The organism is Spirochaeta dissipatitropha (genome assembly GCF_054657935.1).
Genome location: NZ_BAAHXT010000003.1, coordinates 57,672 through 114,892, shown reverse-complemented (window position 1 = coordinate 114,892; position 57,221 = coordinate 57,672). Strand labels below are relative to the sequence as shown.

The 57,221-nt window shown below is 50.5% G+C and carries 52 protein-coding genes and 1 tRNA gene (2 of these 53 cut by a window edge); 32 read left to right on the top strand and 21 right to left on the bottom strand.

Features of this window, described 5'->3' with window-relative positions; translation table 11 throughout:
• Positions 1-461: the 3' portion of a helix-turn-helix domain-containing protein gene (locus tag ACYQ2L_RS04150; protein WP_460051378.1), read on the top strand. It extends 124 nt beyond the left edge of the window; the window shows 461 of its 585 coding nt (coding positions 125-585); its start codon lies beyond the left edge, outside the window; it ends in the stop codon at positions 459-461.
• 27 nt (positions 462-488) lie between these two features.
• On the opposite strand, the gene ACYQ2L_RS04145 is transcribed toward ACYQ2L_RS04150, so the two are convergent.
• The 5 genes from ACYQ2L_RS04145 to ACYQ2L_RS04125 form a co-directional block, all read right to left on the bottom strand.
• The gene (locus ACYQ2L_RS04145) at positions 489-1,622 is read right to left on the bottom strand and encodes an ATP-binding protein (protein WP_460051375.1); all 1,134 of its coding nucleotides are present in this window, start codon (positions 1,620-1,622) and stop codon (positions 489-491) included.
• Between the two features lie 136 nt (positions 1,623-1,758).
• Entirely contained in the window at positions 1,759-2,070 is a 312-nt protein-coding gene (locus tag ACYQ2L_RS04140) for a HigA family addiction module antitoxin (RefSeq protein WP_460051373.1), read from the bottom strand.
• A gap of 52 nt (positions 2,071-2,122) precedes the next feature.
• Positions 2,123-2,401: a type II toxin-antitoxin system RelE/ParE family toxin gene (locus ACYQ2L_RS04135; RefSeq protein WP_460051370.1), complete on the bottom strand. Its 279-nt coding sequence runs from the start codon at positions 2,399-2,401 to the stop codon at positions 2,123-2,125.
• Between the two features lie 684 nt (positions 2,402-3,085).
• A tRNA-Leu gene (locus tag ACYQ2L_RS04130) sits at positions 3,086-3,169 on the bottom strand.
• Positions 3,170-3,207: 38 nt separating this feature from the next.
• Entirely contained in the window at positions 3,208-4,899 is a 1,692-nt protein-coding gene (locus ACYQ2L_RS04125) for a sensor histidine kinase (RefSeq protein ID WP_460051368.1), read from the bottom strand.
• A gap of 89 nt (positions 4,900-4,988) precedes the next feature.
• On the opposite strand from ACYQ2L_RS04125, the gene ACYQ2L_RS04120 reads away from it, so the two are divergent.
• Positions 4,989-6,143 carry a GNAT family N-acetyltransferase gene (locus tag ACYQ2L_RS04120; protein ID WP_460051366.1) on the top strand — a complete coding sequence of 385 codons (1,155 nt, stop codon included), beginning with the start codon at positions 4,989-4,991 and terminating at the stop codon, positions 6,141-6,143.
• 25 nt (positions 6,144-6,168) lie between these two features.
• Here the strand turns inward: ACYQ2L_RS04120 and ACYQ2L_RS04115 are convergent, their stop codons facing one another.
• Positions 6,169-7,794: a gamma-glutamyltransferase family protein gene (locus ACYQ2L_RS04115; protein WP_460051364.1), complete on the bottom strand. Its 1,626-nt coding sequence runs from the start codon at positions 7,792-7,794 to the stop codon at positions 6,169-6,171.
• Positions 7,795-7,823: 29 nt separating this feature from the next.
• Here ACYQ2L_RS04115 and ACYQ2L_RS04110 point away from each other — a divergent pair, with 29 nt between their 5' ends.
• A complete protein-coding gene (locus tag ACYQ2L_RS04110; protein ID WP_460051362.1) occupies positions 7,824-8,576 on the top strand; it encodes a sulfite exporter TauE/SafE family protein in 753 nt (250 codons plus the stop codon).
• On the opposite strand, the gene ACYQ2L_RS04105 is transcribed toward ACYQ2L_RS04110, so the two are convergent.
• The 3 genes from ACYQ2L_RS04105 to ACYQ2L_RS04095 form a co-directional block, all read right to left on the bottom strand.
• Entirely contained in the window at positions 8,566-9,132 is a 567-nt protein-coding gene (locus ACYQ2L_RS04105) for a DOMON domain-containing protein (RefSeq protein WP_460051359.1), read from the bottom strand. The genes ACYQ2L_RS04110 and ACYQ2L_RS04105 overlap by 11 nt on opposite strands.
• 142 nt (positions 9,133-9,274) lie before the next feature.
• Positions 9,275-11,128: a glycoside hydrolase family 3 protein gene (locus ACYQ2L_RS04100; protein WP_460051357.1), complete on the bottom strand. Its 1,854-nt coding sequence runs from the start codon at positions 11,126-11,128 to the stop codon at positions 9,275-9,277.
• A gap of 116 nt (positions 11,129-11,244) precedes the next feature.
• Positions 11,245-12,645, bottom strand: coding sequence for an HD domain-containing phosphohydrolase (locus ACYQ2L_RS04095; protein WP_460051355.1), 1,401 nt, complete (start codon positions 12,643-12,645; stop codon positions 11,245-11,247).
• Positions 12,646-12,699: 54 nt separating this feature from the next.
• Between ACYQ2L_RS04095 and ACYQ2L_RS04090 the strand changes: the two genes are divergently transcribed.
• Positions 12,700-13,608 (top strand): hypothetical protein, encoded by a 909-nt coding sequence (locus tag ACYQ2L_RS04090; protein WP_460051352.1) that lies wholly within the window; start codon positions 12,700-12,702, stop codon positions 13,606-13,608.
• A gap of 27 nt (positions 13,609-13,635) precedes the next feature.
• On the opposite strand, the gene ACYQ2L_RS04085 is transcribed toward ACYQ2L_RS04090, so the two are convergent.
• Both ACYQ2L_RS04085 and ACYQ2L_RS04080 read right to left on the bottom strand, forming a co-directional pair.
• Positions 13,636-14,328 (bottom strand): hypothetical protein, encoded by a 693-nt coding sequence (locus ACYQ2L_RS04085; RefSeq protein ID WP_460051348.1) that lies wholly within the window; start codon positions 14,326-14,328, stop codon positions 13,636-13,638.
• Positions 14,315-15,394: a hypothetical protein gene (locus ACYQ2L_RS04080; RefSeq protein ID WP_460051346.1), complete on the bottom strand. Its 1,080-nt coding sequence runs from the start codon at positions 15,392-15,394 to the stop codon at positions 14,315-14,317. Before ACYQ2L_RS04080 ends, ACYQ2L_RS04085 begins: the two co-directional genes overlap by 14 nt.
• Positions 15,395-15,513: 119 nt before the next feature.
• Here ACYQ2L_RS04080 and ACYQ2L_RS04075 point away from each other — a divergent pair, with 119 nt between their 5' ends.
• Genes ACYQ2L_RS04075 through ACYQ2L_RS04065 form a run of 3 tightly spaced genes read left to right on the top strand, consistent with a single transcriptional unit; the run spans position 15,514 to position 18,713 of the window.
• Positions 15,514-16,104: an HD domain-containing protein gene (locus ACYQ2L_RS04075; protein ID WP_460051343.1), complete on the top strand. Its 591-nt coding sequence runs from the start codon at positions 15,514-15,516 to the stop codon at positions 16,102-16,104.
• 59 nt (positions 16,105-16,163) lie between these two features.
• Positions 16,164-17,642: an MATE family efflux transporter gene (locus ACYQ2L_RS04070; protein ID WP_460051341.1), complete on the top strand. Its 1,479-nt coding sequence runs from the start codon at positions 16,164-16,166 to the stop codon at positions 17,640-17,642.
• Positions 17,643-17,651: 9 nt separating this feature from the next.
• Positions 17,652-18,713, top strand: a complete 1,062-nt coding sequence (locus ACYQ2L_RS04065; RefSeq protein WP_460051337.1) for a DNA-methyltransferase — start codon at positions 17,652-17,654, stop codon at positions 18,711-18,713.
• Here the strand turns inward: ACYQ2L_RS04065 and ACYQ2L_RS04060 are convergent.
• The 4 genes from ACYQ2L_RS04060 to ACYQ2L_RS04045 all read right to left on the bottom strand — a co-directional run bounded on the left by ACYQ2L_RS04060 (position 18,698) and on the right by ACYQ2L_RS04045 (position 22,723).
• Positions 18,698-20,155: a YfcC family protein gene (locus ACYQ2L_RS04060; RefSeq protein WP_460051335.1), complete on the bottom strand. Its 1,458-nt coding sequence runs from the start codon at positions 20,153-20,155 to the stop codon at positions 18,698-18,700. The genes ACYQ2L_RS04065 and ACYQ2L_RS04060 overlap by 16 nt on opposite strands.
• Positions 20,152-21,528, bottom strand: coding sequence for a M20/M25/M40 family metallo-hydrolase (locus ACYQ2L_RS04055; protein WP_460051333.1), 1,377 nt, complete (start codon positions 21,526-21,528; stop codon positions 20,152-20,154). The genes ACYQ2L_RS04060 and ACYQ2L_RS04055 overlap by 4 nt, the downstream gene beginning before the upstream one ends.
• A 75-nt stretch (positions 21,529-21,603) precedes the next feature.
• Complete coding sequence (locus tag ACYQ2L_RS04050) at positions 21,604-22,527, bottom strand: hypothetical protein (RefSeq protein ID WP_460051331.1); 924 nt, start codon at positions 22,525-22,527, stop codon at positions 21,604-21,606.
• 19 nt (positions 22,528-22,546) lie between these two features.
• Positions 22,547-22,723, bottom strand: a complete 177-nt coding sequence (locus ACYQ2L_RS04045; RefSeq protein ID WP_460051328.1) for a hypothetical protein — start codon at positions 22,721-22,723, stop codon at positions 22,547-22,549.
• A 127-nt stretch (positions 22,724-22,850) separates the two neighbouring features.
• Between ACYQ2L_RS04045 and ACYQ2L_RS04040 the strand changes: the two genes are divergently transcribed.
• Genes ACYQ2L_RS04040 through ACYQ2L_RS04025 form a run of 4 tightly spaced genes read left to right on the top strand, consistent with a single transcriptional unit; the run spans position 22,851 to position 26,710 of the window.
• Positions 22,851-23,369, top strand: a complete 519-nt coding sequence (locus ACYQ2L_RS04040; protein WP_460051326.1) for a GNAT family N-acetyltransferase — start codon at positions 22,851-22,853, stop codon at positions 23,367-23,369.
• Positions 23,366-24,076, top strand: coding sequence for an AzlC family ABC transporter permease (locus ACYQ2L_RS04035; RefSeq protein ID WP_460051324.1), 711 nt, complete (start codon positions 23,366-23,368; stop codon positions 24,074-24,076). Before ACYQ2L_RS04040 ends, ACYQ2L_RS04035 begins: the two co-directional genes overlap by 4 nt.
• Positions 24,063-24,365: an AzlD domain-containing protein gene (locus ACYQ2L_RS04030; protein ID WP_460051322.1), complete on the top strand. Its 303-nt coding sequence runs from the start codon at positions 24,063-24,065 to the stop codon at positions 24,363-24,365. Before ACYQ2L_RS04035 ends, ACYQ2L_RS04030 begins: the two co-directional genes overlap by 14 nt.
• 23 nt (positions 24,366-24,388) lie before the next feature.
• Positions 24,389-26,710: a glycoside hydrolase family 31 protein gene (locus ACYQ2L_RS04025; RefSeq protein ID WP_460051320.1), complete on the top strand. Its 2,322-nt coding sequence runs from the start codon at positions 24,389-24,391 to the stop codon at positions 26,708-26,710.
• Here the strand turns inward: ACYQ2L_RS04025 and ACYQ2L_RS04020 are convergent.
• Together ACYQ2L_RS04020 and ACYQ2L_RS04015 are read right to left on the bottom strand one after the other, a co-directional pair.
• Positions 26,705-28,354 carry a hypothetical protein gene (locus ACYQ2L_RS04020; RefSeq protein ID WP_460051318.1) on the bottom strand — a complete coding sequence of 550 codons (1,650 nt, stop codon included), beginning with the start codon at positions 28,352-28,354 and terminating at the stop codon, positions 26,705-26,707. The genes ACYQ2L_RS04025 and ACYQ2L_RS04020 overlap by 6 nt on opposite strands.
• A 135-nt stretch (positions 28,355-28,489) precedes the next feature.
• Positions 28,490-29,026, bottom strand: coding sequence for an Hsp20/alpha crystallin family protein (locus tag ACYQ2L_RS04015; RefSeq protein ID WP_460051316.1), 537 nt, complete (start codon positions 29,024-29,026; stop codon positions 28,490-28,492).
• Between the two features lie 130 nt (positions 29,027-29,156).
• Here ACYQ2L_RS04015 and ACYQ2L_RS04010 point away from each other — a divergent pair, with 130 nt between their 5' ends.
• Positions 29,157-30,008, top strand: coding sequence for a TIGR00282 family metallophosphoesterase (locus ACYQ2L_RS04010; protein ID WP_460051314.1), 852 nt, complete (start codon positions 29,157-29,159; stop codon positions 30,006-30,008).
• Positions 30,009-30,048: 40 nt separating this feature from the next.
• Here ACYQ2L_RS04010 and ACYQ2L_RS04005 read toward each other — a convergent pair whose 3' ends face one another.
• Both ACYQ2L_RS04005 and ACYQ2L_RS04000 read right to left on the bottom strand, forming a co-directional pair.
• Positions 30,049-31,278: a protein-glutamate methylesterase/protein-glutamine glutaminase gene (locus ACYQ2L_RS04005; protein WP_460051312.1), complete on the bottom strand. Its 1,230-nt coding sequence runs from the start codon at positions 31,276-31,278 to the stop codon at positions 30,049-30,051.
• 21 nt (positions 31,279-31,299) lie between these two features.
• Positions 31,300-32,115 carry a CheR family methyltransferase gene (locus tag ACYQ2L_RS04000; protein ID WP_460051310.1) on the bottom strand — a complete coding sequence of 272 codons (816 nt, stop codon included), beginning with the start codon at positions 32,113-32,115 and terminating at the stop codon, positions 31,300-31,302.
• A gap of 71 nt (positions 32,116-32,186) precedes the next feature.
• Here ACYQ2L_RS04000 and ACYQ2L_RS03995 point away from each other — a divergent pair, with 71 nt between their 5' ends.
• The 14 genes from ACYQ2L_RS03995 to holA all read left to right on the top strand — a co-directional run bounded on the left by ACYQ2L_RS03995 (position 32,187) and on the right by holA (position 44,580).
• Positions 32,187-32,672, top strand: coding sequence for a hypothetical protein (locus tag ACYQ2L_RS03995; RefSeq protein WP_460051308.1), 486 nt, complete (start codon positions 32,187-32,189; stop codon positions 32,670-32,672).
• A 33-nt stretch (positions 32,673-32,705) separates the two neighbouring features.
• A complete protein-coding gene (pyrG, locus tag ACYQ2L_RS03990) occupies positions 32,706-34,343 on the top strand; it encodes a CTP synthase (RefSeq protein ID WP_460051306.1) in 1,638 nt (545 codons plus the stop codon).
• Positions 34,340-34,939: an LPS export ABC transporter periplasmic protein LptC gene (gene lptC / locus ACYQ2L_RS03985; protein ID WP_460051304.1), complete on the top strand. Its 600-nt coding sequence runs from the start codon at positions 34,340-34,342 to the stop codon at positions 34,937-34,939. Before pyrG ends, lptC begins: the two co-directional genes overlap by 4 nt.
• Complete coding sequence (locus tag ACYQ2L_RS03980; RefSeq protein ID WP_460051302.1) at positions 34,926-35,564, top strand: hypothetical protein; 639 nt, start codon at positions 34,926-34,928, stop codon at positions 35,562-35,564. Before lptC ends, ACYQ2L_RS03980 begins: the two co-directional genes overlap by 14 nt.
• Positions 35,561-36,286, top strand: a complete 726-nt coding sequence (gene lptB / locus ACYQ2L_RS03975; protein WP_460051300.1) for an LPS export ABC transporter ATP-binding protein — start codon at positions 35,561-35,563, stop codon at positions 36,284-36,286. Before ACYQ2L_RS03980 ends, lptB begins: the two co-directional genes overlap by 4 nt.
• 73 nt (positions 36,287-36,359) lie before the next feature.
• Positions 36,360-37,742: an RNA polymerase factor sigma-54 gene (gene rpoN / locus ACYQ2L_RS03970; RefSeq protein WP_460051298.1), complete on the top strand. Its 1,383-nt coding sequence runs from the start codon at positions 36,360-36,362 to the stop codon at positions 37,740-37,742.
• Between the two features lie 25 nt (positions 37,743-37,767).
• Positions 37,768-38,058 (top strand): HPF/RaiA family ribosome-associated protein, encoded by a 291-nt coding sequence (locus tag ACYQ2L_RS03965; protein WP_460051296.1) that lies wholly within the window; start codon positions 37,768-37,770, stop codon positions 38,056-38,058.
• On the top strand, positions 38,058-39,038 hold the full coding sequence (hprK, locus tag ACYQ2L_RS03960; protein ID WP_460051294.1) for an HPr(Ser) kinase/phosphatase: 981 nt from the start codon (positions 38,058-38,060) through the stop codon (positions 39,036-39,038). Before ACYQ2L_RS03965 ends, hprK begins: the two co-directional genes overlap by 1 nt.
• Positions 39,039-39,083: 45 nt before the next feature.
• Entirely contained in the window at positions 39,084-39,350 is a 267-nt protein-coding gene (locus tag ACYQ2L_RS03955) for an HPr family phosphocarrier protein (protein ID WP_460051292.1), read from the top strand.
• A gap of 22 nt (positions 39,351-39,372) precedes the next feature.
• The gene (locus ACYQ2L_RS03950) at positions 39,373-39,846 is read left to right on the top strand and encodes a hypothetical protein (RefSeq protein WP_460051290.1); all 474 of its coding nucleotides are present in this window, start codon (positions 39,373-39,375) and stop codon (positions 39,844-39,846) included.
• Complete coding sequence (locus ACYQ2L_RS03945) at positions 39,843-41,609, top strand: ATP-binding protein (protein ID WP_460051288.1); 1,767 nt, start codon at positions 39,843-39,845, stop codon at positions 41,607-41,609. Before ACYQ2L_RS03950 ends, ACYQ2L_RS03945 begins: the two co-directional genes overlap by 4 nt.
• 2 nt (positions 41,610-41,611) lie before the next feature.
• Positions 41,612-42,970: a sigma-54-dependent transcriptional regulator gene (locus ACYQ2L_RS03940; RefSeq protein ID WP_460051286.1), complete on the top strand. Its 1,359-nt coding sequence runs from the start codon at positions 41,612-41,614 to the stop codon at positions 42,968-42,970.
• Positions 42,971-43,000: 30 nt separating this feature from the next.
• Positions 43,001-43,612, top strand: a complete 612-nt coding sequence (lexA, locus tag ACYQ2L_RS03935; protein WP_460051284.1) for a transcriptional repressor LexA — start codon at positions 43,001-43,003, stop codon at positions 43,610-43,612.
• Positions 43,612-44,580 (top strand): DNA polymerase III subunit delta, encoded by a 969-nt coding sequence (gene holA, locus ACYQ2L_RS03930; protein WP_460051282.1) that lies wholly within the window; start codon positions 43,612-43,614, stop codon positions 44,578-44,580. Before lexA ends, holA begins: the two co-directional genes overlap by 1 nt.
• On the opposite strand, the gene uvrC is transcribed toward holA, so the two are convergent.
• The gene (gene uvrC / locus ACYQ2L_RS03925) at positions 44,559-46,544 is read right to left on the bottom strand and encodes an excinuclease ABC subunit UvrC (protein ID WP_460051280.1); all 1,986 of its coding nucleotides are present in this window, start codon (positions 46,542-46,544) and stop codon (positions 44,559-44,561) included. The two genes, holA and uvrC, sit on opposite strands and share 22 nt — an antisense overlap.
• Before the next feature lie 25 nt (positions 46,545-46,569).
• Here uvrC and ACYQ2L_RS03920 point away from each other — a divergent pair, with 25 nt between their 5' ends.
• Genes ACYQ2L_RS03920 through ACYQ2L_RS03900 form a run of 5 tightly spaced genes read left to right on the top strand, consistent with a single transcriptional unit; the run spans position 46,570 to position 55,458 of the window.
• Positions 46,570-48,045 carry a LamG-like jellyroll fold domain-containing protein gene (locus ACYQ2L_RS03920; protein ID WP_460051278.1) on the top strand — a complete coding sequence of 492 codons (1,476 nt, stop codon included), beginning with the start codon at positions 46,570-46,572 and terminating at the stop codon, positions 48,043-48,045.
• A 1-nt stretch (position 48,046) separates the two neighbouring features.
• Positions 48,047-51,169: a tetratricopeptide repeat protein gene (locus ACYQ2L_RS03915; protein WP_460051276.1), complete on the top strand. Its 3,123-nt coding sequence runs from the start codon at positions 48,047-48,049 to the stop codon at positions 51,167-51,169.
• A 20-nt stretch (positions 51,170-51,189) separates the two neighbouring features.
• Positions 51,190-52,737, top strand: coding sequence for a phenylalanine--tRNA ligase subunit alpha (gene pheS, locus ACYQ2L_RS03910; protein ID WP_460051274.1), 1,548 nt, complete (start codon positions 51,190-51,192; stop codon positions 52,735-52,737).
• A gap of 3 nt (positions 52,738-52,740) precedes the next feature.
• Entirely contained in the window at positions 52,741-54,453 is a 1,713-nt protein-coding gene (gene pheT / locus ACYQ2L_RS03905) for a phenylalanine--tRNA ligase subunit beta (RefSeq protein WP_460051272.1), read from the top strand.
• Between the two features lie 51 nt (positions 54,454-54,504).
• Positions 54,505-55,458 carry a hypothetical protein gene (locus ACYQ2L_RS03900; RefSeq protein ID WP_460051270.1) on the top strand — a complete coding sequence of 318 codons (954 nt, stop codon included), beginning with the start codon at positions 54,505-54,507 and terminating at the stop codon, positions 55,456-55,458.
• On the opposite strand, the gene ACYQ2L_RS03895 is transcribed toward ACYQ2L_RS03900, so the two are convergent.
• Positions 55,455-56,027: a DUF1707 SHOCT-like domain-containing protein gene (locus tag ACYQ2L_RS03895; RefSeq protein ID WP_460051268.1), complete on the bottom strand. Its 573-nt coding sequence runs from the start codon at positions 56,025-56,027 to the stop codon at positions 55,455-55,457. The two genes, ACYQ2L_RS03900 and ACYQ2L_RS03895, sit on opposite strands and share 4 nt — an antisense overlap.
• 73 nt (positions 56,028-56,100) lie before the next feature.
• Between ACYQ2L_RS03895 and ACYQ2L_RS03890 the strand changes: the two genes are divergently transcribed.
• On the top strand, positions 56,101-57,221 hold the 5' portion of the coding sequence (locus ACYQ2L_RS03890; RefSeq protein WP_460051266.1) for a cyclic nucleotide-binding domain-containing protein. 916 nt of this gene lie beyond the right edge of the window; 1,121 of the gene's 2,037 nt are visible here — the first part of the coding sequence; it begins with the start codon at positions 56,101-56,103; its stop codon lies beyond the right edge, outside the window.

The following is a 57,221-nucleotide window of genomic DNA, read 5'->3' as shown; positions in this document are numbered from 1 at the left end:
CGGGATGCCCGGATGTAACGCTACTCAATAAAATTTCCAGATACTTTGATGTCAATATCGAGAGCATTCTTTCTGGTGACCTGAGTTCAAATGGTATAGATGGAGGAAACATGAAGAAACTACAGTTTTATGTATGTCCGGAGTGTCATGCTATTGTTCACAATACAGGAAAAGCGGAAATTTCTTGTTGTGGAAGGAAGCTGACAGCCTTGACTGCAGGGCTGAACGATGAGGATCACCAGATTCGGGTAGAAGAGATTGAGTACGACTATTACATCAGTTTTGAGCATGAAATGACGAAGACTCATTACATTTCATTTTGTGCATATCTCTCTTCTGACAGTTTAATGCTGATGAAGCTCTATCCCGAACAGGATGCCGCTGTGCGATTTCCACAAATGAGGGGAGGAACGTTTTATTTCTATTGTAATCAGCATGGGTTGATGACAGCCCGGATCTGAGACTTCCGGAAGATAGCCTCTATCAGGTCAGTGACTCCATAGGTTTTGCAGGAAGTGCTGCCAGGGCATGATCTGTATGCCATCGCTGGTGGTGCGGGGGTGTTCCTCCATGCTGACGATTATCCGCTGAGGAAAGTCTGCTTCTTCTGCCAGGGCTCGCAATCCTTTAAGGTCGGAGGGGTGCACCCTTGTGGCTGCCTTTACTTCTACTGCCAGTAGATTTTCTACGATAAAATCGACTTCCAGTCCATCGCGCGTTCGCCAGTATTGTAATGATTTTTTGTGACGACGATACGATAGCCAGGCTCGCAGCTCCATGGCGATAAAATGCTCGAATGCAATTCCGAAATCAGCACTATTGCGATTCAAACTGTGTTTACCGGCCAGAAAGTTTGCAACACCGGTGTCAAAAAAATAGAACTTTGCTGTTGCAACAGCTTTGCGACCTGGGCTGCGCCAGGGATCAAGCATAAAACCGGCAAAGCTGTCGGTGAGTATTTTGAACCATGCACGAACCGAACTGGCAGGTACTCCGGTGTCACGTGACACGTTGGCGAAGTTGATTTGCTGCGAGTTGCTCAGGGCTGCGACTTTCAGGAATGCGGAAAAATGTACCAGGTTCTGTACTAAAGATTCAGCCATAATTTCCTCGGTCAGGTAGGTGTTGATATAGGCATCCAACTCTTCCAGAGGCTCAGGACTATCTACTATTTGCGGTAGTCCGCCATATAATAAATAGCGATCCAGGTCCATCTGCCCGATTTCAGCAGAACAAAGAGGAAAAAGATTTGCCTGCCAGGCCCGTCCGGCCAGTAAATTGACTCCGCCACGACGAAGTTTACGAGCACTGGAGCCTGTCAGGATAAAGCGTAAACCGTGTTCTTCTATGAGGTCGTGTACCTCGTCTAACAGTTGGGGTATTTTCTGGATCTCGTCGATTACAACCGGTAGATCGGAATCAGGCATTGCGTTTATCAGCTCACGTAGCTGACCAGGATTATGACTCAAAGGAATGGAAACGGAACTGCGTAGAAGGTTAATGATTCGTTCGCTTGGAAACCGGGCTTTCAGAAGAGTGGTTTTACCCGTACTGCGAGGGCCAAAAAGGAAAAATGATTTCTTATGAGCCAAGGCAGATAGGTCAAGAATGCGCTTGTACATGTTATTATACTATCGCCAGTCCTGTGGAAATTCAACTGTCACTCTGCGGAATTAGGCGTAAAATCCGCAGAGTGGCTGCTGAATTTATTTAATAAAGGTGTCGATATTGGCGTCAAATATCCTGACTCTAAATCAGCTACATTTGAAGTATAATATTATCCTCTGGTTTCGTTCCAGGAAAGGGAATAATCTTGTATTCCTTCTGTTCGGCGTTCCACAAATCCAGCTTTGATTGCATATTTAGCCAACTCTGAGCAGAAGTATTTGTTGCCTTAGCAATTCGCACTGCCATGTCAGGGCTGAGTGCGGCTCGTTCATTTATCAACTCAGATAATGCTTTACGAGAAACACCAAGATCTTCAGCAGCTTCAGTGATAGTGAGATTTAAAGGAGCAAGTATATCCTCTTTTAGCACAACTCCAGGGTGTGTAGGTTTTCGTGTATTCATATAATCTCCTCCGGTCGCATAGGCGAGCAGTCAATGAAGTTGCCGACCAGCCTCAATGATAATCCCGGTAATCTACGATATATGCATCACCCTTTTCAAAGAAAAAAGTGATGCGCCAATTTCCATTAACCCAGACAGACCAAATATCTTTTTCATTCCCGGAAAGCTTATGTAGTTTATAACCAGGGAGAGTCATATCCTGCGCAGTTATTGATGCATCAAGACGGTCCAGGATTCGGGATAGCTTCCCTGCATGGTCAGGATTGATTCCCTTTTTCTTTCCATAATTAAAGAACTCTTCAAGACCTTTATGCTTGAATGATTTGATCATACAGACATTGTAACGCGTTGGGTTACAATTATCAATATACTAGCCTAACTGGAAATATTTCATCTCTACCATCATCGACCAGGCATAACTTCAGGAATGATGGTTTAACTCATCGTCTGGATCAGGTAAAAGAAATCCTTGATTCCCGCACAGCGACTGCTGTTGCACATTTCATTGTCAGAGCTCCCCGATATGAATGTGTTGCATCTTATCCTATTCAACTGACAAATGATAAAATATCCAAAGTCATTAAAGCTTTCCGGGATCAGACAAAAACATCGTGGTCCACGCTTGTAACACATCTATGCGGGTGCCATGATAATCCTTAAGGGGTAAGCCTTGCATTTCACCAAGCTTCCCTCCAGGCCGCCTACGTTCCTAAACCTGCGTCCTGCAGGTTTGCGCTCCAGGTATTCGCGCACGTCACTCCGGTTCAAGTCCTCTTACTATCTGTGCATAAAAAAAGCCCGGCAACCTAAAGGTCACCGGACTTTATATGCCCAGAAGAGGATTTCCTTCCGGTCAGCAGCGTCCTGCTGCTTCCCTTCAGGCCGCCCTCGCTGCTAAAACCACGTCCTGTGGTTTTGCGCTCCAAGTATTCGCGCACGCAGCTCACGTTCAAGTCCTCTTCCTTCTGATGCATAAAAAAAAGCTTCCAGCCCTGAAGGACTGAAAGCTTTTATATGCCCAGAAGAGGACTTGAACCTCCACGGGGTTGCCCCCACTAGAACCTGAATCTAGCGCGTCTACCAATTCCGCCACCTGGGCTGGCGTGTTGTTATATATACAGTCCGCAGGAAAAAAAGTCAATAGAGAGGAAAGCGGATAATCACGACAGTTCCACTTCTGTCGCCTCCGAAAGATACGGTGCCGCTGATCTGTTGTACGAGTGTTTCTATCAGTGTTGTTCCCAGGGTGGTGTGATTTTTTTTGTCGTGGTCAGCAGGCAGGCCGGGGCCCTGATCGCGTATTATGAGTTCAGCGGTGTTTTCATTAACCTTGAAGCTGAGGTTGATTCTGGTTTTACCGTCAGCAGATTTCCCGTATTTTGCGGCGTTTATCAGGAGTTCATTGGTTATAAGTGCGAGCGGGGTTGCCTGGTCTATCATTATCTCCTGCTGATCACATTCCGCATTGATCTCGAACATGTCAAAATAGCCTCTACTGAGATCAATTAGATTTCTCAGGAAGATGGATATTTCTATGCGGGCCAGAGAGTCTGATTCATACAGCAACTCGTGTACGCTGGACATGGCGGTGATTCTGGTTTCAATCTGGGTGATAAAGCTTTCAATATCCGGACTGGAATCTCGCTGCAGATATACCATGCTCAGCATCAACTGCATATTGTTCTTGACTCGATGGTGGATTTCACGCAGGAGGGTTTTGTTCTCTTCGAGTGCCTTGTGAAGATTCAGCTCTGTTCTGTCTCTTTCTCTGCTGCGTTCTTCAATTGCTTCTGCCATGCTGCTGATGCCTTTTGAAACCCGGAAAATTTCGCAGGGCCCTGTAAAATCAGGAGGTCTTGCTGAAAGGTTTCCCCGTTCTATTTCCTGAACGGTATTCTGCAGAATACGCAGGCCGCTGCCAATGAAACGATCTCCTATCCGGCGGATTATGAGCAGGCTGGCCAGGCCTGCAATGATCATCAGTAAAATATTCCTGAATATGGTCGCGAGCATAACCTGACGTGCCAGTATTTCTGGTATCCCGATGAAAATGTACATATAAGGTATATCATCCCCCGGTAGGGTTTGGGCCTGGAGTGCAAAAAAATGCCTTGTTCCTCTGTGTTCTGCTATTATCGTTTCCGGATTAAGGCTTATGGTTTCAGGCAGCATTACTTCTGAAAGCTGGTCCCCACTGCGGTCTACAGGATTAGAGCTGAACAGCAGTCTGCCGGAATCATCGCTTATCAGCAGCAGAGAATCGACTGTCAGATCAAGAGAGTCTATAGCCCGCGCATATTCTCTCAATCGATATACCGAAGTAAGTGCACCAATAATCTCACCGTTTCGGTTCCTAACCGGAACGGCAAAAGGAAGGGATGGTGTGTCCCCAACCAGGGCCAGTATGAATTCTCCCGCTGCGGGACTTTTCCCGCTCAGGGCTTCCAGCACATGCTTGCGATCGGAAAGGTCGGCTCCTGTTTCAAGCAGAGCAGATGTTTGAACAATACCCCATATATCGGTGTAGGATAGGTTCACATAACCAGGGTTCTGCAACAGAACATTTCTGAGTATTTCCTGCTGCAAATCAAGGTTGGAATCCCGAAAAGCGGGTAATGCGGCTATAGTACTCAAGGTCTGATTAATGGAGGTACTGATGGTCTGTTGGATCAGGCCCAACATCTGTACATCATGTATGGTTCGGTTCCGGATGTCCTGTTCCTGCGAGGCTCCGTGTTCGAATCCTGCCCAGATTATAATAGCCAGCGCGGGAAGAATTGCGATTATGGTGAGAAGCATCAGGAGTCTTCGAACGGGAATGAGACGCATTAATTAATTGTAGTCCTTCATGATACAGCCTGCAAGTTCAGCTTTACTCTGGGCATTGCGCTTGCTATGATGCATCTCTGGAGGAAGATATGAAACCAGGTACAATCAGGCAGATAGATCCAGCCGAGCGTTCACAGCTGGGCAAGGTAATGAGGCGCTGCTTCGGCTTCCATGCCAGGCTCTTCTTTGATCTTGGTGAGCAGGCTTTTGTCTTTGAGCTTGATGGTGAGATAGCCGGCGGTGTTACACTTTCTACTTTTCCTATTGATGCTCAGCGTAAGGGCGGGCTGGTGAAGTGGCTGTTCATTGCTCCTGAGGCTCAGGGCAGGGGCGGGGCAGGCAGACTGCTGGCTGAGGCGGTTCACTGGTTCGAAGAACAGGGCTGTTCCGACATTTTCGGTTGTGTTGAAGGTAATAACACCAGTTCAGGTAATCGCTTTTTCCAGCAGGGCTTCACGGATATTTCATTTTCCGAGCAGCTTGCTTCGTACGGCTTGCGGCTTCCGAAGGTCTGGCTTAAAACCATGCATTTCGGTGACACGGGTTTTTTCCTCTGGCGCAGAGTAAAGGGAACATCGCCTGCGTCTGTAAAAGAGACGGCTGCTCCTGAAGATTCTGCTACTGTGCCAGGGCTGAGTCCTGCTTCGGGTATGGTAGGTTTTGCGGTGACGGTTATCCTTCATAGTCTTTTTGCCTTCATTATGCAGCTGCGCTGGGGTGGGAGCATAGCGACTGGTCAACTCTGGCAGGTTCCTCTAGTTATCCTGGCTATATTTGGTCTCCGGCTGGCCGCTATGAAGGCAGCTGCCCGTGGTACTGGCATAAAGCTGCACTACCGGGTATGGGAGAGCGGAATGCTTCTCAGCGGATTAATTGCCCTTGTATTTGGCGGTTTTTATACTGCTCCGGGCAGTCTGTATCCGCCAGAGCGGAGCTGGAGTTATCGGGAACAGCTGAACAAGCTGGGACCGGTGGCCTTTGCGGGAGCGCTCAGTCTGCTTCTGGCTGGGTGGCTGTTCCGCCTGATTGATTCATCGGTTTCGATTCACCTGTCAGGAAGTATTCTGCAGATTGCAGATTTTGCCTACTTCTACATCAGAGTAATGTTGATTTTCGAGGTTCTTCTGCCGTTTTTTCCGTTTACAGCCTTTAATGGCCGTAGAGTTCTTGACTGGCGCCGGCAGTCATGGGCTGTACTGGCTATGGGAACCGTACTCCTCTGGGTTGCTCATCTTTTTCTCTGAGTAAACAGCGCACGAGACAGCCGGGTTATAAAATAGCGATCGCGCTGTCACAGCGCTTTTCACAGCCAGCTGCATAGACTCCCCGAGGGTCCCTTACAATAATCTGGCCTCTGCCGAAGAGGCCCGGATCCGCATGGAAATCAGCTTGATGGCCTTTTCTCTGAAGGGCACGTACGCTGTGAGCCGGAAAATCATTCTCGAAAAGAACTTTTTTTCCGGACATCCACTGCCAGCGAGGCGCATCAAGTGCTGCCTGCGGGTTGAACTCATGATCAAGCAGATTTCTGATTACCTGCATATGGCCCTGAGGCTGCATGAATCCTCCCATAACGCCAAAGGCAGCAAGGGGCTCATTGTTACGGGTCAGAAAGCCGGGGATAATGGTGTGATACGGGCGTTTTCTACCCTCAAGACAATTTGGGTGTTGGGGATCCACCGAAAAATTGCAGGCTCTGTTCTGCAGACTGATTCCATACCCGGGAATTACCAGACCGCTTCCGAAGCCCATATAGTTACTCTGTATAAAACTGACCATCATGCCCCGGGAATCAGCGCAGCAGAAATACACAGTTCCGCCTCCATAAGGACTTCCAGGTACGGGCTCACCAGCAAATTCAGTAATCAGTCCGCGTCTCTGCGCAAGATAATCAGGGTTCAACAGATCACTGCTGCTGGTTTTCATGAAACGAGGGTCGGTTACATAGGCCTGCGTGTCGGCAAAGGCCAGTTTCATGGCTTCAATATCAAGATGTAGCTCTGCTGGACTGCCCCAGCCACCGCTGATATGGTCAGCACTGCGCATGCCCAGGGCCATGAGGGCGGTAATCCCCTGACCGTTCGGCGGGATTTCCCAGACATCGTATCCGCGATAGTTGGTAGAAACTGCCTGGACCCATTCCGGCTGGTAGAGCTGTAGGTCTTCCTGAGTCAGTAGTCCTCCGGTCGCAGATGAATATTCCAGCAGAGCTTCAGCCAGGCTGCCCTGATAGAGACTGGTGAAGCCTTCCTTCTGCAGAACCCGGAGCGTTTTCATCTGTCCTTCCTGACTCCATAGATCTCCTGCCAGTGGTGCCTTGCCTCCGGGGAGAAAGGTATCGAACCACGGTTGGAACTCCGCAGGAACGGAGCCGTTTTCTGACAGTGCAGCGGTATAGATTTCTGCGGCGCGTTTCCAGTTCCCGGCGATTACGGGAGGGACAGGAACCCCATGCTCAAGCTGGCGGATCAACGGGGTGAGGAGTTCTTCGGTTCCCAGGCTGCCAAAGCGCTCCTGAAGCGCATGCCAGCCAGCCATTGCACCCGGAACGGTGACGGAAGGCCAGCCGAAACGGGGGATGGAACTGGCGGTGGCACCCTGGATGATATCAGGCTTGAGCGCTGCCGGACTCCAGCCGCTGGCATTCAGGGCATGCAGCTGCCTGCCGTCATGCACAAGAGCGAAGCAGTCACCGCCAAGTCCATTACTTGTAGGTTCCAGAACGGCCAGGGCCGCCGCAACAGCAATGGCGGCATCTACGGCGTTGCCGCCCTGCTGTAGGATCTGCCTGCCGGTTTCCGCAGCTGCCGGATGTGAACAGGCAACTACACCTTGTGCAGCATATACGGTAGTTCGGGAAGAGGAAAACGGGTTATACTGGTCATCATAATGCATATCACCAGTATAGCCTCAAGGAGCTTTGCATGGAACTGTCTATTATAAATCTGCTGCTGATTGCTGCTGCAGGTCTGGCCGCCGGCTTTATAAACGTTGTTGCCGGTGGTGGATCGCTGATCACCGTACCGACCATGATTTTTCTCGGTATGCCGCCTGCTATGGCGAACGGAACAAACCGTATAGCCCAACTCAGTCAGAATGGCATGGCAGTTCACCGTTTCAGCAAGAAAGGCTACGTAATGCTGCGGGCAGGACTTATACTCGGTGCTGCAGCCTCTGTCGGCGCAATAATTGGAAGCAGTATTGCGGTTGAGATTTCAGGGGAGCTTTTTAACCGGATTCTTTCAATCGTTATGATTGGAGTACTCGTGCTCACCTTGAGCGGCCGCGGCAGTCATGGAACTCATGAAACTGAAATCAGGAACTGGCCGCTGCTGCTGCCGGTATTCTTTCTGATCGGAATATACGGTGGTTTCATTCAGGCAGGCGTGGGCTTTATTATAATGGCTGCCTTCTCCCGAATCAGCGGTCTGAATCTTGTAATGACCAATGCGGTCAAGGTAATGATTGTGCTGATCTACACCGTGCCAGCCTTGCTCATTTTTATTCTCAACGGGCAGATTGATTTTGCCGCCGGCATCGTTCTGGCAACCGGGCAGGCTGGAGGTGCCTGGCTGGGGACCCATTTCTCGGTCAGTAAAGGTGATCGCTGGATCAAGGTCGTACTGACAGTAGCGGTGCTCGCCATGTCAGTACGACTGTTCTTCTTCAGTCCGTAATACGGAAGCGTTCCGAAGATCTATACACATGTCTGGCAGTAAAATTCTGCTGCCGGCTATGGGCAATGATAAACGGAAATTCCTCACCGCGTCCGTTTATTTCGATTATTTCCGCAGGCACGACAGCCTCAAAAATACTATGATCATCAGGGCTGTGTGCAACCGCATATTCGTTGACCCGGAACTCCGCCATTTTACTGTGGGACCACCCACTGCCCCGATGCTCTTCGAAGAACTGTTCACCGTTCTGGCTGAATGCTATGAGCATGTAAGCGCCGTCCATTCTTGCTGATTCAAAACCGATTGCGAGCCACCCTTGTGTTGGAGCGGTTACAGCAACGGCAATGTTATCATCATCTATTCTCGAGAAGTAAATTGCCATACTTGAGGTCATATGAAGATGGCTGTATTCACTTTCATCGATTGTTCCGTCTATTGTTACCGGGCCGCTGCCGGTCGCTGGAAGCGGTCCCTCAATTTCCTGAGCTCCACCAGCCCATGCCGATGTTGTAAAAATCAATAGGTATGCAATTATCAGTGCGACTTGTCCCTTCATGTATATCTCCTTGAATTGTGCTCATAAATAAAACTTACAGTTAAAGTAGTCATTTCCAGGGAGAAGCGGCAAATGTCACAGATAATAAATCAAGGAAAACCCGCAGCCTTCAGGGGTAAAAAAAGACTGCGGGAAAGGAGGTCTATAGGCCAAATCCGAATGGAAACAGGATTTCAGAGGACGGATCCTCGAAATCAGGATCACCACCGGCTTGTTCCCGGAGTTCGTAGAGACGCATGCTTCGTGGCCATGTTACAGGCAGAACCCCGCTGGGTTCATATGCGCCGAAGATAATGTCAGCAATCCCGTCAGCTTCTGTGCCGGGCAGCCAGGCAGCAGCAAATGCATCCCAGTCATCGATCAGGTCGGTAATGATCATCGGACGTCCACTGATCATTATGGTCAGAACCGGAAGTCCAGATTCAACTGCTGTTTGATGATATCCGAGATCTCTATTGTTCAGCTCCGGTTTTTCGGTGTCGCCTTCAAACTCTGCATAGGGCTCTTCGCCGACCACCAGAATGACCAGGTCCGCAGTGTCCGGAATGGTAGTTCCGTGGCTGACGCTGAATCCTCGTTCATCACCAATGGCCCTTACTGCATCCAGCAATGTGGTGCCGGGAGTGCTGGCTCCGGTACTGCCTTGCCAGGTAATAGTCCAGCCACCGCTTTGTACACCGATATCATTAGCTTTGTTTCCAATCAGGTGTATATGCTGTACATCGCTGGAGATCGGAACGATATTATCATTCTTGAGCAGAACCAGGGATTCCCGGACAGCCTGCCGGGCAACTTCCCGGTGTTCAGGTGAGCCGATGCTGTCAGCAGCACTGCGGTCTGCTTTAGGTGATTCAAATAATCCGAATTCAAACTTCAGGGTGAGAATCCTTAGAACTGCGTCATCAATGCGTTCCATTGGCACGCGTCCGCTTTCAACCAGGCTGATCAAAGTGGGAATGAACACCTGGTAGTCATCCGGAACCATTACCATATCGATGCCGGCCATGATGGCACGCTCGATCTGATCCTCGCGTTCACCGGGCAGCTGTTTTACAGCGCCCCAGTCGGAGAGTATGAGTCCGTCAAAGCCAAGTTCCCCACGCAGCATGTCAGTCAGAAGTTCTCTGCTGCCGTGGAGTTTTTCACCATTCCAGCTGTTGTAGCTTGCCATAACAGTTTTTGCACCGGCTTCAATGGCATCTATATAAGGACGTGCGTGAACATCACGGAGGACATCAATGCTGACTCTGGTGTCTCCCTGATCCTTCCCTTCGAAGGTTCCTCCGTCACCGACAAAATGTTTGGCAGTTGCTATAAAGCGGTCCGGTGCAGAAATGTCATCTCCCTGGTAGCCGCGCACAGCAGCCGCTCCCAGAAGGGCTGTCAGCTCAGGATTTTCGGAATAACCCTCATAGGTTCTGCCCCAGCGGATGTTTCTCGGAACTGCGATACTCGGTGCGAAATTCCAGTGGACACCGGTTGCAGTGGTTTCGATTGCGGTTATTCGAGCGACTTCTTCCACGAGCTCAGGATTGCGGGTCGCGCCCAGACCGATGTTATGCGGGAAAATGGTTGCCCCGCGCATGTTGTTGTGACCATGTACTGCATCGGTTCCGTAAAGGAGGGGAATCCTGAGGCGTGTGCGGAGTGCCTGATTCTGGAAGCCGTCAATCATGTCTGCCCATCCAACCGGAGTGTTCCGGAATGGTGTGGATCCACCGCCGCTTAGCAGAGAGCCGAGTTTGTAGTCAGCAATGTCGGTAACTCTTTCCAGATAAGCTCGCTCAATCTGCGTCATCTGTCCGACTTTTTCTTCCAGAGTCATGAGCGCCAGAAGCTCCCGTGCACGTTCTTCCGGAGGTAGGGAAGCATCCGGGTAGGGGATAATTTCTGCAGATGCAGGTGCTTCAGTTGTCTTCTTTTCGGTCTGGCATGAGCCGATCAGAAACAGCAGGAACACAGCGGCTGCAAGGAGAATAATTTTCTTCACATTCATATACTATCCTTTGGTTAGTTTGTTTCGCGTATCAACCAAAGTGTAAACCCGAAAGTGAGTGAGGTCAAATGGAAATTGGAGCAGTTATGCCTTCGGGAAGCCATAGCAGACTGATTTTATCTGGTCTCAGGCTGAAATTCTTCAATAATCAGCATAAAGTCCCTGAAATTGTCAGAAAATACAGCTGTCAGCTCAGGATCAAAATGCTGCCCGGCCTGAGCCTTGATATATTCCAGGGCCTGTATAGGTGGCCAGGGATCCTTGTAGGGACGGTGTGAAATCAATGCGTCCAGCACATCGATTATTCCTACAATTCTTCCTGACAGGGGAATATCCTTTCCGGATAGAGCATTCGGATACCCGCTGCCGTCCCATTTTTCGTGGTGATTCAGGGCGATAACTGCACCTTCTGCGAGATATTTGCTGCTTGTATTTCTGAGAAGTTCCCAACCCAGGCTAGTGTGCTGTTTTACAATTTCATACTCTTCCCTGGTCAGTCTCCCAGGTTTGAAGAGAATATTGTCTGGAACAGCAATCTTACCGATATCATGCAGCGGCGCACTGAAGCGGTAGAGCTTGATCGATTCGTTATCCATTCCCAGCAAGCGGGCGAACAGGGCAGCAAGCTCTCCGATGCGCATTTGATGATCTCCGGTCTCCTTATCCCGGAATTCCACTGCCTTACCGAGAATGGCAAGCGTTTCTTCCTCCTGATTCATAATACGAATGCGCATGTTTCGCTCGGATGTACTCAGTTTTTCCAGTGAGCTGATAGTATTACGGAGCTCAGCAAGCATTGCATTGAATTCCCTGGCAAGTTTCCCTGTTTCATCATTCAGATCGCAATCAACTGTACGGGTGAGGTCTCCTGACTGTCGGATGTATACTATGGCAGCTGTCAGTTTTTCTATGGGATGAATACTATAGCCCACATAATAATATGTCAGCATGGAGATCAGCAGAAATGCAGACACCAGAAAGACAGCATAGATGCGATTCAGAACCACTGTTTCACGAAAGAAACTCGACTGTAAGTCAGTAACTGCAAATCTCCAATCGTATGGAGGAAAGTCGAATGCAATACCTACCCGTTCAGATCCCAGGATTTTTCCGCTTATCCAGCCAGGCTCAAGATCTTCTGTCAGAGTAATAACATCCTCATCAACGCTGCCTGCACCAAAACCTGATTTAAGTACAATACTACCATTGCTGTCGACTGCAAGAATCATTTCGCTGCTGCTTCTCAGCAGAAAATCAGCGTATGATCGAAGAGATTCCCGGGTCGCCTGAAGGAATTCCGGGTTATCTTCAATCTCAAGCTGGACGAGGACTTCCCACTCGCTCCAGGCGAAATCTCTTAGCTGTTCGGCCTTGTAGGAGAGATGTCTGGTGGCAACTCTCGTAAGAGCAGCACGAGTTCCCAGATTCGAGATTACTGCAACAGAAAGAATAACCAGAATAGTCATGGGAACAATGAGAACGATCAGTTTGAGTCTGAGGCTGGATTTCGTGCGCATTAAAAAACTGTAGCATACAAAACAATGGGGTGGTAGTATGTAGTCAGGTGTATAATGCAGGGTGAATTACATGAAACTGAATTAAGTCGCAGAAGCAGCCGCCGCTTACTCGTTATAATCAATATAGCAGTTGGGCTGATAATTCTTCTTTTTGTGTATGGGGCTTTTCTTTATTATGACGACTCTATTGAGGAAGCCACTGCCTCAGAGGGCAGATTTATAATGACAGAATGGCAGCTGCTGCGTGAACTGAAACTGGACACCGATCGGCAGTTGCTTGAAAAAGACAGGGAGATATCTGAATTACGGCAGAGATATCTACAGTTGTCTCAGCGGGAACCTGCTGGCTCAGCTCTTGAGGATCTAGAGCAGCAGCTTATGATCGCCGAGCAGGAGCGTGAGGCGATTCTGCAGCAGCGGATCGATGTGCCGGCGGCGATTCCTCCGGAGCGTGACAGATCTACCGATGAACCAGCCGGCATCCGCACTGAAATTCCAAGGCTGCAGCTCGTAAGGGATTCCGAGCTGAATTCCTTCACCAGACTCCTGCAGACCCGGATTGATACCCTGCAGGCACAGCTGGATGAGAGTCAGCTCTATGCAGAAATTCTTGAAGACGATGTTCGCAGATCGCTTGCGCAGATATCCAGCCTTGAAGGCGTAATCCGGAATGTATCTGAACTTCGGGAACGTATCAGCCTTCGGACCGAGCCAATAGCTCCGGAAAGCCTTTCAGATGCCCAGGAGGAGTCAGACCTTGATCTGCTTGAAACCCGGCTGCTTGTAAAGGCTCTTGTCCGGCAGCCGCAGTTCCTGCGTGAGTATCCGGATCTTCCGGAACGGCTGGATAGTTATTTTACATTTCTCGAGGAAAGCGGGCGTGCAGAAGGACAGGAAGAAGGCTATACAGAAGCCATGCATGAGTTGCTCATAGAGATAGACAGCTTGCTTCAGAATAATTGATCTTCTCCTTTTAACTAATCGGCCTTCTCAAGGATACGCCGCTTCTTCCGACCATGGTGACTCATAGGGGCCGGCGATGACACGGACGCGGTAGAGATATGAGCCTGTTTCCTCGGCGTCACCGTCCAGAAAGCTGCCTGTGGTGGACTCAGCTATTTCTTCGGTACGTATTTTAATCCATTCGCTGTTCTGATCATTTTCCCTGCGCTCAATCTGAACAGAATCAGCTCCTTCCTCGTTGATCCATGTTATTCTGACTCCACTGGGAGCTGGAGGACCTGAAGGGAAATTCCCTTGAGCGGTAATAACCGGCTGCTCCGGAATAATCAGCAGATCTATCTTGACCCTGTTTTCCAGAGAGTCCCGCAGTTCCACCTCCACCCGGCCGATGGATTTACCGGTATGATAGTGAAATCCGCTGCCATGCGGCTGAATGCTTCCGGCCGCAGTCTCATCATTTATGTGAACCAGATCGTCTGCGATACTACGGAATGAATATGGGGGCTTGCCGCCTTCAGGGAATAGTTCTGCAGAGGAATTCTGCTGGAGTTCTGAAACATCTGCCCGCAAGGTCAGCGAGGGGTAGTTGTCCGCCGTGTCCACGGGACTGAATTCCTCACGCAATGAGAAGGTGTCGCAGCTGACCACATATGCCGACAGCAGAATTATGCCGCTTACAAGTGCTGTGAAAATCGCCAATCTGGATTCAGTCTTTTTCATAGCTCCAGTTCATCCTCATATATAGTGCCGGACCGAATGTGACCAGTGGAAAATCCTGGTCGAATACGCTGCGGACCCGCAGCAGAATACCGGTCTCAGTCTTCCCGAACAGGTTAATTGTATACCCCAGTGCAGCACCTGTATATGCGACTGATTTATGAAGAAAATTTTCTGCGGTGCTCAGGCTCAACACAGCCGCTCCGGCTGAAAAACGGAAAAACCAGCTTCCATTGTTCCAGGCCTTCCTGCTGCTGAACAACTCCGGCCCAAAGGTAGATACAATAAGCGGTCCACCTTGAATCCCTTCCTTATTCAGAACGGGACCTGATGTTAACTGCAGCCCGGCTCCGAGTTCAGCATTTCCGTAGAGCCAGAATCTTCCCAGGCTGAGATCGACTGCTGGCTGTAGTCGAAAGAAATCAGCAGATTCCAGCATAAAAAAGCCCCCGCTGATTGAGGTTCCGGCATAGATATATTTCGGGATTGGCTGTTCTGACTCCTCAAATCTTTCTTTCTCATGTTCTTCAAGGTCCACAGGCTCCTCTGGTTCAGGCGTTGCTATAACATCGTCAGTAGGCTCTTCTGTTATCGAAGGGCCCGGGCGGCTATCATCCAGCAGCTCTATACTCGAACCGAACCCGCTCGCTTCCTCCACAGGTTCCACTTCTGCCTCTGCAAGCAGTTCCATCAATGCATCAGAAATGTCCCGTTCCAGGGAATCATCGAGAACGGAATCTACCTGCAGCAATGTGCCGACTGTTGTTGTTTCTTCGTCATCGGAGGCCATCGCCCAGTAATAGCTGAGGCTGATTCTGCTACCTTCAATTCTGTATCTGGTTAACAGCTCATACTTCGCACCCGCGTCCCGTCGGGAACTGGAAAATCCATATTCCTGCAGTGCGATTCCGGCAGCAAGGTATAGAATGTTTTCTATTCTGCTATTGCCCGATTCGGGAGGATCAGCCTCGAAACGCTGCCTCACATATTGCTGGGCAGCGACAACTTCTGCCGACAGCAAAAGGACTATCAAAAAGATATATTTTGCTGAAGGAAGGGGGATTCTCAAAACTGCATTCCTTGATTTGACCGCTGCTCAGAAGAATTGTTCTTTCCGAAAGCAAGCGAAGGATAATCGTAGACCATAAAACCCTATCTGTAAATTGCCGCTTCCTGTTATACTACAACATGAAACAGAATAGATTACAGAAACAGATGGCTTTTCTTGTCGAACTTGAAAATCTCAAGAAGATCTACCGGCAGAATGTGGTCATAGATGGATCCCGCCACGAAAACAGTGCTGAACATAGCTGGCATGTCGCCATGATGGCTATTGTGCTTTCAGAGCACGCAGATGAAAAAAACCTGGATATCCTTAAAATACTCAAGATGCTGCTCATTCACGATATTGTCGAGATCGATGCGGGGGATACCTTTCTCTATGATGAGGCTGCAAACATGGACAAGGAGGTTCGCGAGGAAGCCGCTGCGGCACGGATATTTGGTCTGCTTCCAGAGGATCAACGCGATGAGTTTATTTCACTCTGGCGTGAATTCGATGCCCGGCAAAGCCCCGAGGCAGCCTTTGCTGCTTCACTGGATGGTATGCAGCCGGTGGTAAATCACTGTGAGAGTAATGGAGCGGGAATCAAGGATCACCAACTGTCAGAATCCCTGATTGTTGAAAAGAAAATGTACATTCAGAATGCATCCCGCGCATTGTGGGACTATACTCTGGACACAATCCGTAGAAGTGTAGCCAAGGGATTGTACCGGTAGTTCAAAAACTGAAGCTGTGCTATATTTTTTCTCCGCGCTATTTCGCGATGAGGTTAATCATGCAATCCACTGATCTTCAGAATCCGGCATTCCGGAAAAAGCTTCCGCCGGTTACAGTTCGCAGAATGGGGGCGATGGCGCTTCCAATCATTCTCTCACAGGCTACCGAGACGGTCATGATGTTTGCCGACCGGCTCTTCCTCTCCCGTCTCAGTCTGATTCATATGGCAGCTGCTATGTCAGGCGGTCTGGCCAGTTTTGTATTCGGCGCGTTGTTTATAGGTATGGCGGGCTATATGAACACCCTGGTGGCTCATTATCATGGTGCAGGTGAAGAAGAGAAGGGAATCTTCTCGGTTAGTCAGGGCATATATCTGGTTCTGTTTGCCTATCCGATTATACTCCTGCTGATTCCGCTGATAAGCCCGATGTTCAGAATTCTTGGTCATGGTCCGGAACAGGTTGCACTTGAGGTGCCGTACTTCAGCCTCTTGATGAGCGGCAGTATTTTTGTGCTGCTGCGCTCGGTATTTGCCGGGTATTTTACCGGAACCGGCAGGACCAGGCTGGTTTTAGCCGGTAATGCCACGGGCATGCTTGTAAATATTCCTCTGAATTATGTGCTGATTTTTGGTATCGGTCCCTTCCCCGCGCTAGGAATAATGGGTGCTGCGCTTGGAACCATCGGGGGGAGTTTCTCGGCATTCCTGGTGCTGTTTATTGCCTATCTCAGACGTGAAGAAGTCCGTTCAGCTATCCGTAATCATGGGCTGAGACTATGCATGAAATTTCGCAAACCGCTTTTTTCACGCTTGCTGCGCTTTGGCTTTCCGGTAGGCCTGGAGCTGTTTCTGAATGTGTTTGCGTTTAACCTCTTTCTCCAGCTCATGCACTCCTATGGTGGTGTGGTTGCGGCCGCGGTGACCATTGTGTTCAGTTTCGACATTGTTTCCTTTATCCCCATGATCGGTATGGGGGTGGCTGTTTCAGCTCTTGTCGGACAGGAGCAGGGAGCTGGTCGCCCGGAGGGATCGAAACGGGTCACGAAGCTGGCGCTCCGAATCACCCTCAGTTATGCCGCTCTTATGGGCCTGATGTTCGTTTTTGGTGCACCGGTGCTGGTCCGCATTTTTGCGGTAGGCAGTGACCCATTCAGTGTTGAGGTTCGGGAACTGGCAGGTATTCTTCTCCGGATGGCTGCTCTGTACACCATGGCGGATGCTACGCAGATTGTCTTTGCCGGTTCATTGCGGGGTGCTGGTGATACCCGCTGGGTTATGATCATAAATGCCAGTCTGCATTGGATCATGGCAATTCTCGCAGTTGTCGGAATAGTAGTATTACGGCTGGATCCAATCATCATGTGGTCATTTTTCATAGTTACTCTGATTATTATTGGTACCGGCATGATATTACGCTACCGTACCGGCGCCTGGGAACTCATCGATGTAATCGGTACCGGAGTAGAAGACGGCCTGAGTGCCGACCCGTATCAGGATGCTCTGCGTTCTGTGCCGCTTGAAACGCCGGAAGTATAAGAACTGAGTATGAAAACAAGCCATGGACTGTGTATACATTCTGCTGCCTCCATGCCGGAGATTTCTGACGATTCTGTTGATCTGATTGTCACATCCCCTCCTTACCCGATGATACAGATGTGGGACGATGTGTTCCGCGGGCTGTCTGTTTCAGCCGCTGAGGCGCTTGATGCCCTGGACGGGCGGCGGGCTTTCGAAGCGATGCATGTTGTCCTGGATAAAGTCTGGGCCGAATGCGCCAGGGTTCTCCGGCCGGGCGGTTTTATGTGCATCAACATTGGTGACGCCACCAGGAAAATCGGAGATAATTTCAGGTTATATACCAATCACAGTAGAATCACCCAGGCAGTTGAATCCTTGGGATTCGAGAGTCTGCCTGCTGTTATCTGGTGGAAAAGTACAAATGCACCCAACAAATTCATGGGTTCCGGCACACTGCCGTCAGGAGCCTATGTAACTCTGGAGCATGAATATATTCTTGTCTTCCGTAAGGGAGGCAAGCGTGTGTTCGGAAAGGATGAAGCAGAGTTACGCCGCAGGAGTGCCTATTTCTGGGAGGAGCGGAATCAGTGGTTTTCTGATTCCTGGAATCTGAGCGGAGTCCGGCAGAATATCGGCGATCCTCAGGTACGTTCCAGAAGTGCAGCCTTCCCCCTGGAACTTCCTTTTCGCCTTGTGAACATGTACAGCCTGCAGGGAGAGACCGTGCTTGATCCCTTTGGTGGAACCGGCACGACTGCCTTCGCTGCTGCCGCCGCCGGCAGGAATTCTCTCAGCATAGAACTCGACAGGGGCTTTGCTGAAATCATGCAGCAGGGTTTTGCTGCAGCATTGCCCGGATTGCGTAAACGTCAGCTGCAGCGCCTCGATGATCATCTATTGTTTGTTGACAAGCGAGGGCAGGAGGGAAAACCTGCCTTGAAGCACCGGAATGAATATTATGGATTTCCGGTCATGAGCAGTCAGGAATGTAAGCTTCAGCTGCCTGTGCTCTGTGATATTCAGCCTGCCTCAGAAATGACCTGGTCTGCTATCTATGAGGAAACCTTGTTCTCTCAGAACGGCCCGTAGTTGACCTGGACAGCAATATAGAGAAACACCATGGATACTGCAAACATCAGCAGCTGGAGGATGATCGTCCATTTCAACCAGCGGGGGTAGCTCACTACGGTAAATCCCAGACCGATCAGTAGCAGGGCATTGGAGGGATACAGCATATTGCTGAATCCGTCCCCGAATCCGAATGCCAGCACGGCTGTCTGCCGGCTGATGCCGACCAGGTCGGCCAGCGGAGACAGGATGGGCATCATGAGAAAAGCCTTGGCGCTGGCGGAGCCGATAAAGAAATTCATGGCCAGTGTGAGCAGATAGACGAAAAAAGCCGCGGTAAAACTTGAGCTGCCGGCAATGACATTGGCAGCTGTATTCAGAATGGTATCGGTTATTCCACCAGCATCGACAATATGCCGGACACTCAGGCTCATGAGAATCAATAGTACGGCCGGGAGCATGGACAGAGCGCCTGATGCAAATGCCTGGGCTGTTTTCTTTTTGCCGATACCCGATCGTAGGCCTGCGCCTATACCGCCGATGAAAAATAGCAATGCCATCGATGGAAATGCAAGGTCGCTGAGTGCTGGGTTCCTGGCAGTCACGAAAATAAAGACGAAGGCAATAGCAATGCAGCATCCAAACCAGACTGCTGCCCGGGACATTTCACGGGATAATGGTTCATCGCTGCCTTTACCTTCTGCCTTCAGCAGGGCATGGCGGGCTTCGTCAAGTTCATGTACAGCCGAGCGCGCAGGATCCTTCTCGACCTTTCTGGCATGTGCCCTGACAAACAGCAGGACAGCTGCATAGGTGATAATGAAAAAAGGGATTCTCAGCCAGGCACCGGAAAACAAGGGGAGCTCGGCAATTCTCTGGGCCACTCCGATAGTAAATGGGTTGCTGATTGCCGCAGAAAACCCGAATGCGAGGGGCAGCAGGCTCATTCCTAATCCCGTCAGTGAGTCCCAGCCCAGTTTGAGTGCCAGGGGAACAATAAAAACGATCAGGGGTACCATGGCTTCGTAGATTCCGAGAACCGAGGCCACGGCCATAAAGAAAAAAATGATCATAGCCATGAGCAGGTAGCGCCTGTGATGGAATTTACTGACCAGGCGATTGAGAACGGCCTGCAACACCCCGGATTTTTCCAGAACAGTGAAGCTGCCTCCGACAAAAATCAGGAAGAATATGATGGTGATGGCCACTATTGCACCGGGTGTAAACAATACCTCGAAAGGTGCTGTCAGCCATCGCCATATCGGCGGGGCCACGTGATCGGGTGTCAGTACATAGGATCCGGGGATCACCATTTCCCTGCCGTTAACCTGCTCGCGTTCGAAGCTTCCGGCAGGGACGGTTCTGGTCAGTATTCCTGAAAAGATCATCAGACATATCAGGATGCAGAATGCCAGGATGAAAGCGGCCTTGCCGATGCGGAGGCTTGAATTCTCTGTGCTCATTGTTTTTCCTTTGTGCCGGGACTCGCCAGGCTGCGTATCAGATCGCGATAGAAATCAATCATACCGATGTAGCCCTGGATGCTTATGCGCTCATTCCGGCTGTGAATCTGCGCAAGCTCCTGGGGCCCCATGCGGAGAGGAAGGAAGCGGTAAATATTTTTGCTGACACCCTGGTAATGCTTGCTGTCGGTGGTAGCGCAGACAAGATAGGGGCTGATGACTGCATCCGGAAAATGACTGGAAATACAGTTCTTCAGAAGCTCGTATTCCCTGCTCTCAAGCGATGCTTCCGGAGGCGGGTTATTTGCTCCCTCAGGATGCAATACGTTCAGACTGACTCGCTCGTCTTTCATAACCCTGCGGAGCCGCTGCAGGCAGCCTTCGATAGTTTCACCGGGGAGGATACGTATATTTATTGTTGCTGATACTGAATCCGGGAGGACATTTGCAGCCTGGGAGCCTTCAAGCATGGTCGGTGCCTGTGTACTGCGGATCATGGCGTCCGTTTTCGGATTCGCCGCCAGCAGTTTCAGCAGCAGCGGCCTGAACAACCGCGGATGCTGTAGTATTTTTCCGACTAAAGGTGGGGCGGCCGAAGCAATGCCCTGGAGGAAGGCTGCGGTGGAACGGATCATGCGCGGGCGGAAGGGCCGCTTCTCTATTCTGAGCAGGGCTCGGGCAAGAATTCCGGCTGCACTGCGCCGTTCCGGCATGGAAGCGTGTCCGCTGCCGCCACTCACCTTGAGCTGGACATCCAGGTAACCCTTCTCCGCTGTGCCGATAAGTGCTATCGGCTGCCTGACAAGGGAAATTGTATCGCTGACGACTGCAGTCCCCTCATCGATCAGACAGGCCGCCTGAACCCCGCTGCTTTTCAGATGGGCCGCAATACGGGCTGCCCCTCTGGTTCCGGTTACTTCTTCATCCCCGCCGAAGGCGAGGTAAATGCTCCGCTGCGGTTTCCACCCGGAGGCCAGCAGAGACTCGGCCGCCTCCATGAGAGCCATCAGGGAAGATTTGTCATCCAGCGCACCGCGTCCCCAGACGCAATCATCCTGCAGTGCACCGCTGAAGGGAGGGCATGTCCAGGTGTCAGGGTTCTCTACGGGAACCACATCGTAGTGGGCTGTCAGAATAATCGGATCGGATTCAGGATCCAGTCCTTTCCAGAAGTAAAGTAATCCTGGTTTGCCTGGTTTCTCCAGGATAAGCTCTGAGTGTATGAGTGGAAAAGCCCTGACGAGAAAATTCTCGAAATCAATGAAGGCCTGTGGATCAGGTATATCGGCTTCGTCAACCGCGCTTATAGTTCTGAACTGCAATGCTCGGGACAAACGAGTGATTTCATCTCGTGTTTCTGGTATACTCACCATGTAGTTATAGTCTGGCACGGAAGAAAATACAAATACAGAGAGCACTTATAAAAATGCTTTATGTTCCGGTCAGTGTCAGTGATTTATTTTCAGTACAACGTCATCAAAAAAACGGAGCTTCCAGCCTCGTCTCTTGTTCTCCCGGTAATTGTCCGAGACGGTGACAAGGGTTCCAATCTCAAGCAGTTCAAGATACTTTTTGACCAGAGTAATCTGATTTTTGAGGTTCCGGTATCCCTTGCAGTGCGTTGCTGTCCATCCTTCGTCAAGGCACTGCCTGCAGGTATCTATCTGTCCCCCAAGCAGTTCCGAGCAGTTCAGCTGGTGTTCGGGAGCGCGTGCGAAGCTTTCGAGTATTTCCTTTTCCTTGCCGGTGAAGTAATCACCCAGGTTTCTGTCATCCAGCAGTATATCTTTCCCGCTTAGCATGAATACCCTGTTGATCTGTTCTCCAAGAATCGAAATTGATGCTACCAGAATCCCAAGTATAATCATTGCCAGGAAATTATATGCTATCGATTCGATCCAGCGGGGTTCAGACCGTGTGACGATGGCATAGCCCATGAAAATCAGCCAGATCGAGAATGTAAAAAAAATGCCCCAGGCTGCCGCACGTATGGCTGTATAGACCCGTTTTTTGTTCCTTATCAGTTTGAGATATGGCAGCCGGATCATGATCAGAATAAAGAATATGATTACATACAGAAAAAGCAGTGAATAGAAATCGCGGTGTATCCAGTATGCTCCCCAGAATATTGCTGCGAATACAAAACAAAACGATGCTCCATACCAGCAGAAAAAATGCACTGCAGTTTTCTGCTTGAACAGCCGGGTGATACATACAGTGATTCCGGCTGGCAGAAACAGGACCGCAAGTGACCATGCCAGGAAGCCGATCTCACTCATAGGCAAGGTGTCTGAAGGATTGAGAAAAGACATTACAAGCACGCAAAACCATGAAAGCACAGTTATAAAGGCAATCAGAATCTGCATATACATAATTGAACTGTCACCTCGGTTACAGAGAATAGCCCCCGATCAATGCGCGATAGATCACATAGATCCAGCCCATCAAGCCATGTATAACAGCCCAGATGATACTGCGGTTTATGGTAAAACTGATTACCATCGCCAGTGCCGATCCGAAGCCGACTCCTGTTTTAACCACTGATTTTGTGTAGTTTTGCTCTGTCATATGTACTCCTGTCAGTTTCATTTGTATAGAGTATGGTCTATCCATTCCTGACAGTCAAATTTGAGTCATGCAAATTAATGTCATGCGGGGGCTGTTGTCGGGCAGCAGTGCAGGATATACTGCGCGCATGTCGGGAATTCTAATACGAACGGTGCAGGAATCAGATGCCGCTGATATTGCCGGTATCTACAGCTATTATGTTGAAAACACAGTGATTACCTTTGAAACGCAAGCTCCGGGACCGGATGAAATGGCTGCGCGCATCCGCCATCTGCAGCCGGATTACCCCTATCTCGTACTTCTGGAGCAGGGGGTATTGCTCGGCTATGCCTATGCCGGACCGTGGAAGAACAGGGCGGCTTTTCTACACACAGCAGAGACAAGCATCTATCTTTCCAGGCAGGCTCAGGGGCGGGGTCTTGGAGTGCAGTTGTACCAGGCGCTTATTCAGTCTGCTGCAGAGGCAGGACTGCACTGTCTCATCTCTGGTATTGCCTTGCCGAATGAAGGCAGTGAGGCCCTCCATCGAAAGCTCGGCTTTTCTCCATGCGGCTGTATGCGCGAGGTGGGCTGGAAGCTGCAGCGCTACATCGATATAGCCTATTATCAATTGATCCTTCAGGACAGAACGAGCAAGGGCTTATGAGTAGACACTTTCGCAGAGGAATTCTGCTGGCCCTCCCTATAGCGGCCGGATATTTTCCGGTGGCGGTTGCCTTCGGCTTGAGTGCCACTTCGACGGGGCTCGGCTTCGCTGAAAGCGCAGCCATGAGTCTTGCTGTCTTTGCCGGGGCTTCACAGTTCCTGGCTCTGGGGCTGCTGGCCGCCGGTGCGGCACCTGTGCAGATAATTATATCCGGAGTGCTTCTTAACCTGCGCCATTTTCTGTTCAGTGCGGCCGTCAGTGACCAGCATCCTGACTGGCGTCTTCCCCAGCGCCTGGCTAATGCCTTCGGTCTAACCGATGAGGTCTTTGCTTTGGCTGCTACCTACAACGACCTTCCTCCACGGCTGTTGTTCGGCATGGAAATGACTGCCTATTCAGCATGGGTCGGCGGTACACTGCTTGGTCATGCCGTTGGTGGTGTTATACCGATGAGACTCGCTGCTGCAATGGGGATAGGGCTCTACGGGCTGTTTGCCGCCTTGCTTGCGGTGCATGTGCGTCATAAAATCCTTAATTTGATTCCGGCCGCGGTAGCTGCCCTTGCGCATATTGCCCTGCGGATGACAGCCCTGGCGCCGGGCTGGGTTTTCACCCTGGCAATTCTGATCGGGGCTGCATCGGCCCTTCTGCTGCCGACTGAAAGAAAAAACATAGATATGGAGGAAATGTACGATGAACTCCACTGATGTCTGGATCGTTATTGCTGGTATGGCTGTCGGAACCTACCTTGTTCGTGTACTTCCTTTTCTGGTCCGGGTCACCGACAAGCTTCCTCCACGCGGGCAGAGGCTGCTGGCAGCAATTCCCCCCGCCGCGCTTGGTGCCTTGCTGGTCCCCGGCGCCCTGGAGGCTGTCCCTTCAAATCCACTGGCAGGACTGGCAGCTGCCGGGCTGGCCTTCATAATCGGTCTGAAGTCCAGGCATATTCTGATCCCCGTCGCAGCTTCAATTTTTCTCGTGTACTGGTTTATCTGATTTATTGCTGGTATTCTTCCCCTATGTACTTTGACAAGATTGATCACCCCTTGAACTTCAGGCAGGCAGGAACTCCGGCGCTGGAACAGCCGGTGACGGGTTTGTTTCGACTGAGCTCGGGAGAGCAGGAAGCCGGACGTTGGGAGTCCATTCCGAATCTGATGGGGCTGCGCGAACGTGTGCCGGCGGTTTCGCCGTTTCCGGATGAACTTTCCGCTGACTGGACAGATGACCGTGGATTCTCTCTGAGGGATTCCGGAGGTACGGAGCTGCTGAAGAGTCACCCTGTTATGCCCTTTGGTGTCTGCGGCAGAAAGTGGCTGTTCTCCTTTTCACTGCAGCCCGGCATGCGCTTTTTCGGCATGGGCGAAAAGAATAGCGGCTTCGAGAAAACCGGGCAGCGCAGCAAGTTCTGGAACACCGATGTTCTGGCTGACTTTTCCTGGGCCCAGGCAGAGTTTTCGGCAACTGACCCCATGTATGCCAGTTTTCCCGTCCTGATTGCCCGCAGCGGTGACTTCTGGATAGGGATGCTGCTTGCAAATGAATACCCCGTTTTTATGGATGCGGGGGCCAGACAGGTAATTGAAGGTGTCAAGGATCCCGGTGCCGCCGGGGGATTCTTCTACCTCGGCTCTGTTGACGGCGCTCCCGAGCTGTACATCTGTGCCTCACAGAGCTTCGATGAGGTGCAGCGCTGTATCCAGCAGTTGTCAGGGCTGCCGGCACGGCCTCCTTTATGGGCTCTGGGTTACCAGCAGTCGCGCTGGGGCTATAGAAATCTCCAGGATCTTGAAGAAATCGACGAACAGCTGCGGTCTTCTGAAATTCCCTGTGATGGGCTCTGGCTGGATATTGATTATATGGACGCCTACCGGGTTTTTACGGTTAATCCTGAAGGATTTACAGACAGTCGGAAGCGCATCGCTCGCCTGGAGGCAAACGGCAGGCGGGTTGTCCCGATTCTGGATCCCGGGGTCAAGTACGATCTCGATTATCATGCCGCCCGTGACGGGATGGAGAAGGATATATTCTGCCAGCATTCCGAGGGCGAACCCTTTGTCGGTTTTGTCTGGCCCGGAGCCAGCCTGTTTCCTGACTTCTCCCTGCCTGAGGCCTGTGAGTGGTGGGCAGGGCAAACCGAAGCCTTGTCACGAAGCTATGGGTTCCAGGCGTACTGGACGGATATGAACGATCCGAGCACTGGTTCCTCAACGAACGAAGAGATGCTGTTCAGAAAGGGCAGCCTGCCGCATACTGCCTTCCACAATCTCTACGGTAGGGAGATGGCAGCGGCAACTCGTGACGGGCTGCTTCGTGCTTTTCCCGAGCGGCGTCCCTTTGTACTCAGCCGCAGCGGGGCTACCGGCAGCTCGGAGTCCTGCGCAATCTGGTGCGGCGACAGTTTTTCAAATTACTTCCACCTCCGTAAGGGCATTGAAATGGCCTTGAGCATGTCGATTTCCGGCATGCCTTATGTTGGCAATGACCTCGGTGGTTTCGAGGGGGACACGAATGGGGAACTCATGCTGGACTGGTTCAGGGCCAATCTGCTGTTTCCTGTTTTCAGGAATCACAGCACCTGCAGTTGTTCACCTCAGGAACCATGGCGCTTCGGATCTGAATACGAGCAGCTGCTGCGGGAAGCGGTACGGCTCCGCTATGCCTTTCTTCCGTATCTCTACAATCTGTTCATAGAAATGAGTTTGAGCGGTGCGCCGATAATCCGACCGATGCTCCAGGAATCCAGCCATGAAGATGTCATCGCTCTGGATGATCAGTTCATGATCGGAGACGCTCTGCTGCAGGCTCCCCGGCTTGATAAAGGACTGGAATCGCGTAAGGTATATCTGCCGGAAGGCATGTGGCTGAGTCTCGGCAGCAGGCGCGAGTACAAGGGCGGCCGCTGGGTCGATTTCAGTCTATCGGACGATCCCTATGGTCTGTTTCTGCGCGCTGGCAAACCGGTCGCGTTGGCAGCTAATGCCGGGACACTGAATTCCACTGCAGATATAGATCTGTCTTCACCGGTTTTTCTGCTCTACCTGCCTGGACTCCCAGACCCTGCTTTGACGGTATCGGGCAGTTACTACTACGACGGGGGAGATGGCTATGCGTACCGTGATTCTGATGTTTTGGGTGACGGACATCTTGAAATCAGTGGTGTTTTCTCGAAAGGGGAGTTATCTCTGAACAGCAGTCACGGCAGCTGTCGTCTCGGCTTTGCCGTTTCATCTTCCTGCACCGGATACAGGATCACCGGATTCAGGGCTTCCGGGGAAGCAGATCTGCTCCCCGGCCTGCCTTCTCTCAGCCTGTATGAGGCTGATGATCCTCAGCTATAGATTTTCCGGCAGGATGGGGAAGCTTACACCGATCGAGCGCAGCTCAATTGGCCCGTAGTCAGTGCCCCGTCCTGTCCAGCTTCGACGGAATCCAAGCGGAAATACGAAATATTTCCCGTTCCGCCTGACTGCGGCCTGGGCGTATAGATACAGGTAGTAGTTCGCAGTGATTCTTCCGTCATTGTCGGTTTCTGCTACAAGCTGCTCATCCCAGGCTTCGCTGATAATTACGGCTTTGATTACTTCCCCGCTGTATTGCTGCTCATAGAGTTCCTTGATGCGGCGGATGATTGATTCGCGGTCGCTGCCTTCATACATGTCTCGCGCCATTCGGGCGTTCCCGAGCCGTCCCCGAGCTGTTTCGAAGTTTCTCTCTGCTTTCAGTTTGATTTCTTCTGCCCTGTTTCTGATATCCTGATCATCAGGAAGAACCATGCGTGCTGTATCACTTTGCTGCAGGGCTCGTTCATAGGATGCTGCTGCCAGATCAATACGATCGTATCTGAGGATGGTATCTGCCTCTACATAGGCCTGGTTCAGTAATCCGCTGACATACATGGCCACCCTGCCTTCTGCCCGATCGAGCTGACTCTCGAAGCCACCCATAAATGCCCAGAGGTTCATTTCTCTGGCCTTCTGGTTCTCGCGTGCAAAAGCGTTCCGGCTGTTTCCATCGGGGAGCAGGGGCCATAGTTCGGCGATAAGCTGATCACTCTCCTGTTTGATAGCTGACCATCGGGGCATTATTTCTCGTACTTCGTCTGCATTCCGGTATTGGGCGATCTGGCGCACAACCTGATCAAGCGCTGGTATGCTGTCCTGGTACTTTCTGAATACAGATTCTGCTTCGGCGAAGGGGCTGGCGGGATCGATGGTTCTTTCTGCTGGCTGCTCCTGGAAGACACCCAATCGTTCAAGTTCCCGATGCAGATAGCTGCGGTATTCATCTACGCGGTCTTTCGCTCTCTGCAGATCTGCTGCACTGGCGTTTTCACCGGCCCGTTGGCCAAGAGAAAGAAGTCTGTTGTGCTGTTCTGTCAGGGCTTCATCCATTCCGTCATAGTCACCCCGTGAGTAGATGCTGGTGTATATTGATCTGAGGTCTGTGTTGATTGCATTCAGTTCTGCCCGGAATTCCTGACTGCTTATGAGGGCTGCGGTCTGCGGCTCTTTCGGCAATGGATCTTCCTGCAAGGGCTCTTCCTGCCGTGTGTCTTCAGGTTCCCGGGCGGGCCGAGCAACCTTTCCTGCTTGAGGGACCTCTATGTGATCAATGGTTCTGATAACACGTCCACCGGCTGATTCATGGGCCTGGAGCTGCCGGATGCGAGCCCTGGTGCTGCCGATTCTGGCGAGCAGGCTGCTGATCAGCTGGTTGCCGGCGTGAAGGTTGCGTTCCAATGCTAGCTGCAGCAGATCCATCTCTGCCTGGTCAAGCAGATAAGCGCTGTGTTCAGGATTACGCGAGAGTAAGACATTCTGTTCAGCTTCTTCTATGGCGCTTCGTATGTCAGTAATTCCAGGAACCGATTGCGAGGTGATCGGTACAGTTACAAGTATGCTGAATAAAACGGCCGGAAGAACGACCGTAAGATATCCGCGAGCAACCGATCTGTTTTCAATTATTCTTTTTACTGTGTTCATGCCCTTTCTCCATATATTAATTATCATAGAGAGGGTGGATTGATGTCAAATTCTGCCGGTTCGAGGAGGGGAAGCTCCCACGAGTAGCATGACAATGGATGGGGGCGCGGGTGCGCCCCCGGCACCAGTCAGATTTTAATCTTCCGGGTTGCTGCTGTCTTTTTTGGGAGCAGCTTTTTTACTGCTTCCGGGACTGACGTCCTTGACGATTTTGATGCGGACGCTTTCTCCGCTTTCGGGTTCGTCGAGTGGGGGAATGCTGACGCGAAGGATTCCGTTTTTCAGGATGGCTGATACCTTTTCCCGGTCGAACTTGTCAGCGGGGACATAGTATTTCTGGTCCTCGATGGCCTTCATTTTAAGTCGGTGCTTGAAGTACTGGGCGTTTTCCGGCTGTGGAAAGTCCTCGGGTACGCTTGCAGAGATGACCATGTTGTCGCCCCTGAATTCGAGACTGATGTCTTCTTCCCTGAATCCGGCGAGCGCAAACTCGAATACGATTTCCTTGTCCTCGGTCATGTAGACGTTGGTTGGTGGATAGGCGTATCCGGGGTAGAAGTCGCGGCTGCTGTTCCATGACATTTTGTCGGTGAAAACAGAGGTGAAATCCTCGGCGGCGGAAAAGATGTCATCCATCAGTTTCCCTAAATCGATAAAGTCGTGCTGTTTCATACAACACCTCCTGTGTGACCCCGCGTGTGCGGCGGTCGTGTTACGGCCCCCTACGGGCGACCGCGAAGCTCCTTACGGCAGCTCCTGTATATAATATACGCACGTTTGATTCTCTGGTACAATCATAATCGTGAAGATTTTGTGGATTAGTGAAATAGTGAGTAAGGCTGGAATGCATGCGGTGAAAACCCTGCTGCCCGGTCTGAAGAAAGAGCTGGAGCCGGATCTGGTCGTTGCCAATGCTGACGGGGCGACAAATGGCTATGGTTTGGGGAAGAACCATTCCCTGTACCTGCGCAAGCTCGGGGTGGATGTGATTACGCTTGGTGACCAGGCGTATTTCAAGAAGGATATGGTTGGTCATATCGGCGGTGCCAGATTTATTCTGCGGCCGGCGAATCTGCCGCCGGATAGTCCGGGCAGGGGGTGGATTATCACGACTGCCAATGAGCAGAAGGTCGCGATTATCAGCTTTCTGGGGCAGTCCGGTTATTCGCGCATGCATGCCAACAATCCCTTTACCTATTTGCCGGTGCTGGTGGACAAGATCAAGTCGGAGACTACCATGATCTGTCTTGAGTTCCATGCCATGACTACGGCCGAGAAAAACTCGATGTTCTGGCATGCGGATGGAATGGTGAGCGCGGTGATCGGCAGCGGCACGCGGGTGCAGTCGGCTGATGAGCGGGTGCTTCAGCGGGGGGCGGCGGTGATTACGGATATCGGGCGGACCGGGAGTCACGGCTCGGTTGCAGGTTTCAAGCCGGAGCCGGAGATAAAGCAGTTCCTGCAGGGGATTCCTCTGAAATCCGAGGATGCCTGGGAGGATGTGAAACTGCAGGGGGTGCTTCTGACCCTGGCACCGGATGGGCGCGCGGAATCAATCAAGAGAATTTCGATTGATGTTCCCGAGCGAGCTGCGACGGCTGGCGGCACGGGAGTTGGGTCCGGAGCTGGTGGAGAGGCTAAGGGCGGATCCTGAGTCCAGAGCTGAATATCGGGTTGTGGTCTGACCTTCTGATTTACAGGGCCGCAGCCGGGTCTTTGACGATCCCGCTGATCCGTTCTGCCATCTGGGAGAGCGGGATCTGCTGCTGCAGGTAGCCTGCGTCCCAGGCAACCTTAGGCATGCCGTAGACCACGCATGATGCCGGGTCCTGGCCGATACAGATTGCGCCCTTTTCATACAGACTTCCGATTTCCCGGGCCCCGTCGCGCCCCATGCCTGTCATGATGACTGCCAGGCAGCGGTTGCCATAGAGTTCTGCAGCGGTTCTGAATAATACGTCGGCAGATGGCCGGTGTCCGTTTTCAGCTGGAGCGCTACTGAGTTTGATGCTGCCCAGACTGTGGCTGCTGCTCTGTATTTCAATGTGACTATTCCCGGGGGCGATGTAGACATGTCCCTGTTCAATTAAGTCTCCGTCCTTGGCTTCGCTGACGGTCAGGGGGCATATTCTGTCCAGGCTTTTGGCGAATTCAAAGGTGAATCCGGCGGGCATATGCTGCACGATGAGAATCGGTTGTTTCAGATCCCGGTCGATTGCAGCGAGCATTTTCCGCAGGGCGTTCGGACCGCCGGTGGAAATGCCGATTACGATTGCATCAATGCGTTTTGGTACAGGGCCAGGTTGACGCCTGACTAATCCCCTGGGCTGTTCCGCTGTATCGGGAAGGTGAAGTTGTGTTTCCTTCGGAATGTCTGGTCTCTGTTTGGTTCTGACCGGCCCTGTTTCCCTGTTTTCTTCCTCCGATGTCTTCTGATGTGCCCTCGAGTCAGTAGCTGAATCAGTAGATAAATCAAGGGGCGGTATTTCTTCAGCGATTTTTTTGCCGTTGCTGCGGGCATATTTCCCGCCATATGCCCGGATCAGGGCCTGGAGATGATTTGCTACTACGTGAATATCCGTCGAGATGGAACCGGAGGGCTTGGTAACGAAATCGGATGCTCCCATCGAGAGGGCGTCCATAGTCACCTTGGCACCTTTTCTGGCAATTGATGACAGGATTATCACCGGGATGTCGATTCCCTGTTTTCTCCTGGCCTCGAGGAATTCCAGTCCGTTCATCTTCGGCATTTCGAGATCAAGAATGATAATATCGGGTTTGAGAATCGGGATTTTCTGCAGTGCGAATTCACCATTCATGGCCTTTCCGGCCACGGTCATATCGGGGGCTTCGTCAACTATTCTGCTGACCAGGTTTCTCATTAATGCTGAGTCATCAACCACCAGTACTGAAATTGTGTCCATCTGTGGTATTCCTCCTGCTGCCTATTCGCTTTTTCTGTAGACACAGGCCCAGTCTGTTTTTACAAATTCAAACTTTGTGCCCATACCAAAGAGTGATTCAGAGTGTCCGATATATAGATATGCATATGCAGCCAGTGTTTCGTAGAATCTTTCAACAACAGCTTTCTGGGCTGTTTCATCGAAATAGATGAGTACGTTCCTGCAAAAAACAATGTCGAGGTTCCGTAGTCCGCTGTCATTCTTGAGGTTATGGTAGTCGAAGCGGATCCGGCTTTTTATGGCATCTGTAATCTGGTAGCCGCCTTCCATTCTGGTGAAGTACTTGTTGAGGTATTCAGGCGGGACCCCGTTCATGCGGTTATCTGAATAATATCCTTCCTTGCCTATCATGACCGACTTCAGGCTGATGTCAGAGGCGACTATTTCATAGCTGAAATCTGGAGGAAGGATTTCCGAGAGAATCATGGCTATTGTGTAGGGCTCTTCGCCTGTAGAGCAGCCGGCGCTCCAGATACGCAGCTTTTTGTCTCCGCGACTGCGTTTGCGCTCGACCAGATCAGGTATAACAACGTTTTCGAAGGTCTGGAAATGAGCAGTGTTTCTGAAAAAACGGGTGAGGTTGGTCGTTACAGAATCCAGGAGTGTTTTCAGCTCGTCTTCATTACCTTTGATCAGGCGAAAGTATTTATCAATCGTTTCAAGTCCGGAGCGCTTGAGGCGTTCCTTCAGGCGACTTTCGAGTATTGATCTGTTGGTACTCGAGAAATGAATGCCGCTGGCATCGTAGATGAGGTTTCTGAAGCGTTCGAAATCACTGTCAATCAAAAATTCAGGCATGGCTTCTATAATTGTAGGTTTTCTCTTAATCCCATGTCAATGAAGATTCACTGCGATATACTGGTATTATCATGAATGAAGCAAGATTCTTCTGTACTCCATTGAGTATTGAACTTGAGCATCCCGAGGCTGATCCGTGTCTGCTCCTGCGGGTAGACACCGAGAACGAGAAGGACTGCTTGCTCAGAATTCCGATTGCGGTGACTACCGCTAATACTCTTATAGCCCAATTTTCACGTGACGACTGGAGCCTGCCTTCGGTGTACTCTGTGCTGCATGACTTGTTGAAGAAACAGAGTTCAGAATCAGCTTCGGTCTGTATTGACCGGCTCAAGGAAGGGGTTGCTGCGGTAATTGAGTACCGGGGAATGGAGAAAAAAATCCTGGTCGATCCGGTGGACGGTATTCTCCTGTCACTTACAGGCGGTTTGCCGCTGTTTATGAGTGCCGCGGCCCTGAAGGCTTTCCGCTGTAATCACAAGATAGAGTCGCATGATAACATTGTTTTCTTTCCGGGACTGACGAACAGAGGCGATTGCGGCCGGCAGGCTCGTTGACATATCATGCCCCGACAGGAATAATGAACTTCCATGAAGAAGTATATAATCGTGACCGGCGGGGTTTGTTCCTCCCTTGGTAAGGGTATTTCCGCATCTGCTCTGGGCTGCCTGCTTGAGAGCCGCGGGCTTAGTATTCAGATGATCAAAATCGATCCCTACATCAACGTTGATGCCGGAACTATGAGTCCGTATCAGCATGGTGAGGTGTATGTCACCGATGACGGAGCCGAAACCGACCTCGATCTGGGGAACTATGCCCGTTTCACGGGCTCAACACTCTCCCGGGCAAATTCAATTACCACCGGTCAGGTATATCAGGAAGTAATTCAGCGTGAGCGTGAAGGCCGATATCTGGGCCGGACCGTTCAGGTTATTCCGCATATTACAGATCGCATCAAGCATCGGGTATTCGCCGTCGGTGAGGGTGAAGATGTTGATGTCACGATTGTTGAAATCGGTGGAACTGTCGGGGACATTGAATCCTATCCCTTCATAGAAGCTGCGCGGCAGATGATACATGAACTTGGTCATGCAAACGTGATTTCTGTGCATGTGACGCTGGTGCCGGTTCTTCCCGGCGATGAACTCAAAACAAAACCTACTCAGCACTCCGTAAAAGAGATGCGAGCAATCGGAATCCAGCCTGATATTCTGCTCTGCCGCGCACCGCATGTGCTCGATGAGGGTATGCGGCGGAAGATCGCCTTGTTTACCAACGTTGATCCTGAGGCAGTGTTTACGGCATATGATGTTGATACGATCTATAAGGTACCGATTGCATTTCACGAGCAGGGTGTGGATCAGCATGTAATCAACCGCCTGGGTCTGACATGCCGGGAAGCGAAGCTCAAGCCCTGGGAGAAAATGGTAAAAACCCTCACATCCTCCAGCGAGCGTCTGCGGATAGCCGTTGTAGGTAAGTATATCGACCTGCAGGATTCCTATAAATCCGTAGATGAAGCTCTGTATCATGGGGGTATCGCCAACAATTGCCGGGTGGAACTTGTCAAGATTGATTCTGAAAAACTCGAAAAGGAAGGCAATTTCGCCAAGGTATTTTCCGATATTGACGGAATACTGGTGCCCGGTGGATTCGGCAACCGCGGAGTGCTTGGGATGATTCATACAGCAGAGTTTGCCCGTGAGCATCAAATACCGTATTTCGGAATTTGTCTTGGAATGCAGATAATGGTAATCGAGTATGCCAGAAATGTTCTTGGACTTGAGGATGCTGATTCCAGTGAGTTCGCACCTGACAGTCCAGATCAGGTTATAAGTCTTCTGGAGGATCAGGTCGATATCCAGAACTACGGTGGAACCATGCGTCTTGGCTGCAACCAGAGCCTGCTGAAGCCTGGTACCCTGATACATGCAGCATATGGCAAGGATGTCATTATCGAGCGCCACCGGCACCGCTATGAAGTCAGCAACAGTTACCGCGATCAGCTTCAGGAGAAAGGGCTGGTACTGGCTGCTACCACCGCCGATGAAAAACTGGTTGAATCCGTACAGTGGCCTGATCACCCCTGGGGTGTCGGGGTTCAGTTTCATCCTGAGTTCAAATCCCAGCCAACAGTTCCTCATCCGCTTTTTTCAGGATTCATCCATGCTGCTCAGTCCTACAGCAGGAGCCGTCCGGTAACTGAGCCATCAGCGGAGAAAAAATGAATCGGTATTTCTGGACAGGGGCACTGATAATCCTGCTGCTTTTTACAGCTGCCTGCTCTCTGGAATACGATATGCTTGAAACCGACGAAGATTCAGAGTTTCCGGAACTTGAATTATTCGAAATCCGTCATGTAGTTGCCCGCTCCGGTAGAACGCAGCTTATGGTCGAGGCGCAATACTCCGGGCTGTTCCAGTCGCAAAGCCGGCAGATTCTGAGGAATGTATATTTCTATGAGTTTGACTCGCAAGGGAATATAGCCTCTGAGGGCAGTGCCGATTCGGCAAATGTATTTCTTGATATCGAAGATATCGAATTCCAGGGATCGATATTCATCTACAGCCATGAGGACGAAGCTGGGGTAGAGGCTGATTATCTGCGTTGGAGTAACGAGGACAGACAGCTTCAGGGCCGGGATGGTGAGGAAGTCAGGATACGCCGTGATGATGGCAGTGAGATTCAGGGTGATGGATTTCTCGCTGATATGCGCAGCCGGAGTCTGGTATTTTCAGACAGGGTAGAAGGTACCTTTGTTGATTCACCGGAGGAGTCAGGGGATGATTCAGACAACGGGGAGCAGGAACGTGAAGAAAGCTAGGTTTTATCTGTTTTTCTGTCTCGTGTTGTGCGCCGCTGCGCCGATGTACGGCCGGACTTTTCAGTTCCGCAGTGACAGATCGAGCACTGTAATGGCAGAAGGCCGTGAGCGGACCCGCCTGGAGGGAAACGCCCAGGTACGTACTGAATCAGTCAGTATTTTTGCAGATGTAATCGAAGTGTATGGAGAATCATTCAGATATGCAGAAGCCAGCGGGAATCTCAGGGTTATAGATGAATCCCGGGGCATAGAGCTTACAGCACAAAGCTTTTTTTATGACAGGGAGCTGGATATCAGCCGGGCCAGCGGGGCTGTCTACATGGAAGATATCAACAATGAGTTGATTGTGCGCAGCGGTTATCTGGAGAGTCTGGGTGAAGAAGACATTGTGTTGATCCAGGTAAATGTCAGGATATTCAGGGAAGACATGACCGCCAGATCCGAGTTTGCGCGTTTTCTCCGGCAGGATGAAATTCTCGAGCTGTCAGGACTGCCGGTGGTGTTCTGGCAGGGTGATGAATACCGCGCTTCCAGGATACAGCTTGATCTATCCAATGATGAGATTCTGCTCCAGGGATCAGTGCAGGGTACTGTATCGCCCCGGGAATCAGGGGAAAGCGAATGAGTCAGTTAGGAGTCCGGGATCTCCATAAAAAATTCGGCCGCAAGGAAGTCGTTCGCGGTGTGGATATGAATATGTCAGCCGGTGAGGTAGTGGGATTTCTGGGTCCGAACGGTGCAGGAAAAACGACCTGTTTTTATATGATAGTCGGATTTATAAAACCGACTGCCGGGCATGTCTATCTGAATGATCAGGAAATCAGCTCCTGGCCTATGTTCCGGCGTGCACGGGCCGGTATTGCATATCTCCCGCAGGAGCCCTCCGTTTTCCGCAAGCTGACGGTGGAACAAAATGTATGGGCCATCCTCGAAACGCGGAATGACCTGAGAAAAACCGAAAAGAAAGAACGTCTGGAAATCCTTATCGAAGAGCTTGGTATCGGCCATGTCCGGCATCAAAGTGCGTTTACTCTGTCCGGAGGGGAGCGTCGGCGTACCGAAATTGCGCGTGCGCTTGCGATAGAACCCAGTTTTCTGCTGCTGGATGAGCCGTTTGCAGGTATTGATCCCATTGCTGTGTACGAAATCAAGGGGATAATCCGACAGCTTGCATCAAAAGGCATTGGAGTTCTGATTACCGACCATAACGTGCGTGATACGCTTGAGATCACCCATAGATCCTACATAATCAAGGACGGGCAGATTATGGTTGCCGGCAGCCGTGATGAAGTAATGCAGAGTGAGATCGCCCGAAAGGTTTATCTCGGTGAAAGCTTCAGGATGTAGTCCATACCTTGACGATGCTCTCCTGTTTGACAAATCACGTATACTTGGTCAGAATTGAATAGGGAGGGCATGCGTGCAGAGTCAGCGACCAGTACTAGTACAACAGCAGCGTCTCAGCCTCAGCCCGCAGCAATATCAGGCAATACAGTTAATGGCCTTGCCGGTAATGGAGCTCCGGCAGCGGATTGCTGAAGAACTGGAAGCCAACCCTGCGCTTGAACTTGTCAAAGATACCCGTATCGAATCTCTGGATGAAGGCCGTAGCCAGGAGAGCGATCCAGAGGTCTTCCGCGATGATGTCAGCTACGACGTCAGTTATGAAAGTACAATCCGCAGTTCTTCCTCCAGCAGATATGATTTTGAAGCCAGTGACAGTAAACAGGGCTTTCTGGAGGGGGCTGTGTCACGTCCGGACAGTCTGAGGGAGCATCTCCTGTCGCAGGTTCGCCTGCAGCCGATCAGCCCGCTACTGCTTCAGACAGCAGAATTACTGATTGGTGACCTTGATCCGAATGGTTTTTTTATTGAGCCACCTGAGCAGGTAGTTCCGGAAAAACTCGGGAAGTACATCCAGAAGGCTGCGGGAATTGTTTCGCATCTTGATCCCATCGGTACCTGTGTACATGACTACACCGAGTCATTGCTTGTTCAGCTTTCGGTGATCGATGGGGCACCGGGAGAGGCTGCAGAAATCATCCGTTCTTATCTCGGCCTTGTCCAGAAGCATAAGTTCCAGGATATCGCCAGAAAACTCCGCTGTAGCGAGGACGTCGTTGAGCATGCAGTCCAGATTATAAAAACTCTCAATCCCTTTCCCGGCCGCTTATACAGCAATGAAGAACCTCGTTACATTGTTCCCGATCTGAGCATAGAGAACCGCGATGGCGAACTGGTAATTGTCATGAACGATGAGGTGGTTCCTGTTCTGGGAGTAAACGACTTTTTTTCAAGCATCGGAAAGGTCGGGTCGCGGGCCGATAAAAGCTTTGCGAGGGGCTATGTAAAAAGTGCCCAATGGTTTATTAATAGTATAGGTTTGAGAAATCAAACCCTGTTCAAGGTGGCCCGGGCAATCGTAGATTATCAGAGGGAGTTTTTTTTCCGTGGTGCTAAATATTTGCGGCCTCTGAAACTGGCAGATATTGCCAGGGAAATCGAGGTGCATGAGACCACGGTCAGCCGTATAACTACGGCCAAATATGTGCAGACCGAGTGGGGGATTTTCGAGCTGAAATATTTTTTCTCCAATTCTGTGGGCGAAAGCGGCGGTGGAGGCCGTTTTTCACGGGAGGGAGTAAAGGAAATTCTGAAGGAAGTGCTCGTCGAGGCGGGGGATACCCGCCTGAGTGATCAGAAACTATCCGAACTGCTCGAAAAACGCGGGGTAAACATTGCCCGGAGAACTGTTGCAAAATACCGTAAGGAACTGGATATCGACTCGTCTTACGAGCGATGAAAAACAATTTATTTAGGAGGCTTTCATGCTAATCGACATTAAGGGTGTACATTTTACTGTTCCCGACGACATCAAGGAGCTGATTGAGAGCAAGCTGCACAAAATTGATTTCGCCAAGGATAAAATTGTAGAAATCCATTTTACACTGACGCAGCAGCAGAAGGGTTATACGCTGGAAGCGCATGTACATTTCCGCTGGGGTAAGGCAGCTCATCTGAGTACAGAGAATCATAATCTGCGCCCGGGACTGGATAAACTTTTCTCCATGCTGAAAGAAAAGGTTGCGAAGGAAAAGGAAATAATTCAGGAACACTAATGAAAAAGTTCACTGTGCTGGATCTGGTAGATATTGATCTGAAAGAACATAATGCATTGAACCTGAAGTGCCTTGCAGGCCGGCCTGGATTGATTCGGGAAATAACCATGCCCGATCTGAACCGGCCGGGTCTTGCATTGAGCGGGTTTTTTGATAATTTCGGATACAGCCGGATCCAGGTGTTCGGCCGGGGTGAACATGCATACCTGCAGATGCTGGCAAGGGAAGGGAGAACCGACACGCTGAAGGAACTGTTCTCGAGAGTCTTTCCTTGTGCCGCATTTACCCACGGACTTAACCCTACAGATGATTTTCTCGCCCTGGCTGAGGAAACGGAAACACCCGTGCTGCAGACTGATCTGAGCACCTCAACCTTCGTTGCAAGGTTGATCCGGGCTCTATCCAGTGTATTCGCACCGAAGCGTACCATGCATGGGGTAATGGTAGAGGTATTCGGTCTGGGAATTCTGCTGCTTGGCGACAGTGGAGTCGGAAAGAGTGAGGCTGCTCTGGAACTTGTTGAGCGCGGTCACCGGCTGGTTGCTGATGATGCGGTGGAAATCAGAAATGTAAGTGGGAATGTTCTGCTCGGATCAGGTGCGAACAAGGCCCTGGGACATCACATGGAAATCCGGGGACTTGGTATAATCAATATCACCCATCTGGCAGGTGTTGGTGCTATTCGTGATACCAAGCAGATTCAGCTTGTTGTTCACCTGGAAGTGTGGGACAATAACAAGGAATATGACCGTATAGGAGCGGAGGAGCAGTACGAGGAAATACTTGGTGTGAAGGTACCTTGTCTGCAGATTCCGGTGAAGCCGGGAAGGAATATACCCATCATCATAGAGACTGCGGCAATGAATGAGCGTCTGAAAAAGATGGGGTATTATTCAGCGAAAGAGTTCAATCAAAGCGTGTTGAAGTGGCTGGAAACCGAGAATGCCAGGCGCTTGTATTTTCAGAAAAAAAATCTATAGTCCAGAGGCAACTGTAGAATGACCGCCTGTGGAAGGGATCTTTAAATGGTAGAAAAAGAGGTTGCAATTCAGAACCGCGCAGGTATTCATGCACGGCCAGCGGCAATGATTGTTCAGACTGCAAGCAAGTTTTCGGCTTCTGTGTACCTTACACGTGAAGACGAAAAGATTAACGCGAAATCGATAATGGGTATTATAACCCTTGGTGCTGGATATCAGTCAGTTTTGACTGTAAGCGCAGAGGGAAAAGATGAGGCAGAGGCAGCAGATGCAATTGCGGCACTGTTTGACAAGAAATTTGAGGAAGAATAGGCTCGGGCTGCTGTTTTTTTTTATGCCGCTCGCAGTCACAGCTCTTCCTGATCCTCTGGTCAGTCTGGAAGGCAGTCGAATCAGCATCCAGAGCCAGGGTATAGATCGGGAGTTAATCGAACAGAATCTGGCACGCGGGCTTCGTACAATAATCCGCTACGAGCTGGAGGTCTTTGATCCAGGTCGTCCAGCCAGAAATGCGGTTCGAAACGAATCCAGGGGTTATATTCTTGGTTACGATCCCTTTCTTGAGCAGGTTCACATAAGCAGGTTGTCGGGACCCAGAATTGAGACAGGTGGGCAGGACTGGTCAGCAATCTTCTCGAATATCGAATTTGATTGTGATTACTGCCCGGGCCATGATATCAGGGTAAGGGTCGTATGGGATCCTGTATTCCTGGTTCCGGGATTCCGCTTTCTCCGGTCGGTGTTTCCCGGGCTGAGAAAGACCAGCCCCTGGGTTGATCTAAAGATAGAGGGGGCGGAGAACTCATGAGATCAAGACGAGCGTCCGGAGCATCATTAACAGGGATCGCCAGTCTTGTCCTGATGTATGTATTCGCCGCTGCGGTGGTGCTGCTGCTTGCCCGACGTGTTCTCACTGATGTTACATTTCTCGGTACCGCACCAAGTATCTTTCTGATTATCCTGGTCATCGTTTTCCCTGTTGGACTATTGATTCTCGTGATAATTCATCTGGTAAGACTCCTGCAGGATAGATTGAACCGGAGACCCGGAAGTGGATTGCGGCTCCGGTTTCTCTTTGCTGCAGTGTGTATCGTTCTGCTGTCAGCTATCCCCCAGGGAATTATGTCAATCACTTTTATGGCAAGTGCGATGGAAACCTGGTTCAATCCGGAATCTTTCGAAGCAGTACGTGGCGGGCTAACCATTTCCCTTGGATACTACCGTGAACGTGTAGAGGACCTGGAATCATTCTCCGGTAATTCTCTGGTACAGTCAGTTCTGCTTACAGCTCCTCAGAATCCCGGTAGAGCCTGGGAAAATCTTCAGATGTTTTCACCGAGGCTTGATGCATTTCAGCTCTTTGATTCCCGGGGGAATACCCTTTATCATGGTGGAGAGGCAAATCTCCGGATTCGTGAGGGGCAGGTGAGACCCGGCGGGGTTGTTGCCAAGGAGAGCAGCGGGAATCGGGCATTTCTGAGAATTATGATTCCGGCAGGACTTGACGGCAGCCATCAGGCCATGCTTGCAGTCTATCTGCCCGAGGGATTTGATCAGAATGCGGAAAATCTCACCAGGGTGCTCGAAACATTTGCGCAGGTTGAGCTCTTTCAGCCATTGTTTCTGATCGGAGTTACCATTTTTTATCTTGCCTTTGCAGTGCCCCTGATACTGCTTGCAGTACTGGTCAGTTTCACACTCAGTGATGTGATCATGCGGCCGATTGAAAGTCTGGAAGAAGCAACCCGGCGGGTGGCAGCGGGAGATTATAGCTATAGGATCCTTACAAGCACCGGCGGTGATATATCTCATCTGGTTGATTCATTCAACAGGATGATACAGGAACTTGATGATACCCGTCGTAAGATAAGGCAGACCGAAAAGGTTGCTGCCTGGCAGGAGATCGCTCAGCGTCTGGCGCATGAAATAAAGAATCCGCTGACACCGATACGCCTTTCTGCTGAACGGATGTTGGTTAAGTACCGTCGGGCAGAAATGGATGGTAATGTAGAAGAGGTGTTTCCGGAGGTGCTGGAGCGCTCTGTTGATTCGATTGTCCGTGAGGTTAATGCGCTCTCGGAGATGCTGACTGAATTCCGGAATTTCAGCACTCTGCCGAAGCCGACCCTGCGGCCGACCTTGCTCCGCGAGGTTCTTGATCGCGTTCAGGCGCTGTATCAGAACACCGGATCTGTGGACGTAAGCTATTCTGCAATTCCAGAAGATTTCAGTATTCCTGCAGACTCAGGCATGCTGCATCGGGTATTTTCAAATCTCTGGCAGAATGCCGTTGAAGCAATGGACGGTAAGGGCAGCATCATCTTCAAGGTTGATGTTGTGCAAAAGGGCCGCAGAAGGTATGCTCGAATTCAGATGCAGGATACCGGACCAGGTATTTCGGAAACAGATCAGCAGAAAGTTTTTCATCCGTATTTTACTACCAAGACGCATGGAACCGGATTGGGTCTGGCTATTGTTGAACGAATAGTCTTTGATCATGATGGGGCGATCTGGTTTGAAACTTCGGAAGGTGACGGGACTACCTTTTTTCTTGAACTTCCCATGGAGTAGCTATGGCACGATTTCTGATAATAGATGACGAGCAGGGCATCCGGGATATCCTCGGTGATATACTTCGGGATGAAGGATATAAGGTTCAGACTGCAGAGGATGGGATTCAGGGCCTGCAGCAAATGAAGACCGAGGCCTTTGATGTGGTTTTTCTGGATGTATGGCTGCCGAATATGGGTGGGATGGACGTCCTGAAAGAGATCAAGCGGGATTACCCGATGATTGAGGTTGTGATCATATCCGGCCACGGGAATATAGATATGGCAGTGAAGGCGGTCAAGGAAGGTGCCTTTGATTTCCTTGAAAAGCCACTGAGCCTGGATCGAGTTCTCACGGTAGCTGCAAATGCACTTCGTTTCGAGCAGCTCCGCCGTGAAAATACGCAGTTGAAACTGCAGACGGCGCATCAGGAAATACTTGGCAACAGCCCGCTCATACTTGGTGTGAAGCGCATGATTGAGCAGGCAGCTGAAACAGACAGCAGGATACTTGTGACTGGTGAGAACGGTACAGGGAAGGAACTGGTTGCCCGTGAAATACATCGTCGCAGTCATCGCTCCCAGAGACCTTTTATTGAGGTGAACTGTGCAGCTATCCCGGACAATCTGATAGAGAGTGAGCTTTTCGGCCATGAAAAAGGCGCTTTTACCAGTGCTGTCGGTCGTCGAAGGGGGCGTTTTGAGCTCGCTGACGGCGGTACCTTGTTCATGGATGAGGTAGCAGACATGTCCCTGTCTGCGCAGGCCAAGGTACTTCGGGCATTGCAGGAACTCCGTTTCGAGCGTGTCGGTGGTGAAGAGTCAATCACAGCGGATGTCCGGGTAATTGCGGCTACCAACAAGGATATTCAGGAGGAAATAGCCGCTGGTCGCTTCCGGGAGGACTTGTTTTTCAGGTTGAATGTCATCCCTATACATGTGCCGTCGCTCAGACAGCGGAGTGAAGATATTCCTGAACTGGTAGGGCATTTTTTTGCGGCATTTTCCCATCAGCATGCCCGGCCTTGTCCGTTGCTTTCCCGGCCGGCTATGCAGCGATTAAAGGATTATTCGTGGCCAGGGAATATAAGGGAATTGAAAAACCTGATAGAGCGTATTACAATAATGGCAGAGGATGTCGAGGTAGGGCTTGAGTTGGTTGAGGCCTATCTCGGAAATGAGAATCGAAACAGTGTGAGTTATCTCGATCAGTTTGAGGGTATGACCCTGTCAGACGCTCGGGATCAGTTTGAACGTGATCTTATTTCAGCAAAACTCCACGAATGCGGCAGTAATATTTCGCGCGCAGCCCAGGTCTTGGGGGTATATCCAAGCAATCTTCACGGGAAGATCCGCAAGCTCAGGATTCCGGTGGAAAAATAAGGGGGAGTTGAAAATGATCAAGGTAATAGTATGCAGGAATTAACAAAGCGGCAGAGAGAAGTCTTTCTGCTTATCGAAAAATATATAGCAGATCATTCTTTTCCTCCAACAATCCGGGAGGTAGCTGAAGCAATTGGTGTGACCGTCAAGGGAGCGCATGATCATATCAATGCCTTGATCAAAAAAGGCTGGCTCCGGCGTTCTGCACATCAGTCCCGTTCACTTGAGCTGCTGGTACGAACCGGTAAACCTGATTCAGAGCCGGAGATGCTGGAAATTCCGCTTTTAGGATCAGTAGCCGCTGGTTCTCCTCTGCTGGCTGATGAGAATCGTGAAGGCAGTCTCACGCTGCCATCCAGCCTGCTCGGAAAAGGAGAGTTTTTTGCCTTGCGTGTCCGTGGAGACAGCATGATCGATGAAGGTATTCATGATGGAGATATTGCAATTATTCTGAGTCAGAATACAGCGAGAAATGGTGAGGTGGTGGTTGCTCTGCTTGATGATTCCGCGACACTGAAGTATTTCTACCGCGAGAGTAATCGGGTTCGTCTTCAGGCTGCAAATGAGAATTATCCACCTATATATACTCAGAATGTCAGGGTTCTCGGCCGGCTCGCCCACCTGATCCGGAGTTATGTCTGATGCAGCCTGCCGGAATTCATCTCCTGCTCGGTCCTGAGGATGGACGGAAGCGGGAGCATATAGCCAGACTGCAGACAACACTGGAAAAACGCTGCGGTGAGAAACCCGAGCGGAGCTCCCTGTATGCCGGTGAACACAGTATTTCTGCAGCAGTGAGTCAGCTTCGGACAGGGTCTCTTTTTCATGCTCATCAGATCGTATTTTTCTACGGAGCAGAGGCTATTAAATCTACGGAAGATCAGCAACTGCTTGCGCGTTACTGCGCTTCACCGTCCAGCGACGGAACCCTGATACTTATTTCCCAGGAAATCAAGGTAAGTAAAAAGATCGAGTCCTGCGTGCCGAAGAGTAACGTACATGTCTTCTGGGAGCTTTTCGAGAACCAGAAGGAGCAGTTTGTTCAGAAGTACATGCGGGACAGAGGAAGCTCCATTGAACATGATGCTGTACAGCTTCTTCTGGAAACTGTTGAAAACACTACCGATCAGTTGAAGGTTGCCTGTGACTGTCTCTTGGCGCTTTTTCCCGATGGAAATGCGATAAGTGAAGAGCATATAGAAACCTATCTGTTTCACAGCAAGCAGGAATCGGTGTTCACCCTGTTTCATGCGGTCGGGAAACGTGATCTTGAGCATTCTCTGGATATACTGCACACACTCTTGATTCTTCAGGAAGTGAAGCCGTTTCAGATCGTGAGTGGTGTCGCATGGCAGCTGCGCAGGCTGCTCTCGGTCAAGGAGCGCCTTCAGCGTGGAGCTAATCCAGCAGAAGTCTGGACCGAGCTTGGCATCCGGGGAAAGCGAAACCAGGAACAGCTTCTACAGGCTGCGCGAGGCTATTCCCTGCTGGAGCTGCAGGACAGAATCAGAAAAACCACCGAGGTGGATGCTGCACTTCGTTCTGACCGCAGTATGATACATCAGCAGCTCATGTTTATGTTTATCTATCAGCTGGTTGTTTCGCTCTGAGTTTCTGTATCCTCGCCAAATGATGCCTGCTCTGCTGCTTCCTTGGCAAGTAGCTTCAGTTGAAGCGAGGCTGTCTCTGAAATTCCGGCGCAGCTCATAATATCTTCGGTATCAGCAGTGGCAATTCCTTCCAGTGATCCGAATGTCTGCAAGAGTCTTTTGCTTTTACCAGGTCCGATTCCTTCTACCTGCTCTATTACTCCGGCATTAATGTCCTTGGCTCGAAGAAGCTGGTTGAATCCGGTTGAAAATCGATGCGCTTCATCCCTTACGTGCTGCAGGATTCTCAGGGCCGGGCTTCCTTCAGGGAGCCGCAGGGATTCGGAATGCCCCGGAAGAATTATTTCCTCAAACTGCTTGGCTAAGCCAAGCAGCGGGATGTGATCAAGATCCAGTGCGCGTAGAACCTGTTTAGCGGCACTCACCTGTCCCTTTCCTCCATCGATGAGAATCAGGTCAGGCATTTTCTTTTCCTCATTTTGCAGGCGGGTATAACGCCGCGCTACAGCCTCCCGCATGGCGGCGAAGTCATCGATCTTTCCTTTCAGACTGCGGATATGATAACGGCGGTACTCGCTCTTGTCAGGGGCTCCCCGGAAGAAGTGGACCATGGCGGCTACTGTGTGCTTTCCGTGCAGCTGTGCTATATCAAATCCTTCGATCCTGAGGGGTGCTCCCGAGAGGCCGATGATCTCCGCCAGTTCCTCAAGGGCATCAGTATCACCCTCATCGCGAAGCCAGGCCGAGAGTTCCTGCCGTGCATTTTCAACTGCCATATTCAGAACTGCGGAATCCCTGTGATTTTCCGGGCTTGAGATGTCCGGGAGAACGCAGGCTGAATGACCGCTTTCGTAGGCCGGTTCTGTTTCGGCTGCTTCGGGCACGCTGGCGGCTTCTGTCGTCCCGATGTCCAGGTCAGTTCCTCTCCACTCCGGAGGCGGGCCGCTGCTCATAAGATCAGGGATTCTGCCGTCCGGTGTTGTGAAGTCGATCTGGGTGAAGATCCTCCGTGGAGGCTGTTTCAGGCTGCTGTAGTATCGGTCAATAAACTCTGCTATCGCCTCACGGTCATCTTCGACCGAGCGTGATCTGAAAGATTCTGTACCAAGCAGCTTTCCGCCGCGCATCTGGAAGACAGTGAAGACACAGAGCTCTTTCTGGCGGTACATCGCAATATAATCTCTGGTTTCCGGATCAAAATCCACGACAGATTGACGGCTGTTCAGGTCTTCAAGGGCTCTGAGGGCATCACGGCACCAGGCTGCATCCTCGAATTTCAGCTCAGCAGATGATTGTGTCATCCGCCGTTCGAGTCTGGAGCTGACTTCCTCGGCTTCTCCGTTCAGGAGGCGGCGAGCCTGGTCTACTCTGTCGAGATAGTCTTCCTTGCTGGTTTTTCCTGCACATACAGCTGCGCAGCGCCCGATGTGATAATACAGGCAGGGTTGTTTCCTTGGTTTGACCTTGCCCCTGCATTTTCTGAGGGGAAATAGTTTCTCGATCAGATCCAGATATATATCAATCGCCTGGACATTCGGAAAAGGCCCGAAGTATTCACTGCCGTCCTGAATTATGCGGCGGGTCCGGAAAATTTTCGGAAATTCTTCTTTGGTGATTCTGATTACAGGATAGCTCTTGCTGTCTTTCAGGTTAATATTGTAGCGAGGCTGGTGCTCCTTGATCAGGCTGTTTTCCAGGAGCAGGGCTTCGTGTTCGGTGCTGGTAACTATGCACTCAATGTTTCGTACATTGTTCATCAATACTGCTGTCTTGATGTGCTGTCTGCCTGCCGAGAAATAGGACCTGACCCGATTTCTCAATTGTTTGGCTTTCCCTACATAGAGAATACTGTTGTCAGCACTGCGCATAATATAGACGCCAGGTTCCAGCGGGAAACCGGAAACCGCTTCTCTCAGTTTTCTGTCAACAAAGCTCTGTGAATCTTTCTCTTGTGAATCTTTCATATATGCCGATAAACAATACCAAGAGATGAAACGATACGTCAGCATACTACTAGCTATAATTCCAATTTTTTCGCTGAATGCGCTAAATCAGCAGCTGAGAATCGGCGGTGAGCGCGGTTGGGGAGAATTCTATGCCCAGGAGAGTGTTACCCGGGTCAATCTTTCGGGTGCTGAGTACCTTGTTCTCGAGAGTCCGAAAATACAACCGGGACCAGCTACTCAGCTATTGCTTCGATTTGACGAACTGCCGAGCCGCGATCTCAGCGGCGGTTTCAGGGTGCAACAGGATCTTCATCAACTGAGCACAGCTGAGTTCAAGGTGGGATCAGCAGCAGGAGTATTTCGTGGAGAACCGATGCTGCTGCAGGCAGATCAGGCAGTGCTGTTTCAGCCGGGCATGCATTTTGAAGGATTCACGATTTCATTCTATCTCTATGCTCCACTTCTACGCGAAGGTGAGGAAATCATCAGCTGGCAGGGAATTGATCACCGCAGCAATCAGCGGCAGCAGTTCAAGGTATCCGTCCAGGACAGAAGGCTTGAATTTGTCTGGCAGAATTTGTTCATGGATGAGGGCCGGCAGCTACAGACTTTTCGGTTACGCTCTCATGATGGGCTGCTTCCAGGGCGCTGGTCTCATCATTTCGTGAGTTATGATCCGGAAGACGGACGGCTGGCATATTATGTGGACGGCCAGATCAGTGATGTCAGTTATGTCACAGGTAATAGAAACGGTAGCGGCTCACCTCTGCCGATGTATGTTGGAAATGGTTCGTCAGCTGTTCTGCAGATAGGTGCAGGTCTGGAAGCATTGATTGATGAGCTTCACATCAGTTCAGTACCTATGGAATTGCCGTCGCTTAGGAGATATAGTGATTCAGTCGGGAGAGTGCTGCTGGCCCCATATCAGTTTGAGTCGCCTCGTACGAAGCTACGATCATTCTCATATGAGCATGCAAACCAGGGTGATACTGATGTCCGGGTCTTGATTCGTTCCGGAACTCAGCTGGATTCACGGGGAAATGTAATCGGAGAGTGGGTTGATTCTGATCTGCCTGATGCAATACAGCGGCTTGATCCTGCCCGGTTCGTCCAGTTGATGGTGGAGGTGCTTCCTGATGGTGTGGGAAGCAATTCTCCATTGCTCAGGCATGTCGATATATCCTATCAGGAGCTACCTCCGCCGATACCTCCATCGAATGTCCGTCTCATTCCCGGCCGTGAATCCCTCAGGGTGGAATGGAGTCGGGTACATGATCCTCTTGTTGGCGGATATCTCGTTTTTTTCGGAACCGAACCCGGAAGATACTTCGGAACCGGGGATCGAAACTCTCCGATCGATGCAGGAGATACGAATTCACTCGAAATTGGAGGTTTGAAGCCGGATACATTGTATTATGTGACGGTAATGTCTTATGATTTACAGGACAATCGTCTGACTAGTGTATTCAGTCGGGAACACAGGGTGCGCATTCTGCCGCCTGATGAAATGGATTTGTAAAATGAAGAGTGAAGAAAAAAGACTGCGGGCCTTGCGGGCAATATCTCTGCATGATTATGAAACAGCAGAAGTACTCGCTGTAGAGCTGGTGGATGAGTTCTCCCATTCCTGGCATGCCCATATGATGCTTGGTACGATCTACACCGAGCAGCGGAAATATGACCAGGCGGAAGAGTGCTTTTCCATGGCTGTCAGACTCCAGCCGGAAAACGCTGAAGGATATAACAATCTGGCGATTGTGTGTCGGCACAAGAAACAACTGAATGATGCCCTTGAACTGGCCCAGACCGCCTTGAGTTTTGCTCCGAACCGCAGCGACATTCTGTATAACCTTGGAAACATCCGCAAAGGTATGGGCGATTTTGAAGCAGCCGTCTCAGCCTATAAAAGTGCAATACATTATGATTCTGATTTTGTGATGTCCTACAATAATCTGGGAACTTTGTATGAGCAGGCAGGTGAGCATGCCAAGGCCGTCGAAATTCTTGTAGAAGGACTTGAGCATGATGTAAATCATCCTAAACTGCGTTATAACCTCGGTATTTCTCTACTTGCTCTCGACAGACTGGAGGAAGCAAGGGATGCATTTATGCATGCATTACGGTCAAAACCTGGATGGATAGATGCTCTCAACAACCTTGGAATCACCTGCCAACGGCTGAATAATGCAGAAGAAGCTCGCAAGATCTATGAGGAGATTCTGTCGATTTCCCCTGAAAATCCCCGGGCACTCAATAATATAGCAAGTATTTTAAGCCAGCAGGGAAAATATGAAGAAGCCGGGCAGTATCTCCGGAGATCGCTGAAGAAAGATCCATCCTACAAAAAAGCTGCCAGCAACCTCGGTCAGGTCCTTGTGCACACGGATGGCACGCAATATATAGATGATCTTATAGACATGGTGGAAAAAAGTCCTGATAATCTCGATCTGCGAATGCATCTTGCCCTGGTGCTGGAGCGTTCAGGTAGATATGAGGATTCCCGACGTCAGCTTCATGAGCTTCTCGAGGCCGATTCCGGGAATATTCAGGCATTAAAGCTGCTTGCTGGCGTTGCCCACCGACTGGGGCTTGGCGAGGAGTCAGCGGACTGTATCCAGCGCTTACAGGAGCTCGGGAACGGAGAAGGTGATTTCCAGATTGAGCTAGCCAGAATTCAGTTCGGTATGCATCAATATGTTGAAGCCGAGAATAGAGTCCGTGCATATCTCGAAGACAATCCCGATGACCTGAAAGCAGCAGGGCTGCTGTCAGAGATATTGTCTGCTAGAGGTGAAGATTCTCAAGCCGTGAGCCTTCTGAATACATTACTTGAAGACAACCCCGATGACGCATATCTCCTGTCATTGCTGGCCCGCTTTGAATCAAGGTTGGGTCATAAGGAAAAAGCGATGGCTGCGGCAGAGGAGCTGATCAGTCTCCAGGGAAAGAGAGCCTCGGCAGATGATATCAGCGCATTGAATCAGAGTCTCGATCTCTATGAGCAAATTGTAGACTCATTCCATGATGAACTTGGTGATGCCTGGACACGAAATATCGAAAAGCTCGGAAGACTCGTTAACCTCGGAGGAAGCAGGGATACACAGGCTGTAGAGAGTGAGCAGGGTGATTTTCTTGAGGAAGACGACTCAGTCCCTGTGCTTGATTTTGGCGCCAGTGATTTTGAAGCAGAGGATATTGAACAGCTGGGCAGTTTTGATGACTACGAAGATTATGAGGAAGAGTTTGAATACGAGCTCGAAGATGAAAATATTGGAGATGACAGGTCCGGAAATGATGTGTCCATTTCTGCAGATCGGTCCGGTTCAGGAAGGCAGGATGGAGGATCTCCTCAGTCTCAGGAAAAGCCGGTCGGAAAGCCTCAGCAAAACGCAGCTCCTGCTTCTGGGGAACCAGTAGAAGAAACCAGTCAGGAACAGAGTGGTATACCAAGTTTAATGGATCTTCTGCAGGATGCTTCTGCAGCTGAAGAGGGCTTGATACACAAGTATATTCCTGATTCAGAAGAAGAGGGGTCTCCTGCGCCAGAGCCCACAGGTTCTGACGGGAAATCTTCGGAGAAAGGCAATGCACCACAGCAGCCGCGGCAGCCCCAGCAGCCGGAGGCGCAGCCGCAAGCGCCGCAGATGCCGCAAGCGCAGATTCCGCAACAGCAGCCGCAACCACTGTCGCAGCCGCCTCAATCACAGCCATCATCGCCACCGCCGCAGCCGCAAATTCCCCAGCAGCCGCAGCAAGCGCAGGTTACACAGCCACAGCCACAGCAGGAATCGGACATTCAACCGTCCCTGCCGGATGTACCCCAGCAGCCCCAGCAGCCTCAACAACCACAGCAGCCGGAAACACCGCCTCAACAATCGCAGAAAGCACAGCAGGTGCCGCAGCCGCAGCAACCTTTCGAGCAGCAATTTCCTCCGCCCGGGTATCGGCCTCCTTCATCAACACCCCCAATGCCTGCGGGTGGTTCTCAGATGCAGTCGCCCAGGGGATACCCTGCACCTTCACCATCAGGAGGGAGACCGTTTCCAGGGCATCCTCCCGTTCGACAGACGGCGCCCGAAATGCAGCCGGAGTCAGGGATGCCTCGTCAGGCTTCGCCTTCGGTTGATGAGGCTCAGCCCGAAAACATTCAGCCCCCTGAGATGCAGGGTGAGGAGGTATACTTCGATGAGCCGGTTGAAGATGATGAACCATTGGTATGGGCGCCTGAACAGGAACCGGCAGCTGTAGAAGACTGTCCTCCTGAATTTGTGGAAGCGGTGGAACCTGATCCTAAACTCAGTCAAGCCAGAATGTTTGAATACTTACTCGGACTTAGCGAAGATCTTCCGGAACAGCAGAGAAAGCAGTTCGTTGAAAGTGATCTTCCGCTGAAAATCGAATCTATACGTAACAGGCTGTTGGGCCGTAGAGGTCTGATGGAGACTCTGCAGGCTGCCAGAGGTACAGTAGATCAGCCGGTAGGTTCAGAAAAAAGTCATGTGAGCTCAAAAAGCCTTGCAGAGACCTTCAAATTCATTCAAGATATGGCCGGATCTTATCCTGACCACCGTATCGGCCAAGCAATGGGTACGCGAATGCGCCGTATTCTGGAGCGAATAGAAACTGCTGGTCGGGATTCCTAATATTTAAGGAGCAGTTTATCATGACAACCGAACATTCTGTCACGACCTTGCACCCACTTGAGGTGAAGGTACTGCTGGAGTTTTCCGCAAGTGAAAAGATAACCCCCGAAAAGATTGTTGAGCGTCTTGCATTCAATCTTGGCCAGGCAAATCAGGCAGTCAGCTGGCTTGTCCAGAAAGAGCTTTTGCTGGAGCAGGAGCGGGTAATGAAGGTCAGCTATGAGTTGACTGACCTGGGGGCTGAATACCGCGCTAACGGTTTTCCCGAAGAGCGGCTTCTGAAATGCGCACAGAAACAGCCTGGGTTGAAATTGCCTGAAATTGCTGTGGCAGTTGGCCTTGAACCCCGGGATATGGGGTCTGCATTTGGAGCGCTCTCAAAAGCTGGGGCCGTCAGCATGGACTCCGATAAGTGCATACACGCAAAAATCAAAGATCTACCGGAATTCTGTAAGGTAATCCGGGGTATTCTTGATAAAGCTTCATCAGGAATCCGCCTGGAGCATGATGATTTGAGCCCACAGGAACAGCAGATTATCTCCGGAATCAGTAAAAAACGCGGGGCATCAGCAGTTGCTTTCAGAATCGTCGAGCGTGATGAGGTCATTTATGGCTTGTCTGAATCTGGATTGAAAGCTGCTTCCGGGCTGCATAAGGAGGGGATAACCGGCGATGAAACCGGAACCCTTACACCTGAAATGCTCAAGAGCGGCAACTGGAAAAATGTCCGGTTTCGTGAATATAACGTGAATACATCACCTACCCGTGTACTGATGGGGCGGAGAAATCCTTATTGTGAATACCTGGATTGGGTTAAGGACAGGCTGGCAGCGCTGGGTTTTGAGGAATTCGACGGTCCGCTGGTAGAAACCGAGTTCTGGAACGGCGATGCGCTGTTTATGCCGCAGTTCCACAGCGCACGTGATATTCATGATGTGTACTATGTCAAAGAGCCTATGTATGCCCGGGAAATTGAGCAGCCGTATCTGGATAATGTTGCGCAGGTTCATGAGGATGGTGGTGACAGCGGCAGTCGCGGCTGGGGTTATGGCTTTGATCGCGATTTCACGCGGCGACTGGTCATGCGCAGTCAGGGAACCGTCCTGTCAGCAAAACAGCTTCGTAATGCCAGGGTTCCCGGTAAGTATTTCGGTGTGGCCCGTTGTTTCCGCTATGATCAGGTTGATGCGACCCATCTGAGTGATTTTTATCAGACAGAAGGAATTGTTCTGGGGAATGATGTCAATTTAAGGAATCTTCTTGGACTGCTGGAGATGTTTGCGACTGAAATCGCAGGGGCAACCGAGGTCAAATATGTTCCAGGTTACTTTCCTTTCACCGAACCTTCGGTAGAAGTGCATATCAAGCACCCTGTGCTTGGCTGGTTTGAGCTTGGTGGGAGCGGTATTTTCCGACCGGAGGTTACCAAACCCATGGGTATTGATGTTCCGGTTCTTGCCTGGGGACTAGGAATCGACCGAATGGCCCTTATGCATCTTGGACTGAACGATCTACGTGAATTGTTCTCCGGAAACATCGAGAATATCCGTCTTCGGAGGGGGAAATAAGTCATGCCGAAAATAGAAGTTTATCAGGAAGCCCTGTTCCAGAGAATGGGTGCCAAACTGTCGAATGACGAGCTGGAGAGTCTGCTTGAATGTGCCAAGGCCGAGCTTGATGATGTCGATGATGAAAATGGATTATTCAAGATTGAACTGAACGACACCAACAGACCCGACCTTTGGTCAACCGCTGGTCTTGCACGTCAGCTTTCAGTCTATTCAGGACAGAAGAAACTGCTTTCCAGCTACTCCTTTTTTTGTCGACCAGGTGATAAGGTAAACGCAGGCTATCGGATACAGGTCGACAAGAGTGTTGAGGATATCCGCCCCTATGTTGTCGGTTTTGCTGTCAGTGGTGAGCCGGTAGATGAAGCAACATTAAATGATCTCATACAAACCCAGGAAAAACTCTGCTGGAACTTCGGTCAGAAGCGTAAAGCAGTGGCAATGGGAGTCTATCGCAGAGAATTGATCGTCTTCCCTGTGCAGTATAAAGCTGTTGATCCTGACAAGGTATCCTTTCAGCCTCTCGGTCTGGATACAAGGATGAGCATGCGCCAGATGCTGAAGGATCATCCGAAGGGACAGGAATTCGGGCATATTGTTGCAGACAAGAAGTTATTTCCATTGCTTGCAGATGCCGAGGGGGAAATTCTCAGTTTTCCACCTGTTATAAACAGCAGCCGGATCGGAGCAGTAGAAACCGGTGACCGTGAACTCTTTGTCGAATTGACCGGCACGGATCTGAAATCTCTGCTGCTGGCTGCTTCAATAGTGGCCTGTGATCTTGCAGATGCCGGGTTTACCATTCATCCGACTGCAGTTGAGTATCCATTTGATACCCCATTCGGCCGGGAATTCCAGGTTCCGATGTATTTCCAGGAGCCGCAGTCAATAGCTCTGTCAGATATGAACAAGCTTCTCGGCAGTGAATTGAGTGCCGACGAGGCAGTGGCAGCTTTGGCCCGTATGGGTGTGAAAGCCGAGGTCAAACAGCAGATAATCGAGATTGAACCTCCTGAATACCGGAATGACTTTCTTCATGGAGTCGATATTGCCGAAGACATCATGATTGGTAAGGGCATGGATTTCTTCAAGCCTGAAATGCCCCGTGATTTTTCTGTTGGCCGCCTCACGGCTGCAGAGGAGCTTGGACGCAAGGTCAAGATGCTGATGGTTGGACTCGGTTTCCAGGAAATGATTTTTAACTATCTCGGCTCAGACCGTGATTATCTGCAGCGCATGTATTCGGAAGATGATCTGGAAAAGGCTCGGGCCGGCGCTGTGCAGATTGCCAACCCGATGTCTGAAAACTATGCTGTAGTCCGTCCATCGATACTTCCTAGCCTTATGAGTGCAGAGGCCGTTTCTGCAAGCGCGGCATACCCACACCGGATTTTTGAAGTTGGAAAGATTGCAAGAACCGATGCTTCTGATAATCAGGGTTCGGTTACCGAGAATACCCTCGGCTGGCTGCATACTGATGCTGACACGGATTTTACCCAGGTCAGTTCCCAGTTGGCAGCGTTGATGTATTATCTCGGCAAGGAATATCGACTGGAACCCCTTGAAGACTCAAGGTTCATTCCAGGCCGTGTCGGGCGTGTAATTGCAGATGGTAAATCAATCGGACTGATCGGAGAGCTGCATCCAAGGGTTCTTGAGGCCTGGGGCGTCCATGTTCCTGTGACTGCCGGAGAAATCTGTCTGGATGCACTGTAAAAACCATAATATGAGTGGTAAAAATCTGCCGCTCATATTACCCTTAATATTGTGCAGCAAGGAAAGATAGATACAGGCTTACCAAGCATACTTATTCCCTATCCCGGGCCGGTCGAAGAAGGCTGGCAGGATATCTTTCTGTATCTGCGCCCTGAAACCAATGGAGTACAGATAGAGAGTGCAATATTAAAGGTTTTCAGCCAGCAGAAAAGCTATAAAAAAGACCTGGAGCTCGCCTATATGGCGAATCTTCCGGGAGAGTTTATGATGGCTAATCATGTGGTTGAAAATCACTACCAGGCGCAACTGCATTTTGCTGTTCACGGCAAGGCTGCTTTCACCCCGTATATGCGTTATCTCTTCACCAGATATTTTCAGGTTCCTTTTGATGAAGCTGAAATTTACGGAGCCTTCACTGCGCTTCGTGTGTTTCGGCTCACACCTGAGGAGTTGTTCAAGCTCTGGGTTGATCCAGCGGATTTGCTGGAGATGAACGGGCAGATCATCAAGCGCCTGGGTGACAACTTTATAGTCAACTACAATATTCCAGCTCTGCTTCATAAACACACCCAGCAAACAGATATTGCTGTTCTTATGTTCCGGACCAGGCTGAGTTATCCCGAGTTTGTAGCAACAGTAGAGGAGGTTCGCTCGGCACTTGTCGAGATGGGTTATATTAAGCCTACATATCCATTAGGGAGGGTGTTTCATTATTCAAAGGGACCGATGGACCAGATTCGTGACGGCCTCGGGTATCTTTATCACAGCAACGGGAAAAGTATTCCTATTGAGGATCTGTCTTTTTGCCGTTATCTATTTGAGCGGGGCATTCAGCCGCAGGTGCTGCTTAATCTCATAAAATTCCCGGTTGTTGTTATGGATGATGAGCGTGAAGTCGACTTTTTCAAGCTGACAGCAGGTTGTGATTACCTGCACTGTATCCGGGTAATGCGCCGCATTTCTTCCCAATATATCTATACCCTTGGAATCGGAAAATTCACCTAATATCTGATCTTCAGGTCAGCCATCAACTGAAAGCCGGTAATTGTCAGAGTGCATCTTGGATCCGGGCCTGGTTCACCTTTAACCTTTGCATCAGCCATTATTGATGTCGCCTGATTTCTGACTGCAACATCTGGCGGGAGCATAATCTTGATATCTCCCATTATACAGTTGATCTGCAGATGCAGTTCTCCATCCGGAATATTAACAGCCCTCAAGTCAAATACGCTGTCACCCATTAGATTGAAACAGCTTACACTGCGGTTCTCGACCAATTCTGCACCGAAGGAATTGGATCCCATAATAGTGGTCAGGCTGCGAACCGGGGAAACCGGGGCTGTCCTGTCAGACAGTCCTGCTGAATTCCTGATTGCCGGAAGCTGATATTCTGCGGGAAGATCCGACAGTACCTTTTCCAGATTTCTGATTGATGTGGCTATATTGACCTGTGCAATCTTGTCCTCGAATTCCTGCGTGTCAAGATATTCATCGGCATAGCTTTTTGTGAGTTGGTCTATAGCAAGTTCCCGTCTTCGTTCCAGAGGGCTTAAAGGCAATTCCATTGAATCCATGTCTGATAGATTAAATCGTTCTCACGGACTGGTCAAGCTTGTGAGACTTGCATCCGCAAGCTATACTTGCGTCATGGGCAAAGATCAGATGAATTTGTTGAACCGCGTGATCCCGTTTCGGTTTCTTCATCCGAAGCAGAAGGAATGGGTGCTTCAGCGCCTGGAACATAGAGAGTACAAGGCAGGGGAAAGGATTATCAATCAAGGTGATCCTGATGATGTCTGTGTGTATCTGATTCAGAGTGGCTGTGTTGAGCTGCTGGATGAATCAAGCGGCCGGCCGCAGCAGATTACGATAATCCAGTCCGGACATTATTTCGGCGAATGGGAGGCTTTATTCCGAATGCCGAGGCGTTTAACGGTGGCCGCCAGAGAAAACTGTGTCTGCAGCTGTCTGAGCGGCGATGACTTTCTCTGGATTCTTCAGGAGTCAAAGTCTTTCTCCCTGGCCCTTGGTGCAACGCTTCGTGACAAGCAGGGCATATTTTCCGCGTTTGACCGATTCAAGACTGAACTTCTGCGTTCTATCGACAAGGGGCATATTTCTGTTGCCGGAATGCTTCCGCTGTACCGGGATCTTGAGCCTGCTCTTCACCCTCATTTGAATGATCCGGAAATGCTGCAGACTGGCGCGCTTAATTATGCTGTCCGGCGTCTTCCGGAAAATCTTACCAGGACATTTGCTTTTCTGTTTACCGATGAACTTCCTGTGCAGTACGCCGAGCCCAACCGTTACTTCCCATCCATAGGCAGTGCTGCCAGACGGCGAGATATATGGGAGTTATTACCGGGAAAAAACCTGGTGTTGCTCCGCAGCGGGCTTTCTGATCTTGTTGATATGCTTTCCTGCCTTTGTCTCTATGCAGTGGAGGCCGAGAAAATCAGAAGCCGGCTGAACAGTTCTGAAGTATTTGCAGCCATCGATGCACATACCCGGAACCCGGAATGTGATGATTTCGAGTTTCTTGAAACTCTGCCTTTTTCCGGAGCCGAGATCTGTGGTCTCAAGGAAATCTGGCCGGAACAGACTGTTCTGAGGCTTTTTGACATAATCAGGCACCGGGAAATGTTCAGTATCGATGTCAGAAAGCAGACCAACAGCTGGAGCAGTCGGCGTATGGATCTGTGGACAGCCCAGATCGGACAGGCCGTACGTGAATCTATCCTTTGTGATCCTTCCGAAATGCCGGAGGA

Bases quoted from the DNA above. Each gene is read 5' to 3' on its own strand.
- ACYQ2L_RS04145 (WP_460051375.1), bottom strand. From the start codon at position 1,622: ATGTACAAGCGCATTCTTGACCTATCTGCCTTGGCTCATAAGAAATCA.
- ACYQ2L_RS04140 (WP_460051373.1), bottom strand. From the start codon at position 2,070: ATGAATACACGAAAACCTACACACCCTGGAGTTGTGCTAAAAGAGGAT.
- ACYQ2L_RS04135 (WP_460051370.1), bottom strand. From the start codon at position 2,401: ATGATCAAATCATTCAAGCATAAAGGTCTTGAAGAGTTCTTTAATTAT.
- ACYQ2L_RS04125 (WP_460051368.1), bottom strand. From the start codon at position 4,899: ATGCGTCTCATTCCCGTTCGAAGACTCCTGATGCTTCTCACCATAATC.
- ACYQ2L_RS04120 (WP_460051366.1), top strand. From the start codon at position 4,989: ATGAAACCAGGTACAATCAGGCAGATAGATCCAGCCGAGCGTTCACAG.
- ACYQ2L_RS04115 (WP_460051364.1), bottom strand. From the start codon at position 7,794: ATGCATTATGATGACCAGTATAACCCGTTTTCCTCTTCCCGAACTACC.
- ACYQ2L_RS04110 (WP_460051362.1), top strand. From the start codon at position 7,824: ATGGAACTGTCTATTATAAATCTGCTGCTGATTGCTGCTGCAGGTCTG.
- ACYQ2L_RS04105 (WP_460051359.1), bottom strand. From the start codon at position 9,132: ATGAAGGGACAAGTCGCACTGATAATTGCATACCTATTGATTTTTACA.
- ACYQ2L_RS04100 (WP_460051357.1), bottom strand. From the start codon at position 11,128: ATGAATGTGAAGAAAATTATTCTCCTTGCAGCCGCTGTGTTCCTGCTG.
- ACYQ2L_RS04095 (WP_460051355.1), bottom strand. From the start codon at position 12,645: ATGCGCACGAAATCCAGCCTCAGACTCAAACTGATCGTTCTCATTGTT.
- ACYQ2L_RS04090 (WP_460051352.1), top strand. From the start codon at position 12,700: ATGCAGGGTGAATTACATGAAACTGAATTAAGTCGCAGAAGCAGCCGC.
- ACYQ2L_RS04085 (WP_460051348.1), bottom strand. From the start codon at position 14,328: ATGAAAAAGACTGAATCCAGATTGGCGATTTTCACAGCACTTGTAAGC.
- ACYQ2L_RS04075 (WP_460051343.1), top strand. From the start codon at position 15,514: ATGAAACAGAATAGATTACAGAAACAGATGGCTTTTCTTGTCGAACTT.
- ACYQ2L_RS04070 (WP_460051341.1), top strand. From the start codon at position 16,164: ATGCAATCCACTGATCTTCAGAATCCGGCATTCCGGAAAAAGCTTCCG.
- ACYQ2L_RS04065 (WP_460051337.1), top strand. From the start codon at position 17,652: ATGAAAACAAGCCATGGACTGTGTATACATTCTGCTGCCTCCATGCCG.
- ACYQ2L_RS04060 (WP_460051335.1), bottom strand. From the start codon at position 20,155: ATGAGCACAGAGAATTCAAGCCTCCGCATCGGCAAGGCCGCTTTCATC.
- ACYQ2L_RS04055 (WP_460051333.1), bottom strand. From the start codon at position 21,528: ATGGTGAGTATACCAGAAACACGAGATGAAATCACTCGTTTGTCCCGA.
- ACYQ2L_RS04050 (WP_460051331.1), bottom strand. From the start codon at position 22,527: ATGTATATGCAGATTCTGATTGCCTTTATAACTGTGCTTTCATGGTTT.
- ACYQ2L_RS04045 (WP_460051328.1), bottom strand. From the start codon at position 22,723: ATGACAGAGCAAAACTACACAAAATCAGTGGTTAAAACAGGAGTCGGC.
- ACYQ2L_RS04040 (WP_460051326.1), top strand. From the start codon at position 22,851: ATGTCGGGAATTCTAATACGAACGGTGCAGGAATCAGATGCCGCTGAT.
- ACYQ2L_RS04035 (WP_460051324.1), top strand. From the start codon at position 23,366: ATGAGTAGACACTTTCGCAGAGGAATTCTGCTGGCCCTCCCTATAGCG.
- ACYQ2L_RS04030 (WP_460051322.1), top strand. From the start codon at position 24,063: ATGAACTCCACTGATGTCTGGATCGTTATTGCTGGTATGGCTGTCGGA.
- ACYQ2L_RS04025 (WP_460051320.1), top strand. From the start codon at position 24,389: ATGTACTTTGACAAGATTGATCACCCCTTGAACTTCAGGCAGGCAGGA.
- ACYQ2L_RS04020 (WP_460051318.1), bottom strand. From the start codon at position 28,354: ATGAACACAGTAAAAAGAATAATTGAAAACAGATCGGTTGCTCGCGGA.
- ACYQ2L_RS04015 (WP_460051316.1), bottom strand. From the start codon at position 29,026: ATGAAACAGCACGACTTTATCGATTTAGGGAAACTGATGGATGACATC.
- ACYQ2L_RS04005 (WP_460051312.1), bottom strand. From the start codon at position 31,278: ATGGACACAATTTCAGTACTGGTGGTTGATGACTCAGCATTAATGAGA.
- ACYQ2L_RS04000 (WP_460051310.1), bottom strand. From the start codon at position 32,115: ATGCCTGAATTTTTGATTGACAGTGATTTCGAACGCTTCAGAAACCTC.
- ACYQ2L_RS03995 (WP_460051308.1), top strand. From the start codon at position 32,187: ATGAATGAAGCAAGATTCTTCTGTACTCCATTGAGTATTGAACTTGAG.
- pyrG (WP_460051306.1), top strand. From the start codon at position 32,706: ATGAAGAAGTATATAATCGTGACCGGCGGGGTTTGTTCCTCCCTTGGT.
- lptC (WP_460051304.1), top strand. From the start codon at position 34,340: ATGAATCGGTATTTCTGGACAGGGGCACTGATAATCCTGCTGCTTTTT.
- lptB (WP_460051300.1), top strand. From the start codon at position 35,561: ATGAGTCAGTTAGGAGTCCGGGATCTCCATAAAAAATTCGGCCGCAAG.
- ACYQ2L_RS03965 (WP_460051296.1), top strand. From the start codon at position 37,768: ATGCTAATCGACATTAAGGGTGTACATTTTACTGTTCCCGACGACATC.
- hprK (WP_460051294.1), top strand. From the start codon at position 38,058: ATGAAAAAGTTCACTGTGCTGGATCTGGTAGATATTGATCTGAAAGAA.
- ACYQ2L_RS03955 (WP_460051292.1), top strand. From the start codon at position 39,084: ATGGTAGAAAAAGAGGTTGCAATTCAGAACCGCGCAGGTATTCATGCA.
- ACYQ2L_RS03950 (WP_460051290.1), top strand. From the start codon at position 39,373: ATGCCGCTCGCAGTCACAGCTCTTCCTGATCCTCTGGTCAGTCTGGAA.
- ACYQ2L_RS03945 (WP_460051288.1), top strand. From the start codon at position 39,843: ATGAGATCAAGACGAGCGTCCGGAGCATCATTAACAGGGATCGCCAGT.
- ACYQ2L_RS03940 (WP_460051286.1), top strand. From the start codon at position 41,612: ATGGCACGATTTCTGATAATAGATGACGAGCAGGGCATCCGGGATATC.
- lexA (WP_460051284.1), top strand. From the start codon at position 43,001: ATGCAGGAATTAACAAAGCGGCAGAGAGAAGTCTTTCTGCTTATCGAA.
- holA (WP_460051282.1), top strand. From the start codon at position 43,612: ATGCAGCCTGCCGGAATTCATCTCCTGCTCGGTCCTGAGGATGGACGG.
- uvrC (WP_460051280.1), bottom strand. From the start codon at position 46,544: ATGAAAGATTCACAAGAGAAAGATTCACAGAGCTTTGTTGACAGAAAA.
- ACYQ2L_RS03920 (WP_460051278.1), top strand. From the start codon at position 46,570: ATGAAACGATACGTCAGCATACTACTAGCTATAATTCCAATTTTTTCG.
- ACYQ2L_RS03915 (WP_460051276.1), top strand. From the start codon at position 48,047: ATGAAGAGTGAAGAAAAAAGACTGCGGGCCTTGCGGGCAATATCTCTG.
- pheS (WP_460051274.1), top strand. From the start codon at position 51,190: ATGACAACCGAACATTCTGTCACGACCTTGCACCCACTTGAGGTGAAG.
- pheT (WP_460051272.1), top strand. From the start codon at position 52,741: ATGCCGAAAATAGAAGTTTATCAGGAAGCCCTGTTCCAGAGAATGGGT.
- ACYQ2L_RS03895 (WP_460051268.1), bottom strand. From the start codon at position 56,027: ATGGATTCAATGGAATTGCCTTTAAGCCCTCTGGAACGAAGACGGGAA.